This is a genomic window from Salmonella sp. 741265073_HBA, assembly GCF_046569105.1.
GTDB lineage: Bacteria > Pseudomonadota > Gammaproteobacteria > Enterobacterales > Enterobacteriaceae > Salmonella > Salmonella enterica.
On sequence record NZ_JBKFRY010000018.1, the window covers coordinates 1 to 57671 of the forward strand.

Here is a 57671-nt window from a genome sequence, read left to right on the forward strand (position 1 = left end):
ATCCGGACTACGACGCACTTTATGAGGTCCGCTTGCTCTCGCGAGGTCGCTTCTCTTTGTATGCGCCATTGTAGCACGTGTGTAGCCCTGGTCGTAAGGGCCATGATGACTTGACGTCATCCCCACCTTCCTCCAGTTTATCACTGGCAGTCTCCTTTGAGTTCCCGGCCTGACCGCTGGCAACAAAGGATAAGGGTTGCGCTCGTTGCGGGACTTAACCCAACATTTCACAACACGAGCTGACGACAGCCATGCAGCACCTGTCTCACAGTTCCCGAAGGCACCAATCCATCTCTGGAATGTTCTGTGGATGTCAAGACCAGGTAAGGTTCTTCGCGTTGCATCGAATTAAACCACATGCTCCACCGCTTGTGCGGGCCCCCGTCAATTCATTTGAGTTTTAACCTTGCGGCCGTACTCCCCAGGCGGTCTACTTAACGCGTTAGCTCCGGAAGCCACGCCTCAAGGGCACAACCTCCAAGTAGACATCGTTTACGGCGTGGACTACCAGGGTATCTAATCCTGTTTGCTCCCCACGCTTTCGCACCTGAGCGTCAGTCTTTGTCCAGGGGGCCGCCTTCGCCACCGGTATTCCTCCAGATCTCTACGCATTTCACCGCTACTCCTGGAATTCTACCCCCCTCTACAAGACTCAAGCCTGCCAGTTTCGAATGCAGTTCCCAGGTAGCGCCCGGGGATTTCACATCCGACTTGACAGACCGCCTGCGTGCGCTTTACGCCCAGTAAATCCGATTAACGCTTGCACCCTCCGTATTACCGCGGCTGCTGGCACGGAGATAGCCGGTGCTTCTTCTGCGGGTAACGTCAATTGCTGCGGTTATTAACCACAACACCTTCCTCCCCGCTGAAAGTACTTTACAACCCGAAGGCCTTCTTCATACACGCGGCATGGCTGCATCAGGCTTGCGCCCATTGTGCAATATTCCCCACTGCTGCCTCCCGTAGGAGTCTGGACCGTGTCTCAGTTCCAGTGTGGCTGGTCATCCTCTCAGACCAGCTAGGGATCGTCGCCTTGGTGAGCCGTTACCTCACCAACAAGCTAATCCCATCTGGGCACATCTGATGGCAAGAGGCCCGAAGGTCCCCCTCTTTGGTCTTGCGACGTTATGCGGTATTAGCCACCGTTTCCAGTAGTTATCCCCCTCCATCAGGCAGTTTCCCAGACATTACTCACCCGTCCGCCACTCGTCAGCAAAGCAGCAAGCTGCTTCCTGTTACCGTTCGACTTGCATGTGTTAGGCCTGCCGCCAGCGTTCAATCTGAGCCATGATCAAACTCTTCAATTTAAAAGTTTGATGCTCAAAGAATTAAACTTCGTAATGAATTACGTGTTCACTCTTGAGACTTGGTATTCATTTTTCGTCTTGCGACGTCAAGAATCCGTATCTTCGAGTGCCCACACAGATTGTCTGATAAATTGTTAAAGAGCAGTGCCGCTTCGCTTTTTCTCAGCGGCGCGGGGTGTGCATATTACGCTTTCCCGCTTCAGAGTCAAGCGTTTATTTTCGCTTTTCTCCGTGAGGTTCTGGTCTGAACCCCGCTGACCCGGCGGCCTGTATGCCGTTGTTCCGTGTCAGTGGTGGCGCATTATAGGGAGTTATTTCTGCCTGACAAGAGGAAATTTAAAATAATTTTCTGAGTGTCTCTTTTTTCATCAATGGCGTGCTTAACGTGCCATAAAATAAGCAAATTGCCGTTATTGCAACTGCAATCACACTTCCAGGTGGCATACTAATAACCAAACGAAAGAGAAAGGAAGAACATTCATGCCTTTAAGCGCACAACAATTAGCCGCACAGAAAAATCTATCCTATGTTCTGGCTGAAAAGCTGGCGCAGCGGATATTAAAGGGTGACTACGCCCCCGGTACAATTCTTCCCGGCGAAATAGAACTGGGCGAGCAGTACGGCGTAAGTCGAACGGCAGTTCGCGAAGCGGTGAAAACATTGACGGCTAAAGGTATGGTGCTACCCCGTCCGCGCATTGGTACGCGGGTGATGCCGCAGGGAAACTGGAACTTTCTGGATCAAGAGCTGCTGACCTGGTGGATGACGGAAGAAAATTTTCATCAGGTGGTGGATCATTTTCTGGTGATGCGTATTAGCCTGGAGCCGCAAGCCTGCCTGCTGGCGGCGACTCTTGGCACACCGGAGCAGAAAGCGCGGCTTAATGCCTTAATGGAAGAGATGGTCGCGCTGAAAAAGCATTTTAAGCGTGAACGCTGGATTGAAGTGGATATGGCGTGGCACGAGCATATCTACGAAATGAGCGCCAATCCCTTTCTAATCTCTTTTGCGACGCTATTTCATTCGGTTTATCACACTTACTTTACCTCAATCACCTATAACGAGGTGGTAAAGCTGGATTTGCACCAGGCCATTGTTGATGCCATCGCTGATGGCGACGGCGAACGCGCTTTCCAGGCCTGCCAGGCGTTGTTAATAGCGCCCAATGAGAGACCAGATAATTAACAGGATATTGAATGACCAGCAAAAAAGCGCGCAGTATGGCTGGCCTGCCGTGGATCGCGGCGATGGCCTTCTTTATGCAGGCGCTAGACGCCACCATTTTGAATACCGCTTTACCGGCTATTGCGCATAGTCTTAACCGTTCACCACTCGCCATGCAGTCCGCTATTATCAGTTATACCCTGACAGTAGCTATGTTAATTCCGGTAAGCGGCTGGTTGGCTGACCGCTTCGGTACGCGTCGCGTCTTTATGGTTGCCGTAAGTCTGTTTACGTTAGGCTCGCTGGCCTGCGCGCTCTCCAGTTCACTATCTGAATTGGTTATTTTTCGCGTCGTACAAGGCGTCGGCGGAGCGATGATGATGCCAGTGGCGCGGCTGGCGTTATTGCGAGCCTATCCGCGTAGTGAGCTGCTGCCCGTTCTTAACTTTGTCACTATGCCGGGGCTGGTAGGTCCGATTCTGGGGCCGGTATTAGGCGGCGTACTGGTGACCTGGGCAAGCTGGCACTGGATCTTCCTGATTAATATTCCCATTGGGGTTGCAGGCATTCTGTATGCCCGCAAATATATGCCCAACTTCACCACGCCGCGTCGCAAGTTTGACATGACCGGCTTCTTTCTTTTTGGGTTAAGTCTGGTTTTATTTTCCAGCGGAATGGAACTGTTTGGCGAAAAGATTGTGGCGACATGGATCGCATCCGCCATTATTTTTTGCAGTATCGTTCTACTATTGGCTTATATCCGCCACGCCCGCCGTCATCCGACACCGTTAATATCACTATCGCTGTTTAAGACACGCACATTTTCCGTCGGTATTGCCGGCAACCTCGCCACGCGTCTGGGGACAGGCTGCGTACCTTTTTTGATGCCGTTAATGCTACAGGTTGGTTTTGGCTACCCGGCTCTGATCGCCGGTTGCATGATGGCGCCGACAGCTTTGGGTTCTATTATCGCGAAATCGACCGTAACGCAGGTTTTGCGACGTTTGGGATACCGGAAGACTCTGGTCGGCATTACGGTATTTATCGGTCTGATGATTGCCCAGTTTTCGTTTCAATCTCCCGCCATGCCGATCTGGATGCTCGTACTGCCGCTATTCATTCTTGGAATGGCGATGTCCACTCAATTTACGGCAATGAATACGATTACTCTTGCGGATCTGACGGACGATAACGCCAGCAGCGGCAACAGCGTTCTGGCGGTTACGCAGCAATTGTCTATCAGTTTAGGCGTGGCGATCAGCGCGGCGGTGTTACGTATTTATGAAGGTTTTGCGGGCACCAGTACCGTAGAACAGTTCCACTATACCTTTATCACGATGGGGGCGATCACTATCGTGTCCGCGCTGATGTTTATGCTGCTAAGAGCCAAAGACGGCAACAATCTGATTAAAGAACGGCATAAATCTAAACCGACCCACGCACCGTCAAAACCGGAGTAAGCTGAAGTCGCTGTTGTTGCAAGGCGGGCTGCGCCATCCGATGAATCAACACATCAATAGCCAGCTCGCCCAATTCATCTTTCGGCTGATGGATAGTCGTCAGCGGCGGCGTCATATAGCGCGCCAGCTCAATATCATCATAGCCAATGACTGCCATATCCTGCGGAATACGAAGCCCCGCCTGATATAGCGCCTGATAGGCACCGACAGCCATCGCATCGTTTCCGGTAAAAACCGCTTGCGGTCGCTGTTGATGAGCCAGTAACGCCTGCATGGCGTCAAAGCCGCCGCCAAATTCAAAATCGCCGGTGATCTCATAGCCTTGCGGAATAGCCAGCTCTGCGCGTTTCATCGCCGCCCGATACCCTTCCAGCCGCAAACGCGCTGGCGTTTTGTCCAGCGGGCCGGTAATACAGGCTATTCGGGTAAATCCTTTATCGATAAGGTGTTGGGTCGCAAGATCGCCGCCTAACAACGAATTATCCTGAATGAGATCGCTATCGCCCTCACCATCAAACGGCGACCAGTCCATCATGACGGTAGGAATAGACGGATAACGCTCCATGATTTCACGAGAAGGCTGATGCGTTTCGGTACACAGCAGCAGTAAACCGTCTACCCGTTTTTGCATCAGCGTCTCCAGGTTGCGGTTCATCCGTTGCTCGTCGCCTTCGGTATTGCACAGCACCAGACTATAGCCGCGCTCAAAACAGCTTCGCTCAACGCCGCGCACCAGTTCGGAATAAAAAGGGTTGGTACTGGCGGTAATTAGCATACCAATCGTGCGGGTCTGGTTTAACTTGAGGCTTCGCGCCAGCGCGGAAGGCGCATAGTTAAGTGATTTAATCGCCGCTTCAACTTTTTCGGTTATCGTCTCACTCACAAAGCGATCTTTGTTAATAACGTGAGAGACCGTCGATGTAGAGACTCCCGCCAGGCGGGCAACATCTTTCATAGTAGCCAAGCGTTACCCCTGCTGATGTAAAAACGCTTCTATCTCTTCGCGCCACGGAACGGACGGTTGCGCGCCTTTACGCGTTACGGCAATCGCGGCGGCGGCATGGGCAAAGCGAATCGCTTCCGGCAACGGCGTCTCCTCCAGTATCGCGGTGATAAAGGCGCCGTTAAACGTATCTCCGGCGGCAATGGTATCGACAGCCTCAACGCTAAATCCAGGAACGCGGCGGCCCTCGCCGTTTACGCTGGCCCAGACGCCACGGCTTCCTAAGGTAATTAATACGGTTCGAATGCCTTTATCATGCAAAACCTGCGCAGCTTTCGCGGCATCGTCGTCATTTTCCACACGCACGCCCGTCAGCTTTTCAGCTTCCGTTTCATTTGGCGTGATGATGTCCACCAGCGCCAGCAGTTCATCCGGTAGCTCACGGGCAGGCGCCGGGTTAAGCGCAACAGTAGTATGATGTTGATGGGCGATTTTCGCCGCCGCCAGTACGCTTTCCAGCGGCGATTCCAGCTGCATCAGTAACGCATCCGCCTGCGCGATACGTTCACGTTGCGCATCAACCAACGCCGGCGATAACGCGGCATTCGCTCCGGCATGAATACCGATGACGTTCTCGCCTTCGCCATTAACGAAAATCAGCGCCACCCCGGTAGACTCGCCTTTAATAACGCTAACTGGCGCGATATCAATACGATCGCTGACTAATTGTTTACGAATACTGTCGCCAATATCGTCATCGCCCGTGCAGGCGATAAACGCAATATTTGCCCCGCTACGTCCCGCAGCAACCGCCTGATTCGCGCCTTTCCCGCCAAACGCGACCTGATAATGGCTACCGGTTACCGTTTCGCCCGGGGTAGGGAAGGACTCAAGATTAAGGATATGATCGGCATTAATGCTGCCAAGGACGATGAGATTACCTGCGGTTTTCATATTCGGGGTTCCACGTCAAAGTGCGCCACCGGTTAGGGTGGCGCGTGCCCTGCTTTTCTTTTTTTACGTTCACCTCAGCGGAGGATCGCGTATTTCTGTCGCCATCAGGCCATAGTTGACCCGTGTCGTTTATTACTGCTTGATGACCAGTTTCAGGTCAACCGGATATTTGGCCTGAACTTTTTCGCCTTTCAGCACCTTATCCGCCACTTCAACGCCTTTGGCGCCGATTTGATCCGGTAACTGAGCGATAGTCGCTGCCAGTTTGCCATCTTTTACAGCCTTTTCGCCATCCGGCGTACCGTCAAATCCAACCACCATCACATCTGCTTTACCGGCAGTTTGCAGCGCGCGCAGTGCGCCCAGCGCCATTTCATCGTTCTGGGCGAAGACAGCCTGAACATCCGGATGCGCGGTCAGCAGGTTCTGCATGACGTTCAGACCCTTAGTACGGTCGAAATCGGCAGGCTGGCTGGCCAGGACATTAAATTTGTGGGCGGCTACCGCCTGCTGGAAACCTTCGCCACGCTCACGCGCCGCGGATGTTCCGGCAATACCTTGCAGCTCAATCACTTTGGCGCCTTCGCCAGCTTTTTTCGCGATATAGTCGCCAGCGATCTTACCGCCCAGCACGTTATCAGACGCGATATGGCTGACGACATCGCCTTTGGTTGCCTGGCGGTCAAGCGTGATAACCGGAATCTTCGCCTGGTTCGCCATCTTCACCGCGTTACCCACCGCATCGGAGTCAGTCGGGTTGATCAGCAGAATTTTGGTCCCGCGAACGGTTAAATCCTGCACGTTCGCCAGCTCTTTGGCAGGGTTGTTCTGGGAGTCCAGCACCACCAGGTTATAACCCAGTTTATCCGCCTCTTTTTGCGCCCCGTCTTTTAACGACACGAAGAAGGGGTTATTGAGGGTAGAGATCACCAGCGCAATGGTGTCTTTCGCCATTGCATTCGCGCTCACGGTGGCGCTCAGCGCAACAGCAGATACCAGGGTAGCCAGTTTTTTCATGTTCATATTTCAGATGTCCTGTAGTCGTTGTTACTGCTTTTTGTTGTCTACCAGTACCGCCAGCAAAATCACCACCGCTTTGACGATCATCTGGTAATAGGAGGAAACACCTAACAAATTCAAACCATTATTAAGGAAGCCGAGAATCAATGCGCCGATCAATGTCCCAACAATGCGCCCTTTACCACCTGCAAGGCTGGTGCCGCCCAGCACCACGGCGGCAATAGCATCCAGCTCATAGCCGGTACCCGCCGTCGGCTGCGCGGAAGAGAGGCGCGCCACTTCAATGATGCCCGCCAGCGACGCTGTCAGGCCGCAAAGTGAATAGACGATAATTTTCACTTTGCTCACGCTAATGCCAGACAGACGCGTCGCCGCTTCGTTACCGCCCAGCGCGTAGATATAGCGTCCCAGACGGGTGTGATGCAGCATATACCAGGCGGCGATAAAGACGATAGCCATGATCCAGACCGGCGTAGGAACGCCCAGCGGACGGCCGATACCGAACCAGCCAAACAGATCGGCGTTATCGGTAAAGCCGGTGTTGACCGGGCTACCGTCGGTGTAAACCATCGTCACGCCGCGCAGTAGCAGCATCATCACCAGCGTAGCGATAAACGCCTGTACGCGGCCTTTCGCGACGATAACGCCAGTAACGGCGCCAATCGCAGCGCCCAATGCCAGCGCGGCGGCAACCGCGACCAGCGCATTCACTTCAACGCCGACGATTGAAGCGGCAACCGCGCCGGTGAGCGCCAGCAGGGAACCGACGGACAGATCGATCCCCGATGTCAGAATCACCAACGTCATCCCCACCGCCATAATGGCGTTAACGGAGGTCTGTTGAAGAATATTGAACAGATTATTAACGGTAAAAAAGTTGGGGCTCAACGTCGACACAATCGCGATCAACACCAGCAGGGCAATGAGCGACTTCTGCTCAAGAAGCCACGCTTTAGTGAAATAACGGCGACCAGAAACAGCCTGGGTTGTCATCTTTTTTACTCCTGATTCACGCGATTAAGCTTGCCCACTGCGGCAGCCATTAACACTTCCTGGGTGGCCTGCTCGCGAGTAAATTCACCGCTGAGATGCCCTTCATGCATGACGATGATGCGATCGCTCATGCCTAATACTTCTGGCATCTCAGATGAGACCAGAATGATGCTCAGGCCGTCGGCCTTAAACTGGTTGATAAGCTGATAAATCTCTTTCTTGGCGCCGACGTCCACGCCGCGGGTCGGCTCGTCGAGAATGAGCACTTTCGGGCGCGTCATCAACCCGCGGGCAATCGCCACTTTTTGCTGATTACCACCGGAAAGCAGGCCTATCGCCTGTTCCATTGACGGTGTCTTGACGTTGAACAGACGGATAAAATCCCCCACCGCCTGTTGCTCATCTTTGTGTTTCAGGCTTCCGCCAGCGCGGCTGAAATAGTCCAGCGCCGTCAGCGACATATTCTCTTTAACTGACATGCCGAGCACCAGTCCATCGCGCTTACGGTCTTCAGAGATATAAACGATGCCATTGGCCAGCCCGTCCTGCGGAGAACGCGTCACCACTTCGTGTCCATCAAGCGTCACATAACCGCTGGTTCGCGGCATCGCGCCGTACAATACTTTCATCAGCTCGGTGCGACCGGCGCCCATCAGGCCGGAGATGCCAAGAATCTCGCCTTTTCGCAGCACAAAAGAGACATCATTCACGCCCGGTCCGCACAGATTATCGACCTTGAGGCGAATCTCACCCGGCGCGTTATCCAGATGCGGGTACTGATCTTCCAGCTTACGTCCCACCATCATTTCGATAAGAGAATCTTCGGTCAACGTGGCCACTTCACGCTCGGCGATAAATTGCCCATCGCGGAAGACCGTCACGTCATCGCAAATTTCGAAGATCTCTTTCATACGGTGGGAGATATAGACAATGCCGCGCCCCTGCGATTTTAATTCGCGGATAACGCGGAACAGCGATTCGGTTTCAGTGTCGGTCAGCGCATCGGTCGGTTCATCCATAATGATGACTTTGGATTCGAAGCTCAGCACTTTGGCGATTTCCACCATTTGCTGATCGCCGATAGAGAGTTCGCCCACCAGCTTATCGCTCTTAAAGCGCAGATTGAGTTTGGCTAAGAGGTGGTCGGCTTCGGCATACATCTTTTTCCAGTCGATTTTACCAAAGCGATTCACAAACTCACGGCCCAGGAAAATGTTTTCCGCAATGGTCAACTGCGGGATCAGGTTCAGTTCCTGATGAATAATGCCGATCCCGGCTTCCTGAGACGATTTAGGCCCGTTAAAGGTGGTCTCTTTACCCAGCCATAACAACGATCCCGCATCTCGCGTATAGATGCCGGTTAATACTTTCATCATGGTGGATTTTCCGGCGCCGTTTTCCCCCACCAGCGCCATAACGCGGCCAGGATAAACGTTTAACGCGGCGCCGGAGAGAGCCTTCACGCCGGGGAACGCTTTATCGATCCCTTTGAGTTGCAGTAATGCGTCCATAGCGGCCTCAGAAAGTGACGCCAGCGCAAAGAATGACGTTCGCATACGGGGAACACTCCCCGCTGCGAATCACCGCCTGACTGTCTGCAGTCAATTTTTTGAATTGTTCGTGTGTCGTATAACTAATTTTTATGGTGTTTCCCTGGTGTTGCTGCAGTTGCTCAAGGTGAGTGAGCAACGTTTCGTGGAGCTGCGGATTCTGTTGTTTGATTTCCGTTGCAAGAATCGCCGCCTCAACCTGCATTTCCCGGGTCACAACATCCACCACCTGCATAAAAGAAGGTACGCCCTGGGTTAGTGCCATATCGATACGCGCGGTGCTATTCGGGATAGGTAAACCCGCATCACAGACCACCAGAGTATCAGTATGCCCCAGACGGGAAATGACCGACGAGATTTCAGAGTTGAGTACGGTGCCTTTCTTCATTTTTCTGCTCCACTAGCGAAACGTTTCGCTGGCCGCAGTGTAACCCTGGATGTGTTCATAAAACCATCATGACGTAACAGAATTGTGATCGCCGTCGAAACGTTTCGCTAGCGGAAATCAGGCGATTATCGTGTGGGAATCTACGGATTGGCCAGGCCGGGTAAGCCAACGCAGCCCCCGGCATGGTGATGGGAGGTTAAATCTCGACCTGCGTTCCTAACTCAATCACGCGGTTAGGCGGGATCTCGAACTGATCCGGCGCGCGCAGAGCGTTACGTTGCAGCAACAAATACAGTTTACCGCGCAAACGCAAATACCACGGGCGTTTGCCGACAATCAACGACTCGTGCGACATAAAGAACGACGTTTCCATCATCCGACAGCTAAGCCCTTCCAGACCGCAGCGGTGGAACACCTCTTCAACGTTTGGCGTTTCGCGCCAGCCGTAGCTGGCCACCACGCGCCAGAATGTCGGAGACAACTGCTCAATCTGCACCCGGCGAACGTTATGCACATAAGGCGCATCTTCCGTACGCAACGTCAGTAAGATTACGCGCTCATGCAACACTTTGTTGTGCTTCAGGTTATGCAATAAAGCAAAAGGGATCACACTGAGCGCGCGCGACATGTATACGGCAGTACCCGGCACCCGAACCGGCGGTGACTTCTCCAGTGAAGCAATCATCGCTTCCAGCGAATTACCGTGTTCATGCATACGACGCAACAGGCGGAAACGCTCGCTCTTCCAGGTGGTCATGATCGTGAACATGATCAGGCCCAGGCTCAGCGGCAGCCAACCACCGGACAACAATTTGTCGAGGTTAGCCGAGAACAGCGGGATATCCACGCACAGGAACGCGATGAGGATCAGCGCGACAAAATATTTGTTCCAGTGCCAGTTCTTACGCGCCACGGTCGTAGAAAGAATAGACGTCAGCACCATCGTGCCGGTCACGGCGATACCATAGGCCGCCGCCAGGTTGCTGGAGTGCTCAAAGCTAACAATAACAACCACGACCGCGAAATAAAGCAGCCAGTTAACGAAAGGGATATAGATCTGACCGGACTCCATCTCGGAGGTATGGATAATGCGCATTGGCGACAAATAGCCAAGACGCACGGCCTGACGCGTCAGCGAAAAGACGCCGGAAATGACCGCCTGGGAGGCGATCACCGTCGCCAGCGCGGCCAGAATCAGCAGCGGAATTAACGCCCAGTCCGGCGCCAACAGGAAGAAGGGATTTTTAATCGCTTCCGGATGCTTTAGTAGCAATGCGCCCTGACCAAAGTAGTTCAGTACTAACGACGGCAGTACCACGGTAAACCACGCCAGGCGAATCGGGAACTTACCGAAGTGTCCCATATCGGCGTACAACGCCTCTACGCCGGTAATCGACAGCACCACCGCGCCCAACGCAATAAATGATACGGTTTTATATTCAAGGAAAAAACGTACCGCCCAGACAGGATTCAGCGCATGTAACACTTCGGGATTGGCGATAATACTGCGCAGGCCAAGTACCGCCAGGATTAAAAACCAGGTCAGCATAATCGGCGCAAAGAGTTTCCCTACCATTCCCGTACCGTGCTTCTGAATCATAAACAACAGAGTCAGCACAATAATGGAGAGCGGGACAATCCAGGTATCCAGCTGCGGCGCGACAATCTCCAGGCCTTCAATCGCCGACATCACCGAAATCGCCGGCGTAATGACCACTTCGCCATAGAAAAAGCTGCCGCCTATCAGTCCCATGATAACTAACATGGATGTAGTGCGCGCCGAGGTATTACGCCCGGCAAGCGACATCAGCGTCAAAATTCCACCTTCACCCGCGTTATCGGCGCGCATCACGAAGGTGAGATATTTGATGGAAACCACAAAGATGAGTAGCCAGAAGATCAGCGACAGAAAACCAAACACGGCATCTCGTTCAACGCCAAAACCAAACTGACCGGACAAACATTCACGAAGCGTATAAAGCGGGCTGGTACCAATATCACCGTAGACAACCCCAATAGCTGCGAGGGTAATCGCAGGCAACGATTGCTTATTATCAGTGCTCATAGACTCATCTTTCGTTTATACACGTCACCCTTCACGCTACCTCCTTGTCGGCTGCATTCGCTTACCCCAGTCACACGTTTAAGTCAGTGCCAGGGGATTCACTCCTTTGCCGCCTTGATGTAGTTTGAATGAATGAGTGTATAGATATGAAATGTGTGCTTAGTCCCTTGGCCCACAAAAAAGCGCACAGTATGCACGATTAATCATAAAATCGTACCCCTAAATGAAGCCAGATTAACCTGGCTCAAAGAAAAATAAACAGCGCATCAGACGATTATAGCCCCGGTGGTGAAACGTCTATACTCGCAATTAGCATGATCCATTTGTCGAAAGGACGCCTCTTTATTATGGCTCACCCACATTTATTAGCGGAAAGAATTTCCCGTCTGAGCAGCGCCCTTGAGAAGGGGCTGTATGAACGTAGTCACGCCATACGCCTGTGCCTACTGGCGGCGTTAAGCGGTGAGAGCGTCTTTTTGTTGGGCCCGCCCGGTATCGCCAAGAGTCTGATTGCCCGCCGCCTGAAGTTTGCTTTCCAGCGCGCCCGCGCTTTTGAATATCTGATGACACGCTTTTCCACGCCGGAAGAGGTTTTTGGCCCGCTCTCTATTCAGGCGCTGAAAGATGAAGGTCGCTATGAACGCTTAACGACCGGCTATCTTCCCGAAGCCGAAATCGTTTTTCTGGATGAAATCTGGAAAGCCGGGCCCGCTATCCTGAACACATTGCTGACCGCCATTAACGAACGCCATTTCCGCAACGGCGCATTTGAGGAAAAAATTCCGATGCGGCTGCTGGTGGCGGCCTCCAACGAACTGCCCGAAGCGGACAGCAGCCTGGAAGCTTTGTACGACCGAATGTTGATTCGCCTGTGGCTGGATAAAGTTCAGGATAAAGCCAATTTCCGCTCCATGCTGGTTAGTCAGCAGGATGAGAGCGATAACCCGGTCCCCGCCTCGTTACAGGTTAGCGACGAAGAATATCAACAGTGGCAAAAAGATATCGGCGCGATTTCACTCCCTGATCCGGTCTTTGAGCTGATATTTACTCTGCGCCAACAGCTGGATAATTTGCCGAATGCGCCTTATGTCTCCGACCGTCGCTGGAAGAAAGCTATCCGCCTGTTACAGGCCAGCGCCTTCTTTAGCGGACGCGACGCGGTTGCGCCGATTGACCTTATCCTGCTAAAAGATTGCTTGTGGTATGACGCGCAGAGTCTGAATCTCATGCAACAGCAACTGGAAATATTGATGACCGGACACGCCTGGCAGCAGCAGGCCATGCTGACTCGCCTCGGCGGTATCGTCCAGCGTCGCCTCCAGTTGCAGCAACAGCAAAGCGATAAAACCGCTTTCACCGTCATTAAAGAAGGCGGTATGTTCAGCCGCCGCCCGCATTACACTTTACCGCCGGAAGCCAGCGCGTCAACGTTGACGTTATTGCTACAAAAACCGCTAAAACTGCATGATATGGAAGTGATCCATATTACCTTTGACCGCAGCGCGCTGGAACTTTGGCTGACCAAAGGCGGCGAGATCCGCGGCAAACTGAACGGGATCGGCTTTGCCCAAACGTTGAATATGGAAGTCGATAACGCTCAACATCTGGTGGTGCGCGACATCAGTCTACAAGGTACCCGTCTGGCGTTACCGGGAGCGGCTGAAGACAGTATGCCTGCGGAGATCAAACAGCAGCTGGAAACGTTAGAAAACGACTGGCGCCAGCAGCATACCCGCTTCAGCGAGCAGCAACATTGCCTGTTTATTCACAGCGACTGGTTAGGGCGCATTGAGGCCAGCCTGCAGGATGTAGGAGAACAGATCCGCCAGGCTCAACAATGCTGACGCTGGATACGCTAAATACCATGCTGGCCGTTAGCGAAGAGGGAATGGTCGAAGAGATGATCCTCGCGCTACTGGCTTCCCCACAGCTGGTCATTTTCTTTGAAAAGTTTCCGCGTTTAAAAAACGCCGTGACCGCCGATCTCCCGCGCTGGCGGGAAGCGCTACGCAGCCGTCTTAAAGACGCACGCGTTCCGCCGGAACTCACGGAAGAGGTCATGTGTTATCAGCAAAGCCAACTTCTCTCTACACCACAGTTCATCGTGCAACTGCCGCAAATACTGGCGTTGCTTCATCGCCTGCATTCACCGTATGCCGCGCAGGCGAAGCAGTTGACGGAGAGCAACAGTACCTTTACCCCTGCGCTACACACGCTTTTTTTGCAACGCTGGCGGTTAAGTCTGGTGGTGCAGGCCACCACGTTAAACCAGCAACTACTGGAAGAAGAGCGCGAGCAGTTGCTGAGTGACGTCCAGGAACGGATGACGCTGAGCGGGCAACTGGAACCGACGCTGGCGGAAAATGATAATGCCGCAGGCCGCCTGTGGGATATGAGCGCGGGCCAGCTTAAACGTGGTGATTATCAACTGATTGTAAAATACGGCGAATTTCTCGCCGCCCAGCCGGAGCTAATGCAACTGGCGGAACAACTGGGACGTTCGCGGGAAGCCAAATCGGTACCGAAAAAAGACGCGCCGATGGAAACCTTTCGTACACTGGTACGCGAACCCGCTACGGTGCCGGAGCAGGTTGACGGTATTCAGCAAAGCGATGATATTCTGCGCCTGTTGCCGCCAGAGCTGGCGACGCTCGGCATCACCGAGCTGGAATATGAATTTTACCGCCGGTTAGTGGAAAAACAGCTCCTCACCTATCGCCTGCATGGCGAAGCGTGGCGTGAGAAAGTGACCGAACGGCCGGTAGTACACCAGGATGTCGACGAGCAGCCGCGCGGACCGTTTATTGTCTGCGTCGATACTTCAGGCTCGATGGGGGGATTTAACGAGCAGTGCGCAAAAGCGTTCTGCCTGGCGTTGATGCGCGTTGCGCTGGCGGATAACCGCCGCTGCTTTATTATGCTGTTTTCCACTGACGTTGTGCGTTATGAACTCTCCGGCCCGGAAGGTATCGAGCAGGCCATCCGCTTTTTAAGTCAACGTTTTCGCGGCGGCACGGATATCGCCAGCTGTTTTCGCGCCATTATTGAAAGAATGCAGGGACGGGAATGGTTTGATGCCGATGCGGTGGTCATTTCGGATTTTATCGCCCAGCGCTTGCCGGATGACGTGGTGAGCAAAGTGGGAGAGTTGCAGCGTCTTCACCAGCATCGATTCCATGCGGTGGCGATGTCGGCGCACGGCAAACCCGGCATCATGCGCATTTTCGATCATATCTGGCGCTTTGACACCGGGATGCGAAGCCGCCTGCTGAGACGCTGGCGGCGCTAACGGCTTATAAAATAGCAGGAATGCTTTCGCGAACCTGCGCGGGCCATACGCCGCACTGCACCTGACCAATATGCGGCAATTGCAGCAGCAACATCGTCAGACGAGACTGCCCAATCCCGCCGCCGATGGTCTGCGGCATTTCGCCGCGCAGCAGCGCCTGATGCCACTCCAGTTGCAGGCGATCTTCATCACCGGTCAACGCCAGCTGGCGCATCAGCGTATCGGCATCTACGCGGATACCCATAGAGGAAAGCTCAAACGCATCTTCCAGCACCGGGTTCCACACCAGGATATCGCCGTTCAGACCGGCGTAGCCCAGCTCAGATGCGGAGCTCCAGTCATCATAATCCGGCGCACGTACATCATGGCGGTGGCCATCGCTCAGTTTACCGCCGATCCCCACCAGAAAAACGGCGCCAAGTTCTTTGGCGATCGCGCGTTCGCGCCCTTTCGCATCCAGATCCGGATAGCGAGACAACAGCTCCTGGCTGTGAACAAACTGAATTTGCTCTGGCAGGAACGGCGCCAGACCAAACTGTTTATGCACTTCTGCTTCCGTCGCCTTAATTCCTGCCCATATAGCCTCTACTGTGCTTTTCAGGGTGGAAAATTGGCGCTCGCCATCGCCCATGACACGCTCCCAGTCCCACTGATCCACATAGACCGAGTGGAGCGGAGAGAGTCGGTCTTCATCGGGGCGAAGGGCTTTCATGTGCGTGTACAGCCCTTCGCCCGCGCTGAAGTCATGTTGCCCCAGGGTTTGACGTTTCCACTTCGCCAGTGAATGCACCACTTCGAACTGGGCGTCAGGCAACGCTTTCACTTTTACCTGCACCGCTTTTTCACAGCCGGACAAATTATCCTGCGTACCATCCCCTACGCGACTCAGGATCGGCGCCTGGACCTCAATCAGACCCAGACGCTCCTCCAGCTGGCGAGAGAAATGTGATTTCACGAAGCTAATTTGACGTTGTTTGGCAATGTAAGCGGTTTTCATTTTTTTACTCCTGCGTCCTGTTGCCTATGATTAAGCAACAAAACGAGAGCACTATTCAATAATCAACAGATAAAAAGCTAACTTCTATTTTGATTCGTTAAAAATAATGGCTAAAATAGAGATAATCATTAATCTGCATAAGAAAAAGCGATGGAAAATTATCAGATCGACAATCTGGACCGCGGCATACTTGACGCCTTAATGGGAAATGCCCGCACCGCCTACGCCGAACTGGCCAAACAATTTGGCGTTAGCCCTGGAACCATTCACGTTCGCGTCGAGAAAATGAAGCAGGCCGGGATCATTACGGGCGCACGGATTGACGTCAGCCCTAAACAGCTGGGCTACGATGTGGGCTGCTTTATTGGCATCATCCTCAAAAGCGCCAAAGACTATCCCTCCGCACTGGCCCGGCTGGAAAGCCTGGATGAGGTGACGGAAGCGTATTACACCACCGGTCACTACAGCATCTTTATAAAAGTGATGTGCAAATCAATCGACGCGCTTCAGCACGTACTTATCAACAAGATCCAAACAATTGATGAAATTCAGTCCACTGAGACACTGATCGTCTTGCAGAACCCGATCATGCGCACCATCAAGCCATGATCGGCTTTTTTAATCCCACATTTTTCCACAGGTAGATCCCAGCTCGTTCACAGAGTACAATGCAGCCTCTTTACCTGAGCGAGCGATCAATGGCAGACATTACTCTTATCAGCGGCAGCACCCTGGGCGGCGCCGAATACGTCGCGGAACATCTGGCGGAAAAGCTGGAAGCTGCCGGTTTTTCAACCGAAACGGTGCACGGTCCGTTATTAGAGGATCTGTCAACTTCCGGGATCTGGCTGATAATCAGCTCAACGCACGGCGCCGGAGACATTCCGGACAACCTGACCCCTTTCTATGAAGACCTTCAGACGCAGAAACCCGATCTTTCCGCGGTACGTTTCGGCGCAATTGGCATTGGTAGTCGAGAATACGACACGTTTTGCGGCGCGATTGAGAAAATAGAAGCGGAACTGAAAGGCGCTGGCGCAAAACAGGTTGGGGAAACACTGAAGATCAACATCCTTGAACATGAGATTCCGGAAGATCCAGCGGAGATTTGGCTCGGATCCTGGATTAATTTACTCAAATAAGTGTAAAGATCGTGCGATCCATTGTGGATAAATCTGGTGGAAAGCTTGGATCAACCGGTAGTTATCCAAAGAATAACCGTTGTTCACTTTTTGAGTTGTGTATAAGTACCCGTTTTGATCCCAGCTTATACGGGCCACGATCACCGATCATTCACAGCTAGTGATCCTTTCCAACGCATTGATCTTTATTACAGGATCCGGGTTATCCACAGCCTGGTGCGATCCTAATAAGAGATCACAATAGAACAGATCTCTAAATAAAAAGATCTTCTTTTTAATAGCCCGGATCCCGGGGCTTTCTCCATCGGCTAAAGTTGAGTAGAATCCACCGCCCGGGCTTCAATCCATTTTCACACCGCGTTATGCGAGGCAATTACCATGTTTTATCAGGATCCTTTTGACGTCATTATTATTGGCGGGGGTCATGCAGGCACTGAGGCCGCGATGGCCGCAGCGCGTATGGGTCAACAGACTCTGCTTTTGACACACAATATTGACACGTTGGGGCAGATGAGCTGCAACCCGGCGATCGGCGGTATTGGAAAGGGACATCTGGTAAAAGAGGTGGATGCGCTCGGCGGTCTGATGGCGAAAGCGATCGATCAGGCAGGTATTCAGTTTAGGATACTAAACGCCAGCAAAGGTCCGGCTGTTCGCGCTACCCGGGCTCAGGCGGATCGAGTCTTATACCGCCAGGCGGTGCGTACCGCGCTGGAGAATCAGCCGAATCTGATGATCTTCCAGCAAGCGGTTGAAGATCTGATTGTCGAAAACGATCGCGTTGTCGGCGCTGTGACTCAAATGGGGCTCAAATTCCGCGCGAAAGCGGTGGTGCTGACCGTCGGAACCTTCCTCGACGGCAAAATTCATATTGGTCTGGATAACTACAGCGGCGGTCGTGCTGGCGATCCGCCATCCATCCCGCTGTCTCGCCGTCTGCGTGAGCTTCCGCTACGCGTCAGCCGCCTGAAAACCGGCACACCGCCGCGTATTGATGCGCGTACTATCGATTTCAGCGTGTTGGCTCAACAGCATGGCGATAACCCGATGCCGGTTTTCTCGTTTATGGGGAATGCTTCTCAGCATCCGCAACAGGTGCCGTGTTACATCACGCATACCAATGAGAAAACCCATGACGTGATTCGTAATAACCTCGATCGTAGCCCAATGTACGCTGGCGTGATCGAAGGGATCGGCCCACGCTACTGTCCTTCGATCGAAGACAAGGTGATGCGTTTTGCCGATCGTAACCAGCATCAGATCTTCCTTGAGCCGGAAGGACTGACCTCTAACGAGATTTACCCTAACGGTATCTCCACTAGCCTGCCGTTTGACGTGCAGATGCAGATTGTCCGTTCCATGCAGGGCATGGAGAACGCGAAGATCGTTCGCCCTGGTTACGCGATTGAGTACGATTTCTTCGACCCGCGCGATCTGAAACCGACACTGGAAAGTAAATTTATTCACGGCCTGTTCTTTGCTGGTCAAATCAACGGTACTACCGGCTATGAAGAGGCTGCGGCGCAGGGCTTGCTCGCTGGTCTGAATGCCGCGCGTCTTTCCGCCGACAAAGAGGGCTGGGCGCCTGCGCGTTCTCAGGCTTATCTCGGCGTGCTGGTGGACGATCTCTGTACGCTGGGCACCAAAGAGCCGTATCGCATGTTTACCTCCCGCGCCGAATATCGCCTGATGCTGCGTGAGGACAACGCCGATCTGCGTTTGACCGAAATGGGCCGCGAGCTGGGTCTGGTGGATGATGAACGCTGGGCGCGATTCAACGAGAAGCTGGAAAATATCGAACGCGAACGTCAGCGGCTGAAATCGACATGGGTAACGCCGTCTGCGGAATCCGCCGATGAAGTGAATGCGCATTTGACCACGCCTCTCTCCCGTGAGGCCAGCGGCGAAGATTTGTTGCGTCGTCCGGAAATGACCTACGCGCAGCTCACTTCACTTGCCGCATTCGCGCCTGCGCTTGAAGATGAGCAAGCCGCTGAACAGGTGGAAATCCAGGTCAAATACGAAGGGTATATCGCTCGCCAGCAGGATGAGATTGAAAAACAACTACGTAACGAGAATACGTTGCTGCCTGCCACGCTGGATTATCGTCAGGTTTCCGGTCTGTCGAACGAAGTTATCGCCAAGCTGAACGATCATAAACCGGCGTCTATCGGCCAGGCATCGCGTATCTCCGGCGTTACGCCAGCGGCAATCTCCATTCTGCTGGTATGGCTGAAAAAACAAGGTATGCTGCGTCGTAGCGCTTGATAACACTAATTTGGCGGGGGCGCTTCGCTTGCCCGCCCTACAAATTTGTAGGCCCGATAAGCGAAAGCGCATCGGGCATTTGATTATTAACAGGTAATGACCGTGCTCAACAAACTCTCTCGTCTGCTGGCTGATGCCGGTATTTCTCTTACCGATCACCAGAAAACGCTGCTGGTCGCCTACGTTGATATGCTGCACAAATGGAACAAAGCATACAACCTGACGTCAGTGCGGGATCCCAACGAAATGTTGGTACGCCATATTCTCGACAGCATAGTCGTTGCGCCGTATCTTCAGGGACAGCGTTTTATCGATGTAGGAACAGGACCGGGGCTGCCGGGCATCCCGCTGGCTATTGTTCTCCCTGACGCGCATTTCACCTTACTCGACAGCCTGGGCAAGCGGGTACGTTTTCTGCGTCAGGTCCAGCACGAACTGAAACTGGAAAACATCACGCCGGTTCAAAGCCGCGTTGAAGCCTATCCCTCCGAACCGCCGTTTGATGGCGTTATCAGCCGCGCTTTCGCATCGTTGAATGATATGGTGAGCTGGTGTCACCATCTGCCGGGAGAGAAAGGGCGTTTTTATGCCTTAAAAGGGCAATTGCCAGGGGATGAAATTGCCTCACTACCTGACAATTTTAGCGTCGAATCTGTTGAAAAATTACGCGTTCCGCAACTGGAAGGCGAGCGGCATCTGGTGATTATTAAGTCAAACAAAGTTTAATTTTTATCAAAAAAAATAGAAAAAAAACGACGCGGCTTGTGTTAAAAATCGACAGGTATAACGCATTTCAGCGTTGTTACATTTAACTCTGGATTTACGGTTTAGTTTCAACATGACAACGTCGCTTCTTTTGTTAAAACAGAGAGTAATCAACTTTGTAAATATCAGTCTGCTAAAAATCGAATCGAAAAATTACTTTTGCTTGTTAAATTTTTATTATAAATGTCAATGGGGCGTTTTTAAGGTGTAAGCTGGTATTTTTAAAACAGTGCCTGGTTTTACGCTTAAATATCAAAAAGATGAAAAGGCATGAATTGACACGTAAATGAATTGCGTAAGCATGAATATGTTTAATGTGTGATCTGGTGCACGCTTTATCGCCAGTGTTTTCGCGCTATTTGCAGTTTTGTACGATCGTTCACACTTTGGCTAAAAGTTAAAAATGCGGGCCAGAGAAAAATATTTAAACATTTATTCACCTTTTGGCTACTTATTGTTTGAAATCACGGGTGCGCACCGTATAATTTGACCGCTTTTTGATGCTTGACTCTAAGTCTTAAAGAACGTTTTATACGACACGCGGCATACCTCGAAGTGAGCAGGAGTAAAAACGTGATGTCTGTGTCGCTCGTGAGTCGAAACGTTGCTCGTAAGCTTCTGTTCATTCAGTTTCTGGCGGTAATAGCAAGTGGATTGCTGTTTTGCCTCAAAGACCCCTTCTGGGGCATCTCCGCAGTATGTGGGGGATTGGCAGTGGCACTGCCTAATATGTTGTTTATGATATTTGCCTGGCGTCACCAGGCGCATACACCTGCTAAGGGCCGCGTGTCCTGGACTTTCGCCTTCGGTGAAGCCTTCAAGGTGTTAGCGATGCTGGTTTTACTGGTGGTGGCGTTGGCGGTTTTAAAGGCGGTGTTTTTGCCGCTGATCGTTACGTGGGTTTTGGTGCTGGTGGTTCAGATACTGGCGCCGGCTGTAATTAACAACAAAGGGTAAAAGGCATCATGGCTTCAGAAAATATGACGCCGCAGGAATACATAGGACACCATCTGAATAACCTTCAGCTGGACCTGCGTACTTTCTCGCTGGTGGATCCGCAGAACCCCCCAGCCACCTTCTGGACGCTCAATATTGACTCCATGTTCTTCTCGGTGGTGCTGGGTCTGTTGTTTCTGGTGATGTTCCGTAGCGTTGCTAAAAAAGCGACCAGCGGCGTGCCAGGCAAGTTTCAGACCGCGATTGAGCTGATAGTCGGCTTTGTGCATGGCAGCGTCAAAGACATGTACCATGGCAAAAGCAAGCTGATTGCGCCGCTGGCCCTGACGATTTTCGTCTGGGTATTCCTTATGAACCTGATGGACTTACTGCCTATCGACCTGCTGCCGTATATCGCTGAGCATTGGCTGGGTCTGCCGGCAACGCGCGTGGTGCCGTCTGCTGACGTCAACATCACCCTGTCGATGGCGCTGGGCGTATTCATCCTTATTCTGTTCTACAGCATCAAAATGAAAGGCATCGGCGGCTTCGCTAAAGAGTTGACGCTGCAGCCGTTCAATCACTGGGCGTTCATTCCTGTCAACTTAATCCTTGAAGGGGTAAGTCTGCTGTCCAAACCGGTTTCTCTCGGTCTGCGACTGTTCGGCAACATGTATGCCGGTGAGCTGATTTTCATTCTGATTGCTGGTCTGTTGCCGTGGTGGTCACAGTGGATTCTGAATGTGCCGTGGGCCATTTTCCACATCCTGATTATTACGCTGCAAGCCTTCATTTTCATGGTTCTGACGATTGTCTATCTGTCGATGGCGTCCGAAGAGCATTAATTTACCAACACTACTACGTTTTAACTGAAACAAACTGGAGACTGTCATGGAAAACCTGAATATGGATCTGCTGTACATGGCTGCCGCTGTGATGATGGGTCTGGCGGCAATCGGTGCTGCGATCGGTATCGGCATCCTCGGGGGTAAATTCCTGGAAGGCGCGGCGCGTCAACCTGATCTGATTCCTCTGCTGCGTACTCAGTTCTTTATCGTTATGGGTCTGGTGGATGCTATCCCGATGATCGCTGTAGGTCTGGGTCTGTACGTGATGTTCGCTGTCGCGTAGTAAGCGTTGCTTGAATTAAGAGCAATATCAGAAGGTTAACTAGATAGAGGCATTGTGCTGTGAATCTTAACGCAACAATCCTCGGCCAGGCCATCGCGTTTATTCTCTTTGTCTGGTTTTGCATGAAGTACGTATGGCCGCCGTTAATGGCAGCCATCGAGAAACGTCAGAAAGAAATTGCTGACGGTCTCGCTTCTGCTGAACGAGCACATAAGGATCTTGACCTTGCAAAGGCCAGCGCGACCGACCAGCTGAAAAAAGCGAAAGCGGAAGCTCAGGTAATCATCGAGCAGGCAAACAAACGCCGCGCTCAGATCCTGGACGAAGCCAAAACTGAAGCAGAGCAGGAACGTACTAAAATCGTGGCGCAGGCGCAGGCGGAAATTGAAGCCGAGCGTAAACGCGCCCGTGAAGAGCTGCGTAAGCAAGTTGCTATCCTGGCTGTTGCTGGCGCCGAGAAGATCATCGAACGTTCCGTGGATGAAGCTGCTAACAGCGACATCGTGGATAAACTTGTCGCTGAACTGTAAGGAGGGAGGGGCTGATGTCTGAATTTGTTACGGTAGCTCGCCCCTACGCCAAAGCAGCTTTTGACTTTGCCGTTGAACACCAAAGTGTAGAGCGCTGGCAGGATATGCTGGCGTTTGCCGCCGAGGTAACCAAGAACGAACAAATGGCAGAGCTTCTCTCTGGCGCGCTGGCGCCGGAAACGCTCGCTGAGTCGTTTATCGCAGTCTGCGGTGAGCAGTTAGACGAAAACGGTCAGAACCTGATTCGGGTGATGGCTGAAAATAATCGTCTGAACGCGCTCCCGGATGTTCTGGAGCAGTTTATTCATCTGCGTGCCGCCAGTGAAGCTACCTCCGAGGTAGAAGTTACGTCGGCAACCGCATTGAGTGAAGAGCAGCTTTCGAAAATCAGCGCCGCGATGGAAAAACGTCTGTCACGCAAAGTGAAGCTGAATTGCAAAATCGATAAGTCTGTAATGGCAGGCGTTATCATCCGGGCGGGTGATATGGTCATTGATGGCAGCGTACGCGGCCGTCTTGAGCGCCTTGCAGACGTCTTGCAGTCTTAAGGGGACTGGAGCATGCAACTGAATTCCACCGAAATCAGCGAACTGATCAAGCAGCGCATTGCTCAGTTCAATGTGGTGAGCGAAGCTCACAACGAAGGTACTATTGTTTCTGTCAGTGACGGTGTTATCCGCATTCACGGCCTGGCCGATTGTATGCAGGGTGAAATGATCTCCCTGCCGGGTAACCGTTACGCTATCGCACTGAACCTGGAGCGCGACTCCGTGGGTGCGGTAGTCATGGGTCCATACGCTGACCTTGCCGAAGGCATGAAGGTTAAATGTACGGGCCGTATCCTGGAAGTTCCGGTTGGCCGCGGCCTGCTGGGACGTGTGGTAAACACCCTGGGTGCGCCAATCGACGGTAAAGGTCCGGTTGATAATGACGGCTTCTCTGCCGTTGAAGCGATTGCGCCGGGCGTTATCGATCGTCAGTCTGTCGATCAGCCGGTGCAGACCGGTTATAAAGCCGTTGACTCCATGATCCCAATCGGTCGTGGTCAGCGTGAACTGATCATCGGTGACCGTCAGACCGGTAAAACCGCGCTGGCTATCGACGCCATCATCAACCAGCGCGACTCCGGCATCAAATGTATCTATGTCGCTATCGGCCAGAAAGCGTCCACCATCTCTAACGTGGTGCGTAAACTGGAAGAACACGGCGCGCTGGCTAACACCATTGTTGTGGTGGCTACCGCGTCCGAATCCGCTGCGCTGCAGTATCTGGCGCCGTATGCCGGTTGCGCAATGGGCGAATACTTCCGTGACCGCGGCGAAGATGCGCTGATCATTTACGATGACCTGTCTAAACAGGCTGTTGCTTACCGTCAGATCTCCCTGCTGCTCCGTCGTCCGCCAGGACGTGAAGCATTCCCGGGCGACGTATTCTACCTCCACTCTCGTCTGCTGGAGCGTGCTGCGCGTGTTAACGCCGACTACGTCGAAGCCTTCACCAAAGGTGAAGTGAAAGGGAAAACCGGCTCTCTGACCGCGCTGCCGATTATCGAAACGCAGGCAGGTGACGTTTCCGCGTTCGTTCCGACCAACGTAATTTCCATTACCGATGGTCAGATCTTCCTGGAATCTAACCTGTTTAACGCCGGTATTCGTCCTGCGGTTAACCCGGGTATCTCGGTATCCCGTGTAGGTGGCGCAGCCCAGACCAAGATCATGAAAAAACTGTCCGGTGGTATTCGTACCGCGCTGGCGCAGTATCGTGAACTGGCGGCGTTCTCTCAGTTTGCATCCGACCTTGACGATGCCACCCGTAAACAGCTTGACCACGGTCAGAAAGTGACCGAACTGCTGAAACAGAAACAGTATGCGCCGATGTCCGTCGCGCAGCAGTCTCTGGTTCTGTTCGCAGCAGAACGTGGTTATCTGGCGGATGTCGAACTGGCGAAAATCGGTAGCTTCGAAGCCGCACTGCTGGCTTACGTCGACCGTGATCACGCTCCGCTGATGCAAGAGATCAACCAGTCCGGTGGCTATAACGACGAAATCGAAGGCAAGCTGAAAGGCATCCTCGATTCCTTCAAAGCAACCCAGTCCTGGTAACGTCTGGCGGCTTGCCTTAGGGCAGGCCGTAAGGCATTGAGGAGAAGCTCATGGCCGGCGCAAAAGAGATACGTAGTAAGATCGCAAGCGTCCAGAACACGCAGAAGATCACTAAAGCGATGGAGATGGTCGCCGCTTCCAAAATGCGTAAATCGCAGGATCGCATGGCGGCCAGCCGTCCTTATGCAGAGACCATGCGCAAAGTGATTGGTCACCTTGCGAACGGTAATCTGGAATATAAGCACCCCTACCTGGAAGAGCGCGACGTTAAACGCGTGGGCTACCTGGTAGTGTCGACCGACCGTGGTTTGTGCGGTGGCTTGAACATTAACCTGTTCAAAAAGCTGCTGGCGGATATGAAGGCATGGTCCGATAAAGGCGTTCAGTGCGAACTCGCAATGATCGGCTCTAAGGGCGTGTCATTCTTTAATTCCGTAGGCGGCAACGTTGTCGCTCAGGTGACAGGTATGGGGGATAACCCTTCTCTGTCCGAACTGATCGGTCCGGTTAAAGTGATGTTGCAGGCCTACGACGAAGGCCGTCTGGACAAGCTTTACATTGTCAGCAACAAATTTATTAACACCATGTCTCAGGTGCCGACGATCACTCAACTGCTGCCGCTGCCGGCGTCAGAAGATGATGATCTGAAGCGTAAAGCCTGGGATTACCTGTATGAACCAGACCCGAAAGCGCTGCTGGATACTCTCCTGCGTCGTTATGTGGAGTCTCAGGTTTATCAGGGCGTGGTAGAAAACCTGGCCAGCGAGCAGGCCGCACGAATGGTGGCGATGAAAGCCGCAACCGATAATGGCGGCAGCCTGATTAAAGAGCTGCAGTTGGTATACAACAAAGCTCGTCAGGCCAGCATTACTCAGGAACTCACCGAGATCGTCTCGGGGGCCGCCGCGGTTTAACCAGGTTATTTCGTAGAGGATTTAAGATGGCTACTGGAAAGATTGTCCAGGTAATCGGCGCCGTGGTCGACGTCGAGTTCCCTCAGGATGCCGTACCACGCGTGTACGATGCCCTTGAGGTGCAGAATGGTAATGAGAAGCTGGTGCTGGAAGTTCAGCAGCAGCTTGGCGGCGGTATTGTGCGTACCATCGCGATGGGGTCTTCTGACGGTCTGCGTCGCGGTCTGGATGTAAAAGATCTCGAACACCCGATCGAAGTCCCGGTAGGTAAAGCCACGCTGGGTCGTATCATGAACGTCCTGGGCGAACCGGTCGACATGAAAGGCGAGATCGGCGAAGAAGAACGTTGGGCGATTCACCGCGCAGCGCCTTCCTACGAAGAGTTGTCAAACTCTCAGGAACTGCTGGAAACCGGTATCAAAGTTATCGACCTGATGTGTCCGTTCGCGAAGGGCGGTAAAGTCGGTCTGTTCGGTGGTGCGGGTGTAGGTAAAACCGTAAACATGATGGAGCTTATTCGTAACATCGCGATCGAGCACTCCGGTTACTCAGTGTTTGCGGGCGTAGGTGAACGTACTCGTGAGGGTAACGACTTCTACCACGAAATGACCGACTCCAACGTTATCGATAAAGTATCCCTGGTGTATGGCCAGATGAACGAGCCGCCGGGAAACCGTCTGCGCGTTGCACTGACCGGCCTGACCATGGCGGAGAAATTCCGTGACGAAGGTCGTGACGTACTGCTGTTCGTCGATAACATCTATCGTTACACCCTGGCCGGTACGGAAGTATCCGCACTGCTGGGCCGTATGCCTTCCGCAGTAGGTTATCAGCCGACTCTGGCGGAAGAGATGGGCGTTCTGCAGGAACGTATCACCTCCACCAAAACCGGTTCTATCACCTCCGTACAGGCGGTATACGTACCGGCGGATGACTTGACTGACCCGTCTCCAGCCACCACCTTTGCGCACTTAGATGCAACCGTGGTACTGAGCCGTCAGATCGCATCCCTGGGTATCTACCCGGCCGTTGACCCGCTGGACTCCACCAGCCGTCAGCTGGATCCGCTGGTTGTTGGTCAGGAACACTACGACACCGCGCGTGGCGTTCAGTCCATCCTGCAGCGTTATCAGGAACTGAAAGACATCATCGCCATCCTCGGTATGGATGAACTGTCTGAAGAAGATAAACTGGTGGTAGCACGCGCGCGTAAAATTCAGCGCTTCCTGTCCCAGCCGTTCTTCGTGGCGGAAGTATTTACCGGTTCTCCGGGCAAATACGTTTCCCTGAAAGACACCATCCGTGGCTTTAAAGGCATCATGGAAGGCGAATACGATCACCTGCCGGAGCAGGCGTTCTACATGGTCGGTTCCATCGACGAAGCCGTGGAAAAAGCCAAAAAACTTTAACGCCTTAATCGGAGGGTGATATGGCAATGACTTACCACCTGGATGTCGTCAGCGCGGAGCAACAAATGTTCTCCGGTCTGGTCGAGAAAATCCAGGTTACGGGTAGCGAAGGCGAACTGGGGATTTACCCGGGGCACGCGCCGCTGCTCACCGCCATTAAGCCTGGTATGATTCGCATCGTTAAGCAGCACGGTCATGAAGAGTTTATCTATCTGTCCGGCGGCATTCTGGAAGTGCAGCCTGGCAGCGTGACCGTTCTGGCGGATACCGCGATTCGCGGTCAGGATCTCGACGAAGCGCGAGCCCTGGAAGCGAAGCGTAAAGCCGAAGAGCACATTAAGAGCTCGCACGGTGACGTGGATTACGCTCAGGCGTCTGCGGAACTGGCCAAAGCGATCGCTAAACTGCGCGTTATCGAGTTGACCAAAAAAGCGATGTAACACCGGCTTGAAAGCATAAAACCAGTCTGATTGCGGACTGGTTTTTTTTTATCCTCTCAATTTTTATTCGATAAACTAGCAACGACAAAAACAAGCGGCTGAAGGCGACGCGTTTTCAGCGACAGCGCTGTTTTCATTAAATCCTTCTTTCTGTCATTAGCATCTGCACATTGTGCGAAGAAGGAAGGAATGGATGCGTTTTTATTGCATAAAATGAGGGATTATTACTATGTCATTTCAGCCATCCTTTGCGGGTCCACAACCCGACTCAAGGATTGATCGTACTACCTTTATTCGTCGCGCTTATCTTCATCTCGCCGTCGCCATCGTCGGTTTTATCGTATTGAGCGCGGCGTGGAGTTTTATAGGGGTCGGGGAGTATGCGCTTGATGTGCTGCTGGCTGGTGGAAGATATAGCTGGTTGGTTGTTCTCGGCGCTTTTATGCTGGTGGGAATGCTGGCGACCCGTCTGGCGGATAATACGGGGACTAATCAAACGCAACTTATCGGGCTGGGGATTTATGTGTTGGCAGAATCCCTGATTTTTGCCCCCCTGTTAACGGTGGCGGCGTATATTAACCCGTCGAGCATTGGCGCGGCGGCAATAACGACTCTGTTGCTGGTCGGCGGCCTGACGTTTACCGCTTTTTCCATAAAAAAAGACTTTTCTTTTCTGCGCTCGTTTCTGACTATGGCTGGGTTCATTGCTTTTGGCGCGATTATTGCCAGCGTCATCTGCGGCTTCTCGCTGGGCGTCTGGTTTTCTGCGCTAATGGTACTGCTGTGCGCGGGGTTTATACTTTACGACACTTCTAACATTATTCACCATTACCCTACCGATCGCCCTGCTGGCGCGGCATTACATCTGTTTGCTTCTATCGCAACCATGTTCTGGTATATTTTGCGGATTTTTATGTCGCGTAATTAAGTAAAAAATACGCGCAACGGAAAACCAGCGGCCTCTGTCGCTGGTTTTTGCTTTTCTGACTCCCCTGCGCTTTATTACGTTATCTTCTTTATTTATGGAGTAAAAAAACAGCAAAAACATCGGACTACGTTGCCAATACGCGGGTGTTTTTACTTTTCAGGAGACAAGAGGCGCGGTAATGAACGAAAATGATTCATTAGCAGGCGGGGATGTTATCCCGGTGAGCGTTTTATCCTTCTTCCATTTTACGATGAAAAAAATGTAGTATTTTCAACGTGAAACAGTATAAATTCGTTCTCAAATTACAGTCAGGACGCGTATGTTAAATAGTGCTATGAGCGTAGTGATCCTTGCCGCAGGTAAAGGCACGCGCATGTATTCCGATATTCCTAAAGTGCTGCACACGCTGGCGGGTAAATCCATGGTGCAGCATGTCATTGATGCAGCTACTAAATTAGGGGCCGCACAGGTTCATCTGGTCTATGGCCACGGTGGCGAGTTGTTAAAACAGACCCTGAAAGATGACAAGCTGAACTGGGTGCTTCAGGCGGAACAGTTGGGAACAGGTCACGCAATGCAGCAGGCCGCGCCCTTCTTTAGCGACGATGAAGATATTTTAATGCTTTACGGCGACGTGCCGCTGATTTCGGTTGAAACCTTACAGCGCCTGCGCGATGCCAAACCGCAGGGTGGTATTGGGTTATTAACCGTGAAGCTGGACGATCCGAGCGGCTATGGCCGTATTACGCGTGAAAACGGTAAAGTGACCGGCATCGTTGAACATAAAGACGCCACTGATGAACAGCGTCAGATCCAGGAAATTAACACCGGTATTCTGATCGCCAACGGCGCGGACCTGAAACGCTGGTTGTCTAAGCTGACTAACAATAATGCGCAGGGTGAATATTACATCACAGATATCATCGCGCTGGCTTATCAGGAAGGACGGGAAATCGCCGCGGTGCATCCGGCTCGCATCAGCGAAACGGACGGCGTGAATAACCGTCTACAGCTTTCTCGTCTGGAGCGTATTTACCAGGCCGAACAGGCGGAGAAACTGCTGTTATCCGGCGTTATGTTGCGCGATCCGGCTCGTTTTGATCTGCGCGGTAATCTGGCTCACGGGCGTGATGTGGAAATTGACGCTAACGTTATCATCGAAGGTAACGTGACGCTCGGTCACCGCGTGAAGATCGGCGCGGGCTGCATTATTAAAAACAGCGTTATTGGCGATGACTGCGAAATTAGCCCATACAGCGTGGTGGAAGATGCGCATCTGGAAGCGGCCTGCACCATCGGTCCGTTTGCTCGCCTGCGTCCAGGCGCGGAGCTGTTAGCGGGCGCTCACGTCGGCAATTTTGTTGAGATGAAAAAAGCGCGTCTGGGTAAAGGTTCTAAAGCCGGTCATCTGACCTATCTGGGCGATGCGGAAATTGGCGACAACGTGAATATCGGCGCGGGGACCATCACCTGTAACTATGATGGCGCGAACAAATTCAAAACGGTTATTGGCGACGATGTGTTTGTCGGCTCCGATACCCAACTGGTGGCGCCGGTTACTGTTGGTAAAGGGGCTACCATCGCCGCAGGGACTACCGTCACCCGTAATGTAGCCGACAATGAGCTGGTATTAAGCCGCGTGCCGCAGGTGCATAAGCAAGGCTGGCAGCGTCCGGTGAAGAAAAAGTGATTTTGTAGGCCGGATAAGCGTCAGCGCCATCCGGCAGACCGGAGATGAGAGGATAAAATAATCCTCCGCTCCATGAGCAGTACTTATAAAAATAACCCCACTCTCTACAAGGCTCGGGGCGCCCGCAACGACGGGCATACAGGTCAGCGACAACGCATGGCGTAATGCCATAATCAGGAAATAAAACTATGTGTGGAATTGTTGGCGCTATCGCGCAGCGTGATGTAGCTGAAATCCTTCTCGAAGGTTTACGTCGTCTGGAATACCGCGGATATGACTCTGCCGGTCTGGCCGTGGTTGATGCAGAAGGTCATATGACCCGTCTGCGTCGCCTCGGTAAAGTCCAGATGCTGGCTCAGGCAGCGGAAGAACATCCTCTGCATGGCGGCACCGGTATTGCTCACACGCGTTGGGCGACGCACGGTGAACCTTCAGAAGCTAACGCGCATCCGCATGTTTCTGAACACATTGTGGTGGTGCATAACGGCATCATCGAAAACCATGAACCGCTGCGTGAAGCGTTAAAAGCGCGTGGCTATACCTTCGTTTCTGAAACCGACACCGAAGTGATTGCACACCTGGTAAACTGGGAACTGAAACAGGGCGGTACTCTGCGTGAGGCTGTTCTGCGTGCTATCCCGCAACTGCGTGGTGCGTACGGTACAGTGATCATGGATACCCGTCACCCGGATACCCTACTGGCGGCACGTTCTGGTAGCCCGCTGGTGATTGGCCTGGGTATGGGCGAAAACTTTATCGCTTCTGACCAACTGGCGCTGTTGCCAGTGACTCGTCGCTTTATCTTCCTTGAAGAGGGCGATATCGCTGAAATCACTCGCCGTTCGGTAAATATCTTCGATAACACCGGCGCGGAAGTAAAACGTCAGGATATCGAATCCAATCTGCAATATGACGCGGGCGATAAAGGTATTTACCGCCACTACATGCAGAAAGAGATCTACGAACAGCCGAACGCGATTAAAAACACCCTTACCGGGCGCATCAGCCACGGTCAGGTGGATTTAAGCGAGCTGGGACCGAACGCCGATGAACTGCTGTCGAAGGTTGAGCATATTCAGATCCTCGCCTGCGGTACGTCTTACAACTCCGGTATGGTTTCCCGTTACTGGTTTGAATCGCTGGCAGGTATTCCGTGCGACGTTGAAATCGCCTCTGAATTCCGCTATCGCAAATCTGCAGTGCGTCGTAACAGCCTGATGATTACCCTGTCACAGTCTGGCGAAACCGCAGATACCCTGGCTGGCCTGCGTCTGTCGAAAGAGCTGGGATATTTGGGCTCTCTGGCCATTTGTAACGTGCCGGGATCTTCGCTGGTGCGTGAATCCGATCTGGCGCTGATGACCAACGCGGGTACGGAAATTGGCGTAGCATCTACCAAAGCCTTTACCACCCAGTTAACCGTGTTGTTGATGCTGGTGGCGAAACTGGCGCGTCTGAAAGGTCTGGATGCGTCCATTGAGCATGATATCGTTCATGGCCTACAGGCGCTGCCGAGCCGTATTGAGCAGATGCTATCGCAGGACAAACGTATAGAAGCCCTGGCGGAAGATTTCTCCGACAAGCATCACGCGCTATTCCTCGGTCGTGGCGATCAATATCCGATTGCGCTCGAAGGCGCGCTGAAGCTGAAAGAGATCTCTTACATTCACGCGGAAGCCTATGCTGCAGGCGAGCTGAAACACGGGCCGTTGGCGCTGATTGACGCCGATATGCCGGTGATTGTGGTGGCGCCGAACAACGAACTGTTGGAGAAACTGAAATCCAACATCGAAGAAGTTCGCGCGCGTGGCGGTCAGTTGTACGTCTTCGCCGATCAGGATGCGGGTTTCGTCAGCAGTGACAACATGCACATCATTGAGATGCCGCATGTGGAAGAGGTCATTGCGCCTATCTTCTACACCGTTCCGCTGCAACTGCTGGCGTATCACGTGGCGCTGATTAAAGGCACCGACGTTGACCAGCCGCGTAACCTGGCGAAATCGGTTACCGTAGAGTAAGTACAAATGTAGTACCAAGCAGAAGGCCGTCGATAGACGGCCTTTTTTTGTGCGCCGTGACAGGCGCTGTTCTTTCTCTATGGTGGCTGAAGAGCGACTAAGAGGTGCTACGCCTGCCTGCGCTACGGGCACCCGGTCACATTCTCTTCTTTAAGGCCCTGGCTCAATCCAGGTGGATCGGAAATCAAACCACCCCAGGTTATTCAGGTGGATCCCCCTGGCCCGGTCGGGGCCTTTGAGTCGCATCCAGTGGTGAAAAAGCGGTTGTAGCCAGCCTGAACGGGTGGTTTCCCTGACCAGTTGTTCCGCGCTGATTGTTTCGGCATGCCACTGGGTTTCCCATTGGGCCAGCAGCGCATCATCCCCACCGCTGATGGCGTGGCGCAGTAAAGGGGAGCCCAGCAGCCATGTACCGACGTTCCACTCTTCGGGAATGGGGAAATTAACTGTCCCCAGCCAGAGATCAACCTCGGCCTTGCCGCTTGCCCAGTCATCATAATTCAGTGCAACGCCCTCAAGTAAAATGCCCTGCTGGCGCATGATCTTTTGCATGATATCCAGAAGCATTGGAAATTCAGGGTGCTGATCGTGATAGGCCAGACGCAGTTTTGCGTAGAGCGACGACGAGATAAAAGGTGAACAGGCCGGGCCCGCCTCAATAGTATGAAACCAGGAGGACAGCAGGCTGCCGCCCGGTACCCAGAAGGGGCGAATTGCCTCACTCAGATGCTGGAGTAAGGCGTAAGGGCTGAGTGTTTCCCGCAGCCAGCGGCGATGTTCGGCGGTATGCCAGTGCGGGGAGCGGCTGTCGCATAATAAAAAATATCCTCCACGCTCGAGAAACATCTCGCGCAGGTTGTCAGAAGGTTTGCCTGATACCTGGCTAAGCCGTCCGGAAACGTAATCCTCATCGCTCAGGCTGGAGCTGAGCCAGGCTGCCGTGTCGTTATCCGACAGCGATTCCGCCAGATTGTCTGTCTCCGTTAAATTCGGCCAGATAAAGACCTCCACTTCATCCAGCAGCCCGCGCAGACCGAAATAGTGGTCAAAGGCCTTCATTTGCAGATGAAAGCCATTGTTTTCCACCACCTCATAAGGGCCAGTCCCCACAGGATGTGCCGGGAAATCAGCGCGTTGTGTATGGTCAGGCGGTAGGATCATGGCATCAATATGGCTGAGCAGTAGCGGCAGTCGGTTATCCGGGTGCGCCAGCGTAATTTCAAGGCTCAGCGGCCCGGTGGCCTGAATGGTCTGCAAGTGCGAGAACAACGGCAGCTTAGCGCTGCGGGTCAGTGAAGCGATAACCGCGTCGATCGTCAGCTCCTGACCATCATGCCAGAGGACGGCGGGGCGCAGATAAAAACGCCAGCGCAGTGGATCAATCTGCCGCCAGTGGTGGGCAAGATCGGCTTCGACTTCACCTTTTTCCTCATTTATGCGCGTCAGGCCGCTAAAAATCTGCCTGACCAGATGCTGCTCAGAGCGACGCAACGGTATGCCGGGGCACAGCGACGGCATTGTCCGGTAATAGGGGATGCACAGCCGCTGATAGTCTGCCCGCACGCTATAGCCCAGCTTTGAACGCAGCAGTTGCGCCACCTGGTGCTTATTTTTACCCAGCAGTTGAATGGCCTGATCAACATGACCAGACTCCAGCAACTGCTCCGCCTTTTCGCTTAACAGCTGTTCTGGTTTATAGCGCAGGTGAAGCCGGGCGCGATGCCCACGTCCGGCCTGTGATTGCCAGATGAGCCACTTTGCCTCCTGCATCTGAAGCAACAGATTACGCATATGTCGCCGGGTGCAGAACAACACATCCGCCAGCTCCTGTAGCGTCACGCTAACGGGCTTGTCGCCATAGTGCTGGAGTAGCTTTAAGTATTTTTGTTCAGTGTGCCGGGTTGCCATAAAAGGTGAAATTTCCCGAACGGGAATGAGCAATTTTTAATATCCCCTTTTTAGCCGATGATTTTCTCTATCGCAACTTCTATGAGGATTCATCATGACAAAGCGCATTAATAAAGATACTCAGGTCTGCATGTCCCTGGCGGCACGCCCGAGTAACTTCGGTACACGCTTTCACAACTATCTGTACGAAGCGCTGGATCTCAATTATCTCTACAAAGCCTTTTCGCCGACCGATCTTACGCAGGCCATTAGCGGCGTGCGCGGTCTGGGGATCCGTGGGTGCGCGATCTCTATGCCATTTAAGGAAGCCTGCATTCCGCTGGTGGATGAACTGGATGCTTCCGCTCAGGCCATTCACTCAGTTAATACCATTGTGAATACCAATGGCCATCTGAAGGCGTACAACACCGATTACATTGCAATAGCTCGCTTGCTGGCGAATTACAAGGTCTCTCCCGACCTGGTGTTTGCTTTGCGTGGCAGCGGTGGTATGGCAAAGGCGGTGGCCTGCGCGCTGAAGGACGCGGGGTTTACCCGTGGTTATATTGTCGCGATTGATGAAGCGTCAGGTAAACAACTGGCCGAACTCTATGGCTATGAATGGCGCCCGGATACCGACGGTATTGAAGCCGATTTGTTAATTAACGCCACGCCTATCGGAATGGCTGGCGGTAATGATGCCGACAAACTCTCTTATTCCGAACAAGAAGTGGATAAGGCGAGCGTTATCTTTGATGTGGTGGCGCTACCGCCCGTCACGCCGCTAATCCGCTACGCCCGTGAATGCGGTAAAACCGTGATTACCGGTTCCGAAGTGTTTGCTATTCAGGCCGTGGAGCAATTTGTCCTTTATACCGGGATTCGCCCGGATGACGCGCTGTTCCAGAAAGCCGCGGCCTGGTCACGTCTGTAACATTTTTTCCCGCTTTTTCTTTAAATTAAAAGAACAGGGTACCCTACTATGACTAAAAAAATTGTTGCTGTGACGGCCTGTCCGACGGGCGTCGCCCATACCTTTATGGCGGCAGAAGCGTTGGAAATTGAAGCCCGCAAGCGTGGTGACTGGATCAAGGTTGAAACCCGCGGTTCCGTCGGGGCGAAGAACACGCTGACCGCGGAAGAGATAGCGCAAGCGGATGTGGTGATTATCGCGGCGGATATTGAACTGGATCTGTCAGGCTTTGTTGGCAAAAGACTCTATCGCACCAGTACCGGCGCGGCGCTAAAAAAGAGTGCGCAGGAAATGGATAATGCTTTCAATAGCGCCGAGGTCTATCAGGGGAGTGCCGGGCGCTCTTCTTCAGCTGGTAAAACAGAGCTACCTGGCGTTTATAAGCATTTAATGACCGGCGTATCCCATATGCTTCCTTTGGTGGTGGCGGGAGGATTGTGTATCGCACTCTCTTTTGTCTTCGGTATCCAGGCCTTCAACGAGCCGGGCACGCTGGCGGCTGCGCTATTTCAAATTGGTGGTAAGGCGGCCTTTGCGCTGATGGTGCCGGTACTGGCTGGGTTTATTGCCTTCTCAATTGCCGATCGTCCGGGTCTGGCCCCGGGGCTTATTGGCGGGATGTTGGCCAGCCTGTGCGGTGCTGGTTTCCTGGGAGGGATTGTGGCCGGTTTTCTGGCCGGTTACAGCGTACGGTTTCTGGCGCAAAATATTAAGCTGCCGGCGTCGATGGAAGCGCTTAAACCTGTGCTGGTTCTGCCGCTACTGTCTACGCTGATTACCGGCCTAATCATGATTTACGTGGTGGGTGGCCCCGTTTCTGCAGTGATGGAAGGGCTGACGACGTTCCTGGGGAATATGACCTCTACGAATGCTATTTTGCTGGGAATGTTGCTGGGCGCAATGCAAGGTTTTGACCTTGGCGGGCCGGTGAATAAAGCTGCGTATACCTTCGGCGTCGGTTTACTGGCTTCTCATTCTTATATGCCAATGGCGGCCATTATGGCGGCAGGGATGGTACCGGCATTAGGAATGGGCGTCGCAACCTGGGCGGCCAGAGCGAAATTCAATGCCGCTGAGCATGAAGCGGGTAATGCATCCTTTATCCTGGGGCTGTGCTTTATCTCTGAAGGGGCGATTCCCTTCGCCGCGCGTGACCCGATGCGCGTCATCCCTTCTACGATGGTCGGTGGCGCAATCGCCGGGGGACTGTCCATGTATTTCGGTTGTACACTGATGGCGCCACACGGCGGCCTCTTTGTCCTGGCGATCCCACATGCGGTGGAACATGTGATGCAGTACCTGCTCTCGATTGCCTTGGGCACGATTGTCTGCGGCCTGATGTACGCGCTGTTGAAACCGTCTGTGGTTGCGCAAACAGTTTAATTCATCTCCCCCTGCAGGCTGGTCTGGTGTCTCCCCGGGCCAGCTTTTTTTATTTCCATTGTCATCAAACCGTCATAATCAAGACATATAACTGTCATCAATTTGTCCTATTTTGCTCATCGTAGCAACTCAAACAATGATTTACCGAAACCGTGCAGGAGACATTATGAAAGTTATGCGTACCACTGTCGCAACTGTTGTCGCCGCGACCTTATCGATGAGCGCGTTCTCTGCCTTTGCAGCAGCAAGCCTGACAGGTGCCGGTGCAACGTTTCCTGCGCCGGTGTATGCCAAATGGGCGGATACCTACCAGAAAGAAACCGGTAACAAAGTCAATTACCAGGGGATAGGCTCTTCCGGCGGCGTGAAACAAATCACCGCGAATACCGTTGATTTTGGCGCTTCCGATGCGCCGCTGTCTGACGAAAAACTGAATCAGGAAGGCCTGTTCCAGTTCCCGACGGTGATCGGCGGCGTGGTGCTGGCGGTGAATATTCCAGGCCTCAAATCCGGCGAACTGGTGCTGGATGGTAAAACACTGGGTGACATCTACCTCGGTAAAATCAAAAAGTGGGATGATGAAGCCATCACCAAACTGAACCCAGGCGTGAAGCTGCCTTCTCAGAACATCGCTGTGGTGCGTCGCGCTGACGGTTCCGGTACTTCCTTCGTGTTCACCAGTTACCTGGCGAAAGTCAACGACGAGTGGAAATCGAAAGTGGGCGCGGGTTCTACCGTGAACTGGCCAACCGGCCTGGGCGGTAAAGGTAACGACGGCATCGCGGCATTTGTACAGCGTCTGCCAGGCGCTATTGGCTACGTTGAGTATGCGTATGCCAAGCAGAACAACCTGGCCTACACCAAACTGGTTTCTGCCGACGGTAAACCGGTAAGCCCGACGGAAGAGAGCTTCTCTAATGCGGCGAAAGGCGCAGACTGGAGCAAAACCTTCGCGCAGGATCTGACCAACCAGAAAGGTGACGATGTGTGGCCAATCACCTCCACCACCTTTATCCTGGTCCACAAAGCGCAGAAGAAACCTGAGCAGGGTGCTGAAGTGCTGAAGTTCTTCGACTGGGCCTACAAAAATGGCGCTAAGCAGGCGAATGATCTGGACTACGCCAGCCTGCCGGATAACGTTGTTGAGCAGGTTCGTACCGCCTGGAAGACCAGTATAAAAGACAGCAACGGTAAGGCGCTGTATTAATTAACGAATTGGCGGATGGCGCTACGCTTATCCGCCCTACGGTTTCGACCGCAGGCCCACGTTGTAGGCCGGATAAGCGTAGCGCCATCCGGCAGGGGCAACGTCGTAAAACGCGTTTAATGGAAAGAGTAATTTATGGCTGCAACCAAGCCTGCTTTTAACCCGCCGGGTAAAAAAGGCGACATGATTTTCAGCGCGCTGGTAAAACTGGCTGCGCTGATTGTGCTATTGATGTTGGGCGGTATTATCGTCTCATTGATCATCTCCTCCTGGCCAAGTATCCAGAAATTTGGTTTCTCATTTCTTTGGACTAAGGAATGGGACGCGCCAAACGATATCTACGGCGCACTGGTGCCTATTTACGGCACGCTGGTGACCTCCTTTATCGCACTGCTGATCGCCGTTCCGGTCAGTTTCGGCATTGCCCTGTTTTTAACCGAGCTGGCGCCAGGCTGGCTAAAGCGTCCGCTCGGCATCGCCATTGAGCTGCTGGCGGCGATCCCCAGTATCGTGTACGGCATGTGGGGGCTGTTTATCTTCGCGCCGCTGTTTGCGACGTACTTCCAGGAGCCGGTCGGCAATATTCTTTCCAACATTCCGTTTGTCGGCGCGCTGTTCTCCGGCCCGGCATTTGGTATCGGCATTCTGGCGGCGGGCGTCATCCTCGCCATCATGATCATCCCCTACATTGCGGCGGTTATGCGCGACGTCTTCGAGCAAACGCCGGTAATGATGAAAGAGTCCGCTTACGGTATCGGCTGCACTACCTGGGAAGTTATCTGGCGCATCGTGCTACCGTTCACCAAAAATGGCGTGATCGGCGGCATTATGCTGGGGTTGGGCCGTGCTCTGGGTGAAACGATGGCGGTCACTTTTATCATCGGCAACACTTACCAGCTCGACAGCGCGTCGCTGTATATGCCGGGCAACAGCATCACTTCCGCGCTGGCGAACGAATTCGCTGAGGCGGAATCGGGTCTGCACGTGGCAGCGTTGATGGAACTGGGGCTGATCCTGTTTGTGATCACCTTTATCGTCCTGGCGGCGTCTAAGTTCATGATTATGCGTCTGGCGAAGAACGAGGGAGCACGTTAATGGCTACGCTTGATATGCAGAACACCGCGCAGCTCGCGGAATCCCGTCGCAAGATGCAGGCGCGTCGCCGCATGAAGAACCGTATCGCACTAACGCTATCAATGGCGACGATGGCATTTGGCCTGTTCTGGCTGATCTGGATTTTGATGTCCACTATCACCCGTGGTATCGACGGGATGTCGCTGGCGCTGTTTACCGAAATGACGCCGCCGCCGAACACGGCGGGTGGCGGGCTGGCGAACGCCCTGGCGGGGAGTGGATTGTTGATTCTCTGGGCTACCGTATTGGGTACGCCGCTGGGGATTATGGCCGGAATCTATCTGGCGGAATATGGCCGTAAATCCTGGCTGGCGGAAATCATTCGCTTTATTAACGACATTCTGCTTTCCGCGCCGTCAATTGTTGTGGGGCTGTTTGTTTACACCATCGTGGTGGCGCAGATGCAGCACTTCTCCGGTTGGGCAGGGGTGATTGCGCTGGCGCTGTTGCAGGTACCGATCGTTATCCGTACCACTGAAAACATGCTCAAATTGGTGCCGGATAGCCTGCGTGAAGCCGCTTATGCGCTGGGTACGCCGAAGTGGAAGATGATCTCCGCGATTACGCTGAAAGCCTCTATCTCCGGCATTATGACCGGTATCCTGCTGGCTATTGCGCGTATCGCCGGGGAAACGGCGCCATTGTTGTTTACCGCGCTCTCGAACCAGTTCTGGAGCACCGACATGATGCAGCCGATCGCCAACCTGCCGGTGACCATTTTTAAATTCGCGATGAGCCCGTTTGCCGAATGGCAACAATTAGCCTGGGCGGGCGTGCTGATTATTACCCTGTGCGTACTGCTGCTGAATATTCTGGCGCGCGTGATTTTCGCCAAGAAGAAACACGGTTAAGTTTAATACCTTGCCGGATGGCGGCGTAAACGCCTTATCCGGCCTACGGTTGACATATATGTAGGCCTGATAAGCGAAGCGCCATCAGGCATGATGAGGAAAAGAGTGAAATGAGTATGGTTGAAACTGCCCCGAGTAAGATTCAGGTTCGTGATTTGAACTTCTACTACGGCAAATTCCATGCCCTGAAGAACATTAATCTGGATATCGCGAAGAATCAGGTAACGGCATTTATCGGGCCATCCGGCTGCGGTAAATCAACGCTACTGCGTACCTTCAATAAAATGTATTCGCTTTATCCGGAGCAGCGCGCGGAAGGTGAAATTCTGCTGGATGGCGACAATATTCTCACCAACACCCAGGATATCGCGCTGCTGCGCGCAAAAGTGGGGATGGTATTCCAGAAGCCGACGCCGTTCCCGATGTCCATCTATGACAATATCGCCTTTGGCGTGCGTCTGTTTGAGAAGCTGTCTCGCGCCGATATGGACGAGCGCGTGCAGTGGGCGTTGACCAAAGCCGCATTATGGAACGAAACCAAAGATAAATTGCACCAGAGCGGGTACTCTCTCTCCGGTGGTCAGCAGCAGCGCCTGTGCATTGCGCGTGGTATCGCCATTCGCCCGGAAGTGTTGCTGCTGGATGAGCCATGTTCAGCTCTGGACCCGATCTCTACCGGGCGTATTGAAGAGCTGATCACCGAGCTGAAACAGGATTACACCGTGGTGATCGTGACCCACAACATGCAGCAGGCGGCACGTTGCTCCGATCATACGGCGTTTATGTACCTGGGCGAGTTGATTGAGTTCAGCAACACGGACGATCTGTTCACCAAGCCCGCGAAGAAACAAACAGAAGACTATATCACCGGTCGTTACGGTTAATTCAGGAGTGCGTAATGGACAGTCTGAACCTTAATAAACATATTTCCGGCCAGTTCAACGCCGAACTGGAAAGCATCCGCACTCAGGTAATGACCATGGGCGGCATGGTGGAGCAGCAGCTTTCTGACGCTATCACCGCCATGCACAACCAGGACAGCGAGCTGGCGAAGCGCGTGGTAGAAGGCGACCATCAGGTTAATATGATGGAAGTCGCCATCGATGAAGCCTGCGTGCGTATTATCGCCAAGCGCCAGCCGACGGCGAGCGATCTGCGTCTGGTGATGGCGATTATCAAAACCATCGCCGAACTGGAGCGCATTGGCGACGTGGCGGATAAAATCTGCCGTACCGCGCTGGAGAAATTCTCCCAGCAGCACCAGCCGCTGTTGGTGAGTCTGGAGTCACTGGGCCGCCACACCGTGCAGATGCTGCACGACGTTCTGGATGCGTTCGCGCGGATGGATCTCGACGAAGCGGTGCGTATCTACCGTGAAGACAAGAAAGTTGACCAGGAATATGAAGGCATCGTGCGTCAGCTGATGACCTACATGATGGAAGACTCGCGCACGATTCCCAGCGTGCTGACCGCGTTATTCTGCGCGCGCTCTATCGAGCGTATCGGCGACCGCTGCCAGAATATCTGCGAATACATCTTCTACTTCGTGAAGGGGCAAGACTTCCGTCACGTGGGCGGCGATGAGCTGGATAAGCTGCTGGCGGGGAAAGACCCGAAAGAGTAAATCTCATTCTTTTGCCCGGTGGCGCTGCGCGTACCGGGCCTACAGGTACAGATGCTGTAGGCCGGATAAGCGTCAACGCCATCCGGCATTTCAGTTAACGCGTAATCTCCCACCCGCGCGCTTTCCACAATCCCGGCAACTGCGCCAAATCGGTAAACGTCGTCACGTTAGGGTGATCGATCGGCTTGTTATGCGGATCGGCGCAGAAATAAAACACTTCCATTCCCGCCGCAATTCCTGACTGCGCGCCTGCGCTGGAATCATCCACCAGAATACACTTCTCAACATTGACTTTCATGGCGTTCGCCGCATGGAGCATCAGCGCCGGATCGGGCTTCCAGCGTTGAATATCGTAACCGCTAAACAGTAAATCGGGAAAATGATGCAACATGCCCAGTTTACCCAGCGAATGCTGCATCTTACTGACCGGCCCGTTGGATACCACGCACATGGGCGTCTTAATGCTCTCCAGCAGGGTATTTGCGCCCGCGATCGCTTCCAGTTCGGTATCGAACAGACGCGCAACCTCGGCGCGATACACGGATTCCAGCTCCGCCTTTGCCAGCGCAACGCCATGCTCTTTACTGATGGTATCGATAATTTCGTAGAGTTTTACGCCCTTAAAGCGTCTGAATACTTCCGTGAGCTCAAGCGTAATGCCGAACTGCCGGAACATAGTGACATAGGCGCGCGAGCAAATCACTTCACTGTCGACCAGCGTGCCGTCACAGTCAAAAAACACCGCTTCGATTTGGGACATGTCATTTCCATTTTAACAAGTTTAACGTTTACGTAATGCTGAATGAGGGGACGCAATCGTTGCCGTACTAACAAATTGAGTGAAAAAATTACCACACAACTGCGCCAGGTGTCGCATTTTGGTATAGGATAACGGCGAATTTTCCCTCCTTTCTCCGGAAATTGATAATGAGTCAACAACACACCACCCAGGCTTCTGGTCAGGGTATGCTGGAACGCGTGTTTAAACTGCGCGAACATGGCACGACGGCACGAACCGAAGTGATCGCCGGTTTTACCACTTTCCTGACGATGGTTTATATCGTTTTTGTTAACCCGCAAATTCTGGGCGTAGCTGGCATGGACACCAGCGCCGTCTTTGTGACCACCTGTCTGATTGCGGCCTTTGGCAGTATTCTGATGGGCCTGTTCGCTAACCTGCCGGTGGCGCTGGCGCCCGCGATGGGGCTGAACGCGTTCTTTGCCTTCGTGGTTGTGCAGGCAATGGGACTGCCGTGGCAGGTAGGCATGGGCGCCATTTTCTGGGGCGCTGTTGGTCTTTTATTGCTGACTATCTTCCGCGTGCGTTACTGGATGATCGCCAACATTCCGGTCAGCCTGCGCGTGGGCATCACCAGCGGCATCGGCCTGTTTATCGGCATGATGGGGCTGAAAAACGCCGGCGTGATCGTCGCTAACCCGGAAACGCTGGTCAGCATCGGCAACCTGACCTCGCACAGCGTGCTGCTGGGGGTTCTCGGATTCTTTATTATTGCGATTCTCGCTTCGCGCAACATTCATGCGGCGGTGCTGGTGTCCATCATCGTCACGACGCTGCTTGGCTGGATGATGGGCGATGTACACTACAACGGCATTGTCTCCGCGCCGCCAAGCGTCACCAGCGTGGTAGGGCATGTCGATTTGGCAGGCTCGTTCAATCTTGGCCTGGCGGGGGTTATTTTCTCCTTCATGCTGGTAAACCTGTTTGACTCCTCCGGTACGCTGATTGGCGTGACCGATAAAGCCGGCCTGGCGGATGAGAAAGGCAAATTCCCGCGCATGAAGCAGGCGCTGTTTGTTGATAGTATCTCTTCCGTCACTGGCGCATTTGTCGGAACGTCTTCTGTGACCGCTTATATTGAATCGTCTTCCGGCGTTTCGGTGGGCGGTCGCACCGGTTTGACGGCGGTGGTGGTCGGTATTTTGTTCCTGCTGGTTATCTTCCTGTCGCCGCTGGCGGGCATGGTGCCGCCTTACGCGGCGGCGGGCGCGCTGATTTACGTCGGCGTGCTGATGACCTCCAGCCTGGCGCGGGTAAACTGGCAGGATTTAACCGAATCGGTCCCGGCGTTTATTACGGCGGTAATGATGCCGTTTAGCTTCTCGATCACCGAAGGTATCGCGCTGGGCTTTATCTCCTACTGCGTGATGAAAATCGGTACCGGTCGCCTGCGCGACCTTAGCCCGTGCGTAGTGATTGTCGCGCTGTTATTCGTGCTGAAGATTGTGTTTATTGACGCACACTGATGAAATGAACCCTCGCCCCATCGGGGGGAGGGTTTTTAACGAACTTACGCTTTAACGCGCTGAATATACTCGCCAAATGCGGTCAACTGACCGGTCAAATGATCTAACGTTCCCTGATCCACCACTTCGCCCAGTTGCGGGTCGACTTTATTCTGAATCACGCCGCCCATAAATTCCGGTTTGTTCATCACCATTGCATCAAGGAACACCAGAATCTGGCGCAGATGATACTGGCAGCGCGCGCCGCCAATCGCCCCCATTGAACTGGTCTGGATAAGAACGGGCTTACCCGCCAGCGGCTGCTCAGGCAGACGGGATAGCCAGTCGATGGCATTCTTCAGGCCGCCGGGAACGGAATAGTTATATTCCGGCGTCACAATGACGACGCCGTCGGCGTTGCGAATCTGCTCCGCCAGCGCCTCTACGCTGGCTGGAAATCCCTCTTCCTGCTGGATATCGGCGTCATACAGCGGAATATCCCCGATCGAAGGCAGCGGCGATACCGTCATTCCTGCCGGCGCGACTTTAGGCAGCGTACGCGCCACCATCCCGTTAAAGGAACCTTTGCGTAAACTTCCCAGCAGTGTAACCACATTCAGCGTTTCAGACATACGTGCCCCTTTTTTCATTATGAACGATTAAGCGTATACGATTTGGCGGCGGGGAGTTGGGCGAATCGCATCAGACGGCCGGTTGGCTCATTGGCGCGCGTCTGGATATCGAGCAGGCTTTTCCAGCCCAGTTTGCCATCGAACTCCCACACTTTTAATTTTTCTATCGCTGGCGTAACGGTTACGGACCATACCAGCACATCTTCCGCATCGCATACGGCTTCAAGCTGTGTGACATGCGCGCACTTCAGGCGTCCGGCAACGGGTAAAAGTTGCAGCTCCCGCGGATCGTCATTCATGACATCGCCGGTGAGTTTTAACACGCTCTGGCGCAATGTGATGAGTTGCGCTCGCGCTTCGTTGGGATCGTTTTGATTGGCTACCCATAAGTTTTCATTGCGGGAGAAAGGGTGGCGTTCGAGCGAATGCGGATGGTGAAAGCCGCGGGAGGTGCGCTGTAATTCCATATCCAGCCCGCACTCTCCTTCGGTGGTCAACGCCACGCCAACCATATTTCCGGCGTAGGAGATAGAAAAACCTGGCAGATTTTTGTCACGAAACGCGGGTTTACCTTTCGCCTGAATAATGATTTCCGGCAGCTCGCTAATTCCGTACAGCATAAACATCAGTTCGGCAAGAAGGCCTCTGGAGGCGAGAAAACGCGTTCGTCGGTGAGCAGGCAGGTTTCTGGCTTCAATATGGCAAGACGAAGAGAGACGAATTGAAACCAACTGTCCCTCCGTAAGTATCCCTCTGGCAAAGTGAGTCGCCATTTTTCGCTCCGTGATTAATGGGCCGTGATAATGACGAGAGTAACATTAACGTAAATTATGGACAGGTTTTACGCGCTAAAAATTCAATTTCAGAACGTTCTTTAATCAGACGGTGACATTTCTGGTAAGAGGAAGGTTAATTTATCAACGCAGGTGGTCAGATAAGGCGACGGCAGAGCGTGTTGATAGCCTGTCGTAGCCACACAATCTTGGGATTATGACTATTACGTTTGTGCCATAATAGGGTAAACGGCACCATCAGCTTTTCCCGCTGTTGCGCATCAAAAGGCAGGGGGCGCGCCACTAACGGTAGCTGGTGGAGCTGATTGTAGTGCTGGCAATAGCGCGGCGCGGTTGCTATCAGGGTGTGATCCGGCTGGGCGGCCATAAAGAGCGACTGCTCGAACCCCGGCAGGCTCAACGCGATATGGCGTTTGCGTCCCATTTCTTGCAGGACATCATCCAGCGCCCAGGTATCGCTTTGCTCCCAGCAAATACTGATATGCGGGTAGCGCAGAAATGTGTCCAGATCCCACGCTTCGCGCAGCGCCGGATGATCTTCCCGCAGCCAGACCCACGGCAAATCGCTAAACAACACCTCAAAATCAATCGCGAGCGGCAACAGACTGAGCAATTCTCGCGAGCGGGGATGGCTTTCGCGTCCGGTAAATCCGATATCGACTTCCCCACGCGTAATCGCCTCCAGCGAGTCATAATCCCAGTTGCGAACCTTAATGGTAGCCTGCGGATAGCGCTGATAAATCTGCTGCGACAGTGAATTAAACATAATCATCATCAGCGGCGACTCTGCCGCCAACTCAAATTTTAAACCGCGCGGCGTTTGATGATGCGGCTTATCAAGCAGTTGGTTCCCCATCTGCATCCAGTCCGCCAGACTTTGCTCCATACTGACCATCAGCGGCGTCGGCGCCAGGCCCAGCGGCGTATTGACGAACAGCGGATCGTCAAACCATGCCCGGAGTTTCGCCAGCGATTTGCTGACCGCAGAGGGCGTTACGTTCATCCGTTTTGCAGCTTTAGTGACGCTGCGCTCCTGCATGAGTAACTGTAGGCATAACAGCAGATTAAGATCGAGATTGGTAAGGGATTTCTTCATGCTCGGCTACGGACCTGTTGGGCGTGACGGAGAAGATCAGCAGAATACTCACTATGCTACAACCAATCAGAATCCCGATCAGCATATTCATCGCGCTGATACCGAGTATTGCCGCCAGCCAAATCCACAGTGATGAACCGCAAACCTGCGCGATACCCAGCGTGGAACTGGCCACTCCGGCGCGCAGCGAAAACGGCCCCAGCGCCTGGCTCATCGCGACGCCAAAACCAACCGAGAATCCGGCGCAGATAAGCGTCAGGCCAAAGAGCGTGACGGTATTGGTATGAGCAAGGCTTAACGTCACGCCAGCCGTCAAAAACAGCCCCTGTGAGACGAGCATTAAAGTTCGCGGCTTAAATAACCCAAGCGCAAAAGGGGTAGAAAAAGAGACGACCATACTGACGCCTGCGGTGAGCGCCATGGTAATGGCATAGTCGCCACGACTAAATCCCATCACCTCCATCAGCAGCACTGGAGAGGCATTGACGAAGGTCAGGATCACCGACACGCTAAGGGTGGTGATCGCTAGTCGACTAACGAAAAAACGGTTAACCAGCGACTCGGCGGCGGGCGACGATCGTGATAAATCGCGTGGAGCCAGCCTTGCCGGGCGCGTCTCGCGCAGGATAAACAGTGATAACAGGCCCACAATAATGCCCATCGCGGACATCGTATAGAACAGACTTTGCCAGGGGAAACGAAGCATAATCAAATGCCCCACCACCGGGGCGAGTACCGGCACAATACAGGTAATCCCATTCAATAATGACAGCACTTTCGCCCGGCGATGCTCATCAAGCGTGTCGCGCAGAATGGCGAACGCCACCACATAGCAGCCGCCTGCGCCTACTCCCTGAAGAAAACGTCCACTCAGAAATAGCGAGCCTTCCGACGCCCGTGAACAAAGCAGTGAGGCCATCATAAAGACGAGCGCGCCGACGATCGCGACCGGCTTGCGGCCTGACTGGTCGGCTATCTTCCCGGCAAACAGCATGGCCGTCGCCATTCCGGCCAGGTAAACGGAGAAGGCGATATGCAACTGCGCCTCGCTGGCGTTCAGATCGGCGGCTATACGCGGTAAACCGACCAGATACATATCAATACCGGCAGGATAGAGTAAAACCAGGGCAAAACTACACAGTAGAAAACGTTTCATAGCGGCCTCACGAAAAGTGTGGCGCTAAGAATACGGGGCGACGTTGCGCGAGACGAGTTGCCATTTGGACAACAGTGATTTCCGCATGGGAAATCATTGCTGCCGGATGGCAGCATAAACGCCTTATCCGACTTACGGGTTTTGTAGGCCCGGTAAGCATCGCGCCACCGGGCAACACAACGTTATTTGCCAATACAGAAGCTGGAGAAAATCCGTCCCAGCAGGTCGTCGGAGGTAAACTCGCCGGTAATCTCGCTTAAGCTTTGCTGCGCCAGGCGCAACTCTTCCGCCAGCAGTTCCCCCGCCCATGCGCCTAATAACTGCGCTTTGCCCTGCTCAAGATGTTCAGCGGCTTCCGCCAGCGCCTGTAGGTGACGGCGACGGGCCAGGAAGCCGCCTTCCATATTGGTATCAAAACCCATGCTCTGCTTGAGGTGGTTACGCAACACGTCGACGCCTTCGCCGGTACGCGCCGAGAGGCGAACCAGTGAGTGACCATTTACTTCACTAATACCCAGCGTTTCGCCGGTGATATCCGCCTTGTTACGTACCACGGTAATCGGTAGATTTTTGGGCAGACGGGCGATAAAGTCCGGCCAGATGTCGGCAGGGTCCACGGCGTCCGTCGTGGTGCCATCCACCATAAACAGCACGCGATCGGCCTGTTCAATCTCCTGCCAGGCGCGTTCGATGCCGATACGCTCAACTTCGTCGCTGGCGTCGCGCAGTCCGGCGGTATCGATGATATGCAGCGGCATCCCGTCGATGTGAATATGCTCGCGCAACACGTCGCGCGTGGTACCGGCGATATCGGTGACAATGGCCGCTTCACGGCCTGCCAGCGCATTCAGCAGGCTGGATTTCCCGGCATTCGGGCGTCCGGCAATCACTACCTTCATCCCTTCGCGCAGCAGGCTGCCCTGGCGCGCTTCGGTGCGCACGGCGTCAAGATCGGCGATGACGCCATTGAGCTGCGCTTCGATTTTGCCGTCAGAGAGAAAGTCGATCTCCTCATCCGGAAAATCAATAGCCGCTTCGACGTAGATTCGCAGGTGAGTAAGTGCTTCCACAAGGTGGTTAACGCGGGCGGAAAATGCCCCCTGTAACGAGTTTAGCGCCGAACGCGCCGCCTGTTCGGAACTGGCATCGATCAGGTCGGCAATGGCTTCCGCCTGGGCTAAATCGAGCTTATCGTTGAGGAACGCTCGCTCGGAGAACTCGCCCGGTCGGGCAATGCGCACGCCTGGAAGCGTCAGGATACGTTTTAACAGCAGGTCCAGGATCACCGGACCGCCGTGCCCTTGTAGCTCCAGCACATCTTCACCGGTGAAGGAGTTCGGGCCGGGGAACCACAGCGCAATACCCTGATCCAGCGCGCTGCCGTCAACGTCTTTAAACGGCAGGTAGTCGGCATAGCGCGGCTTCGGCAGCTTGCCCAGCACCTCTTGCGCAACGTCTCGCGCCTTCAGACCAGAGATACGCAGGATACCCACGCCACCGCGTCCCGGTGGGGTTGCCTGGGCGACGATAGTGTCGTTATGGCTCATGGTTAGTCTCAACTTTGTTGCAATAAAAAAAGGCGGTCATATGACCGCCTTTTGATTGTAGGCCTGATAAGCGTTAGCGCCATCAGGCTGACCGGCGCGCCTTGCCGGATGGCGGCTTCGCCTTATCCGGCCTACACCGAATCAGGATTTTTTCTTCTCGCGGCTATGCAGGCCACGCTTCTCCAGACCACGGTAAATCAGCTGCTGCTGAATGATGGTGACCAGGTTGCTGACGATATAGTACAGCACCAGACCTGACGGGAACCACAGGAAGAACACCGTAAAGATGACCGGCATAAAGGTCATGATCTTCTGCTGCATCGGGTCGGTCACGGTGGTCGGCGACATCTTCTGAATGAAGAACATCGTTACGCCCATCAGGATCGGCAGAATGTAGTACGGGTCCTGTGCGGACAGGTCATGAATCCACAGCGCGAACGGCGCATGACGCAGTTCAATGGAACCCATCAGCATGTAGTACAACGCCAGGAAGATAGGCATCTGGATGATCAGCGGGAAGCAGCCGCCCAGCGGGTTAACCTTCTCCGCTTTGTACAGGGCCATCATCTCCTGGCTTTGGCGCTGTTTATCATCGCCAAGACGTTCGCGCATCGCCTGAATTTTCGGCTGCAGCATACGCATCTTCGCCATTGACGTGTACTGCGCTTTGGTCAGCGGGTACATGATACCGCGAACGATAAAGGTAATGATGATAATGGAGAAGCCCCAGTTGCCCACAAAGCTGTGGATCCACTTCAGCAACTTGAACAGCGGCTGAGAGATGAACCACAACCAGCCGTAGTCCACGGTCAAATCCAGGTGCGGTGCAACAGCCGCCATTTTATCCTGAATTTCCGGGCCGACCCACAGGGTGCTGGTCATCGCGCCAGTCTGGCCTGGCTGTACCAGTACCGGCTGCGCTTTATAGCCGATAGCGACAATGCCGTTACCCAGATTGGCGGTGTAGAAATTGTTGGTGCCGTCGTTACGCGGAATCCATGCGGTAGCGAAATACTGTTGCAACATTGCCACCCAACCGCCTTTGGAGCTGACGTTGAGGTTTTCGTTATCGGCAATGGTGTCGAATTTGTATTTCTCATACTTCTCATCCGGCGTGGAGTACGCTGCGCCGCGGAACGTATGCAGCGCAAAGTTGCTGCTGCCGGTGTCGCGATGAGGAGGCAGGTTGACGGATTGTTTTAACTGACCAAAGGTGGATACTTCCAGCGGTTTTTCGCCGGTGTTCTGCACGCTATAGTTCACGTTAACCGCATAATCGCCACGCTTAAAGACAAACGTTTTGGTAAACGTGTTGCCTGCGGCGTCAGTATAAGTCATCGGAACCTGCAGTTCGTTCTGACCGTCGGCCAGTACAAACGCATCTTTCTCGACGTTGTACAGCGGACGCGGGCCGTTCGCCGGGTTATCCGGGCCGTCGCGGCCTGTCAGGCCGCTTTGCGCCTGATAGATAAACTGCGGGGTGGTTTCCAGCAGCTGGAACGGTTCGTTGGAACCCAGTTCTTTCGGGTAAGCCGGGAGCAAGGCCTGCTCGACATCACCACCACGGGTGTTGATAGTCAAATCAAGCACATCGGTTTTCACCGTAATCATTTTCCCCTGGCCACTGGCTGGTACGCCCTGGTCGGCGGCGCTACCCGCTGCGGTGGTCGTTGTCTGCGTGGTCTGTTGAGTCTGAGGTTGCGGATTTTTATCCTGCTCCCAGGCTTGCCAGATCATGAAAGACACGAACAGCAAAGCGATGACTAAAAGATTGCGTTGCGAATCCATCGTTAGTGTTCTCTGGTATCAAATGGTCCGGGCGGGACGGGATCGTCACCACCAGGGTGTAAAGGGTGGCATTTTAATACGCGTTTCACCGTCAACCAACTGCCTTTTATCACTCCAAACCTGCGCAATGCCTCAATTCCGTAGCTTGAGCACGTTGGCGTGAAACGACAATGCGGCCCAAGCAGCGGACTGATCAGGCGTTGATAGACCCGAATAAGGGCTATCAGGACCCGCGAGCCAGGCGACAGTGGCGGCGCCATAATTTTTCCAACGCTTCCGAGAGAGCACGGTTATCGAGGTCGGCAACCCCTTTTTTCGCCACCACCACGAAATCCATTGCAGGAAGTTCATGCTGGCGCAGACGGAAGCTTTCACGCGTCAGACGTTTAATCCGGTTGCGTTCATGCGCACGTCGAACATTTTTCTTGGCGACGGTAAGACCGATACGGGGATGCCCCAGCGAATTCAGGCGGCCGAGGATGGTGATTTGCGGCGTGCCAGCCCGTTGAGGTTGCTGGAAGACGAATGTGAAATGAGCGGGAGTTAACAAACGTAACTCCCTGGGAAATGCGAGCTTAACCACTCAGGGGTTAGCTTTATTACTTGGAAACGGTCAGACGAGCGCGGCCTTTAGCACGACGACGTGCCAGAACCTGACGACCATTTTTAGTAGCCATACGAGCACGGAAGCCGTGAGAACGGTTGCGCTTCAGTACAGACGGTTGAAAAGTGCGTTTCATGGCGATTTCTACCTAAACTTGAATAAATTCACTGACTTTTGCGTATACCCGAACAAACTTTGAACGACTTACGCCACAGTGTGGGTGATTAAAGAGGCCGGATTGTAATAATTGTACACTCCGGAGTCAATTCTCTTTCCTTATTTTCCCGCGATTTTCCACGCCTTTTTGTGCGGAAAATAAGCAGCGTTGACGCCATATGACGGGCATTGCGCGACGGGTGGAGAATTATACGGACTGCCAGGTAAAGCGCAAGGATCGCCCTGGATCTTTATGCGATCTTTTAGGCGTCTGCTCACCTTTACCTATTAATTTTTTCAATATGCGCGCGAAAGCGTACAGGAGTTCCCCTGGATCGATTACACTTATCCTTTCCTGGAAAGTCCTGTGGATAAATCGGGAAGAATCTGTGAGAAACAGAAGATCTCTTGCTCAGTTTAGGCTATGATCCGCGGTCCTGATCGTTTCAAACGATCCTGGTCAGGCATGAACACGAAATCTTTCAGACTGCGTGAAGTCGCGATCGTTTGAAAGATCCGTGAAAACCGCAGACAGCGGTTCGTGCGTCACCCTTCATGCAGGGTCTTATCGACGTGCGCCAACAATCATTAATGTATCAGCCTTTGTCATTTATCGACTTTTGTTCGAGTGGAGTCCGCCGTGTCACTTTCGCTTTGGCAGCAGTGTCTTGCCCGATTGCAGGATGAGTTACCAGCCACAGAATTCAGTATGTGGATACGCCCGTTGCAGGCGGAACTGAGCGATAACACGCTGGCTTTGTATGCGCCAAACCGTTTTGTGCTCGATTGGGTAAGAGATAAGTACCTCAACAATATCAATGGATTACTCAACACATTCTGCGGCGCGGATGCCCCACAACTGCGTTTTGAAGTGGGAACAAAGCCCGTTACGCAAACGCTAAAAACGCCTGTGCATAACGTTGTCGCGCCTGCGCAGACAACGACGGCGCAGCCGCAGCGCGTAGCGCCTGCGGCCCGTTCGGGCTGGGATAACGTACCAGCGCCGGCGGAGCCGACCTACCGCTCCAACGTCAATGTTAAACATACATTTGATAACTTCGTCGAAGGTAAATCCAACCAACTGGCGCGCGCGGCGGCACGTCAGGTGGCGGATAATCCAGGCGGCGCTTATAACCCGTTATTCCTCTATGGCGGCACCGGTCTGGGTAAAACTCACCTGCTGCACGCGGTGGGTAACGGCATTATGGCGCGTAAACCCAACGCGAAAGTCGTGTATATGCACTCCGAGCGCTTTGTGCAGGACATGGTAAAAGCCCTGCAAAATAACGCCATCGAAGAGTTTAAACGCTACTACCGCTCCGTTGACGCATTGCTGATCGACGATATTCAATTCTTCGCCAATAAAGAACGATCCCAGGAAGAGTTTTTCCACACCTTTAACGCTCTGCTGGAAGGCAATCAGCAGATCATTTTGACGTCGGATCGCTATCCGAAAGAGATCAACGGCGTTGAGGATCGTCTCAAGTCCCGCTTTGGTTGGGGGCTGACAGTGGCGATCGAACCGCCAGAACTGGAAACCCGCGTGGCGATCCTGATGAAAAAAGCGGACGAAAATGATATTCGTCTGCCAGGCGAGGTCGCGTTCTTTATCGCCAAGCGTCTACGCTCTAACGTACGTGAACTGGAAGGCGCGCTGAACCGGGTGATCGCCAATGCCAACTTTACCGGCCGGGCGATTACTATCGACTTTGTGCGCGAAGCGCTGCGCGATTTACTGGCGTTGCAGGAAAAACTGGTCACCATCGACAATATTCAGAAGACGGTGGCGGAGTATTACAAAATCAAAATTGCAGATCTGCTTTCTAAGCGTCGATCTCGCTCGGTAGCACGTCCGCGCCAGATGGCTATGGCGCTGGCAAAAGAGCTCACCAACCACAGTCTGCCGGAAATCGGCGATGCGTTTGGCGGGCGCGACCACACTACCGTACTTCATGCCTGTCGTAAAATTGAGCAACTGCGTGAAGAAAGCCACGATATCAAAGAAGATTTTTCGAATTTAATCAGAACATTGTCGTCGTGATCCTATGAAATTTACCGTTGAACGTGAACATTTATTAAAACCGCTTCAGCAGGTCAGCGGCCCGCTGGGCGGTCGTCCTACGCTGCCGATTCTCGGTAACCTGCTCCTCCAGGTAGCGGACGGTACGCTTTCTCTGACCGGCACCGATCTTGAAATGGAGATGGTCGCGCGCGTTACGCTTTCTCAGCCGCATGAGCCAGGCGCCACTACCGTGCCGGCGCGGAAATTCTTTGATATCTGCCGCGGCCTGCCGGAGGGCGCGGAGATTGCCGTTCAGTTGGAAGGCGATCGGATGTTGGTGCGTTCTGGCCGTAGCCGCTTCTCGCTGTCTACGCTGCCTGCCGCCGATTTCCCGAATCTTGACGACTGGCAAAGCGAAGTTGAATTTACGCTGCCGCAGGCCACGATGAAGCGCCTGATTGAAGCGACCCAGTTTTCGATGGCCCATCAGGATGTGCGCTACTACTTAAACGGTATGCTGTTTGAAACGGAAGGTAGCGAACTGCGCACTGTCGCGACCGACGGCCACCGTCTGGCGGTGTGCTCAATGCCGCTGGAAGCGTCTTTACCCAGCCACTCGGTGATTGTGCCGCGTAAAGGCGTGATTGAACTGATGCGTATGCTCGACGGCGGCGAAAACCCGCTGCGCGTGCAGATCGGCAGTAATAATATCCGCGCGCACGTCGGCGACTTTATCTTTACCTCGAAGCTGGTGGATGGTCGCTTCCCGGATTACCGTCGCGTTCTGCCGAAGAATCCGGATAAACATCTGGAAGCGGGCTGCGATATCCTCAAGCAGGCGTTTGCCCGCGCGGCAATCCTCTCGAATGAGAAATTCCGCGGCGTGCGTCTGTACGTCAGTGAGAATCAGCTCAAAATCACCGCCAATAACCCGGAGCAGGAAGAAGCGGAAGAGATTCTGGACGTGAGCTACGGCGGGACGGAGATGGAAATCGGCTTTAACGTCAGTTACGTGCTGGACGTGCTCAATGCGCTGAAGTGCGAAACCGTGCGCATTATGCTGACGGATTCCGTATCCAGCGTACAGATTGAAGATGCGGCGTCACAGTCGGCTGCCTATGTTGTTATGCCAATGAGGCTGTAGAATCTGAAAAGGGGCTGGTTTACTTGCCATTTCGCCTCCCGGCAGTGCTCGAAATGCTCACGTACTTCGTGTACGCTCCGCTTTCTGCGCGCTGGCGGTAGACGAACTGGCTGCGACACACACGCCCCTGGACGAATGTACTAATATATGTCACTGACGCGCCTTTTAATCAAAGACTTCCGCAACATAGAAAATGCGGATCTCGCTTTATCCCCCGGCTTTAACTTCCTGGTTGGCGCCAACGGCAGCGGCAAAACCAGCGTGTTGGAAGCTATCTATACGCTTGGCCACGGTCGGGCGTTTCGCAGTTTGCAGCCTGGCCGCGTGATTCGTCATGAGCAGGAAGCGTTTGTTCTTCACGGGCGATTACAGGGCGAAGAGCGTGAGACGTCGATTGGCTTAACCAAAGATAAGCAGGGCGACAGCAAAGTCCGTATCGATGGTACCGACGGTCACAAGATCGCGGAGCTGGCGCATTTAATGCCGATGCAGTTGATTACGCCGGAGGGGTTTACTTTACTCAACGGCGGCCCCAAATACAGAAGAGCGTTCCTTGACTGGGGATGCTTTCACAACGAAGCCGGATTCTTCACCGCCTGGAGTAACCTGAAACGATTGCTGAAACAGCGTAATGCTGCGCTGCGCCAGGTGAGTCGTTATGAGCAATTGCGCCCGTGGGATAAAGAGCTGATCCCGTTGGCGGAACAAATTAGTACCTGGCGGGCGGAGTACAGCATCGCTATCGCACAGGACATGGCGGATACCTGTCAGCAGTTTTTACCTGAATTTTCCCTGACGTTCTCTTTCCAGCGCGGCTGGGAGAAAGAGACAGACTATGCGGACGTGCTGGAGCGAAGCTTTGAGCGTGACCGTATGTTGACCTACACCGCGCACGGGCCGCATAAAGCGGACTTTCGCATTCGCGCTGACGGCGCGCCGGTGGAAGATACCCTGTCGCGCGGGCAGCTAAAGTTATTGATGTGCGCCTTACGTCTGGCGCAGGGCGAGTTCCTCACCCGCGAAAGCGGGCGGCGCTGCCTGTACCTGATAGATGATTTTGCCTCTGAACTTGACGATGCGCGTCGCGGACTGCTGGCCAGCCGCTTAAAAGCCACGCAATCGCAGGTCTTTGTCAGCGCAATTAGCGCTGAACACGTTATAGACATGTCGGATGAAAATTCGAAGATGTTTACCGTGGAAAAGGGTAAAATAACGGATTAACCCAAGATTAAATGAGCGAGAAACGTTGATGTCGAATTCTTATGACTCCTCCAGTATCAAAGTCCTGAAAGGGCTGGATGCGGTGCGTAAGCGCCCGGGTATGTATATCGGCGACACGGATGACGGCACCGGTCTGCACCACATGGTATTCGAGGTGGTAGATAACGCTATCGACGAAGCGCTCGCAGGTCACTGTAAAGATATCGTCGTGACTATTCACGCCGATAACTCCGTGTCCGTAACGGATGATGGCCGTGGCATTCCGACCGGGATTCACCCGGAAGAAGGCGTCTCGGCGGCGGAAGTGATCATGACCGTTCTGCACGCGGGCGGTAAATTTGACGATAACTCCTATAAAGTCTCCGGTGGTCTGCACGGCGTGGGCGTCTCGGTAGTCAACGCTCTGTCGCAAAAACTGGAGCTGGTTATCCAGCGAGATGGCAAAATTCACCGTCAGATCTACGAGCACGGCGTGCCGCAGGCACCCCTGGCCGTCACTGGCGATACCGATAAAACCGGCACGATGGTACGTTTCTGGCCGAGCCACGAAACCTTCACTAACGTCACTGAATTTGAATATGAGATCCTGGCGAAACGCCTGCGTGAACTGTCATTCCTGAACTCAGGCGTTTCCATCCGCCTGCGTGACAAGCGCGACGGCAAAGAAGATCATTTCCACTACGAAGGCGGCATCAAGGCGTTTGTTGAATATCTGAACAAGAATAAAACGCCGATCCACCCGAATATCTTCTATTTCTCCACCGAAAAAGACGGTATCGGCGTGGAAGTAGCGCTGCAGTGGAACGATGGTTTCCAGGAAAACATCTACTGCTTTACCAACAACATTCCGCAGCGCGACGGCGGTACTCACCTGGCAGGCTTCCGTGCGGCGATGACCCGTACGCTGAACGCCTACATGGACAAAGAAGGCTACAGCAAAAAAGCCAAAGTCAGCGCCACCGGTGATGATGCCCGTGAAGGCCTGATTGCGGTGGTTTCCGTGAAGGTGCCGGATCCGAAGTTCTCCTCGCAGACCAAAGACAAGCTGGTCTCTTCCGAGGTGAAATCGGCGGTAGAACAGCAGATGAACGAACTGCTGAGCGAATACCTGCTGGAAAACCCATCTGACGCGAAAATCGTCGTCGGCAAAATTATCGACGCCGCGCGTGCGCGTGAAGCGGCGCGTCGCGCCCGTGAAATGACCCGTCGTAAAGGCGCGCTGGACTTAGCGGGCCTGCCGGGCAAACTGGCCGACTGCCAGGAACGCGACCCGGCGCTGTCCGAACTGTACCTGGTGGAAGGGGACTCCGCGGGCGGCTCTGCGAAGCAGGGGCGTAACCGCAAGAACCAGGCGATTCTGCCGCTGAAAGGTAAAATCCTCAACGTCGAGAAAGCGCGCTTCGACAAGATGCTCTCCTCTCAGGAAGTGGCGACGCTGATCACCGCGCTGGGCTGCGGTATCGGTCGCGACGAGTACAACCCGGACAAGCTGCGCTATCATAGCATCATCATCATGACCGATGCGGACGTCGACGGCTCGCACATCCGTACGCTGCTGTTGACCTTCTTCTATCGTCAGATGCCGGAAATCGTCGAGCGCGGCCACGTCTACATTGCGCAGCCGCCGCTGTACAAAGTCAAGAAAGGCAAGCAGGAACAGTACATTAAAGACGACGAAGCGATGGATCAGTACCAGATTTCCATCGCGCTTGACGGTGCGACTCTGCACGCGAACGCTCATGCGCCGGCGCTATCCGGCGAAGCGTTAGAAAAACTGGTCTCTGAATATAACGCCGCGCAGAAAATGATTGGTCGTATGGAGCGT

General features: G+C 53.5%; 51 protein-coding genes and 1 rRNA gene (1 of these 52 running past the window's edge). 32 read left to right on the forward strand and 20 right to left on the reverse strand.

All coding sequences use genetic code 11. The features are described 5' to 3' along the window. Window positions 1-1307, reverse strand: a 16S ribosomal RNA gene (locus ACLD3P_RS19500); the annotation flags it as partial. 480 nt (window positions 1308-1787) lie between these two features. Between ACLD3P_RS19500 and ACLD3P_RS19505 the strand changes: the two genes are divergently transcribed. After that, window positions 1788-2492: a FadR/GntR family transcriptional regulator gene (locus tag ACLD3P_RS19505; RefSeq protein ID WP_001131144.1), complete on the forward strand. Its 705-nt coding sequence runs from the start codon at window positions 1788-1790 to the stop codon at window positions 2490-2492. Window positions 2493-2503: 11 nt separating this feature from the next. Next, window positions 2504-3931, forward strand: a complete 1428-nt coding sequence (gene mdtD, locus ACLD3P_RS19510; RefSeq protein WP_000202071.1) for a multidrug transporter subunit MdtD — start codon at window positions 2504-2506, stop codon at window positions 3929-3931. On the opposite strand, the gene rbsR is transcribed toward mdtD, so the two are convergent. The 7 genes from rbsR to kup form a co-directional block, all read right to left on the reverse strand. Continuing rightward, window positions 3897-4895 carry a ribose operon transcriptional repressor RbsR gene (gene rbsR / locus ACLD3P_RS19515; protein WP_316988077.1) on the reverse strand — a complete coding sequence of 333 codons (999 nt, stop codon included), beginning with the start codon at window positions 4893-4895 and terminating at the stop codon, window positions 3897-3899. The two genes, mdtD and rbsR, sit on opposite strands and share 35 nt — an antisense overlap. Window positions 4896-4898: 3 nt before the next feature. Next, a complete protein-coding gene (gene rbsK, locus ACLD3P_RS19520; protein WP_000844730.1) occupies window positions 4899-5828 on the reverse strand; it encodes a ribokinase in 930 nt (309 codons plus the stop codon). A gap of 132 nt (window positions 5829-5960) precedes the next feature. Beyond that, window positions 5961-6851 (reverse strand): ribose ABC transporter substrate-binding protein RbsB, encoded by an 891-nt coding sequence (gene rbsB, locus ACLD3P_RS19525; protein ID WP_001056260.1) that lies wholly within the window; start codon window positions 6849-6851, stop codon window positions 5961-5963. A 24-nt stretch (window positions 6852-6875) separates the two neighbouring features. Further along, on the reverse strand, window positions 6876-7841 hold the full coding sequence (gene rbsC, locus ACLD3P_RS19530) for a ribose ABC transporter permease (RefSeq protein WP_000211345.1): 966 nt from the start codon (window positions 7839-7841) through the stop codon (window positions 6876-6878). Between the two features lie 5 nt (window positions 7842-7846). Continuing rightward, entirely contained in the window at window positions 7847-9352 is a 1506-nt protein-coding gene (gene rbsA, locus ACLD3P_RS19535) for a ribose ABC transporter ATP-binding protein RbsA (protein WP_000339361.1), read from the reverse strand. A gap of 7 nt (window positions 9353-9359) precedes the next feature. Beyond that, a complete protein-coding gene (rbsD, locus tag ACLD3P_RS19540) occupies window positions 9360-9779 on the reverse strand; it encodes a D-ribose pyranase (RefSeq protein ID WP_000715944.1) in 420 nt (139 codons plus the stop codon). A 196-nt stretch (window positions 9780-9975) separates the two neighbouring features. Next, the gene (gene kup / locus ACLD3P_RS19545) at window positions 9976-11844 is read right to left on the reverse strand and encodes a low affinity potassium transporter Kup (RefSeq protein ID WP_000102338.1); all 1869 of its coding nucleotides are present in this window, start codon (window positions 11842-11844) and stop codon (window positions 9976-9978) included. A 347-nt stretch (window positions 11845-12191) separates the two neighbouring features. Here kup and ravA point away from each other — a divergent pair, with 347 nt between their 5' ends. Together ravA and viaA are read left to right on the forward strand one after the other, a co-directional pair. Beyond that, complete coding sequence (gene ravA / locus ACLD3P_RS19550; protein ID WP_000940987.1) at window positions 12192-13688, forward strand: ATPase RavA; 1497 nt, start codon at window positions 12192-12194, stop codon at window positions 13686-13688. Continuing rightward, on the forward strand, window positions 13682-15133 hold the full coding sequence (viaA, locus tag ACLD3P_RS19555; protein WP_000956592.1) for an ATPase RavA stimulator ViaA: 1452 nt from the start codon (window positions 13682-13684) through the stop codon (window positions 15131-15133). The genes ravA and viaA overlap by 7 nt, the downstream gene beginning before the upstream one ends. 4 nt (window positions 15134-15137) lie before the next feature. Here the strand turns inward: viaA and asnA are convergent, their stop codons facing one another. Beyond that, a complete protein-coding gene (asnA, locus tag ACLD3P_RS19560; protein ID WP_000845123.1) occupies window positions 15138-16130 on the reverse strand; it encodes an aspartate--ammonia ligase in 993 nt (330 codons plus the stop codon). Between the two features lie 150 nt (window positions 16131-16280). On the opposite strand from asnA, the gene asnC reads away from it, so the two are divergent. The 16 genes from asnC to glmS all read left to right on the forward strand — a co-directional run bounded on the left by asnC (window position 16281) and on the right by glmS (window position 32403). Next, window positions 16281-16739 (forward strand): transcriptional regulator AsnC, encoded by a 459-nt coding sequence (gene asnC, locus ACLD3P_RS19565; protein WP_000433018.1) that lies wholly within the window; start codon window positions 16281-16283, stop codon window positions 16737-16739. Between the two features lie 89 nt (window positions 16740-16828). Continuing rightward, window positions 16829-17272 carry an FMN-binding protein MioC gene (gene mioC / locus ACLD3P_RS19570; protein WP_000763722.1) on the forward strand — a complete coding sequence of 148 codons (444 nt, stop codon included), beginning with the start codon at window positions 16829-16831 and terminating at the stop codon, window positions 17270-17272. Window positions 17273-17650: 378 nt separating this feature from the next. Beyond that, a complete protein-coding gene (mnmG, locus tag ACLD3P_RS19575; protein WP_000499872.1) occupies window positions 17651-19540 on the forward strand; it encodes a tRNA uridine-5-carboxymethylaminomethyl(34) synthesis enzyme MnmG in 1890 nt (629 codons plus the stop codon). A 102-nt stretch (window positions 19541-19642) separates the two neighbouring features. Next, entirely contained in the window at window positions 19643-20266 is a 624-nt protein-coding gene (rsmG, locus tag ACLD3P_RS19580) for a 16S rRNA (guanine(527)-N(7))-methyltransferase RsmG (RefSeq protein WP_001519938.1), read from the forward strand. A 615-nt stretch (window positions 20267-20881) separates the two neighbouring features. Then, window positions 20882-21262 carry a F0F1 ATP synthase subunit I gene (atpI, locus tag ACLD3P_RS19585; protein WP_000116685.1) on the forward strand — a complete coding sequence of 127 codons (381 nt, stop codon included), beginning with the start codon at window positions 20882-20884 and terminating at the stop codon, window positions 21260-21262. A gap of 8 nt (window positions 21263-21270) precedes the next feature. Then, on the forward strand, window positions 21271-22086 hold the full coding sequence (gene atpB / locus ACLD3P_RS19590; RefSeq protein WP_000135632.1) for a F0F1 ATP synthase subunit A: 816 nt from the start codon (window positions 21271-21273) through the stop codon (window positions 22084-22086). Window positions 22087-22132: 46 nt separating this feature from the next. Next, window positions 22133-22372: a F0F1 ATP synthase subunit C gene (gene atpE, locus ACLD3P_RS19595; RefSeq protein ID WP_000429386.1), complete on the forward strand. Its 240-nt coding sequence runs from the start codon at window positions 22133-22135 to the stop codon at window positions 22370-22372. 59 nt (window positions 22373-22431) lie between these two features. Then, window positions 22432-22902 carry a F0F1 ATP synthase subunit B gene (atpF, locus tag ACLD3P_RS19600; RefSeq protein WP_001052212.1) on the forward strand — a complete coding sequence of 157 codons (471 nt, stop codon included), beginning with the start codon at window positions 22432-22434 and terminating at the stop codon, window positions 22900-22902. A 14-nt stretch (window positions 22903-22916) separates the two neighbouring features. Beyond that, a complete protein-coding gene (gene atpH / locus ACLD3P_RS19605; RefSeq protein ID WP_001288957.1) occupies window positions 22917-23450 on the forward strand; it encodes a F0F1 ATP synthase subunit delta in 534 nt (177 codons plus the stop codon). 12 nt (window positions 23451-23462) lie between these two features. Further along, window positions 23463-25004, forward strand: coding sequence for a F0F1 ATP synthase subunit alpha (atpA, locus tag ACLD3P_RS19610; RefSeq protein ID WP_001176751.1), 1542 nt, complete (start codon window positions 23463-23465; stop codon window positions 25002-25004). A gap of 50 nt (window positions 25005-25054) precedes the next feature. Further along, on the forward strand, window positions 25055-25918 hold the full coding sequence (gene atpG, locus ACLD3P_RS19615) for a F0F1 ATP synthase subunit gamma (protein WP_000896506.1): 864 nt from the start codon (window positions 25055-25057) through the stop codon (window positions 25916-25918). Between the two features lie 26 nt (window positions 25919-25944). Beyond that, window positions 25945-27327, forward strand: a complete 1383-nt coding sequence (atpD, locus tag ACLD3P_RS19620; RefSeq protein WP_000190499.1) for a F0F1 ATP synthase subunit beta — start codon at window positions 25945-25947, stop codon at window positions 27325-27327. 20 nt (window positions 27328-27347) lie between these two features. Next, the gene (locus ACLD3P_RS19625; RefSeq protein ID WP_001251971.1) at window positions 27348-27767 is read left to right on the forward strand and encodes a F0F1 ATP synthase subunit epsilon; all 420 of its coding nucleotides are present in this window, start codon (window positions 27348-27350) and stop codon (window positions 27765-27767) included. 229 nt (window positions 27768-27996) lie between these two features. Beyond that, window positions 27997-28695, forward strand: a complete 699-nt coding sequence (locus ACLD3P_RS19630; RefSeq protein ID WP_001528291.1) for a Bax inhibitor-1 family protein — start codon at window positions 27997-27999, stop codon at window positions 28693-28695. A 319-nt stretch (window positions 28696-29014) separates the two neighbouring features. Beyond that, complete coding sequence (gene glmU / locus ACLD3P_RS19635) at window positions 29015-30385, forward strand: bifunctional UDP-N-acetylglucosamine diphosphorylase/glucosamine-1-phosphate N-acetyltransferase GlmU (protein ID WP_079944695.1); 1371 nt, start codon at window positions 29015-29017, stop codon at window positions 30383-30385. Between the two features lie 188 nt (window positions 30386-30573). Then, window positions 30574-32403: a glutamine--fructose-6-phosphate transaminase (isomerizing) gene (gene glmS, locus ACLD3P_RS19640; RefSeq protein ID WP_000334059.1), complete on the forward strand. Its 1830-nt coding sequence runs from the start codon at window positions 30574-30576 to the stop codon at window positions 32401-32403. 150 nt (window positions 32404-32553) lie between these two features. On the opposite strand, the gene ACLD3P_RS19645 is transcribed toward glmS, so the two are convergent. Further along, a complete protein-coding gene (locus ACLD3P_RS19645) occupies window positions 32554-34311 on the reverse strand; it encodes an SgrR family transcriptional regulator (protein ID WP_411006634.1) in 1758 nt (585 codons plus the stop codon). A gap of 94 nt (window positions 34312-34405) precedes the next feature. Between ACLD3P_RS19645 and ACLD3P_RS19650 the strand changes: the two genes are divergently transcribed. The 7 genes from ACLD3P_RS19650 to phoU all read left to right on the forward strand — a co-directional run bounded on the left by ACLD3P_RS19650 (window position 34406) and on the right by phoU (window position 41462). Continuing rightward, window positions 34406-35224: a shikimate 5-dehydrogenase gene (locus ACLD3P_RS19650; protein WP_000166707.1), complete on the forward strand. Its 819-nt coding sequence runs from the start codon at window positions 34406-34408 to the stop codon at window positions 35222-35224. Window positions 35225-35272: 48 nt separating this feature from the next. Continuing rightward, window positions 35273-36646 (forward strand): fructose-specific PTS transporter subunit EIIC, encoded by a 1374-nt coding sequence (locus tag ACLD3P_RS19655; protein WP_000162546.1) that lies wholly within the window; start codon window positions 35273-35275, stop codon window positions 36644-36646. A 166-nt stretch (window positions 36647-36812) separates the two neighbouring features. Then, the gene (pstS, locus tag ACLD3P_RS19660) at window positions 36813-37853 is read left to right on the forward strand and encodes a phosphate ABC transporter substrate-binding protein PstS (RefSeq protein ID WP_000867131.1); all 1041 of its coding nucleotides are present in this window, start codon (window positions 36813-36815) and stop codon (window positions 37851-37853) included. 135 nt (window positions 37854-37988) lie between these two features. Next, the gene (gene pstC, locus ACLD3P_RS19665; protein ID WP_000741630.1) at window positions 37989-38948 is read left to right on the forward strand and encodes a phosphate ABC transporter permease PstC; all 960 of its coding nucleotides are present in this window, start codon (window positions 37989-37991) and stop codon (window positions 38946-38948) included. Beyond that, window positions 38948-39838 (forward strand): phosphate ABC transporter permease PstA, encoded by an 891-nt coding sequence (gene pstA / locus ACLD3P_RS19670; RefSeq protein ID WP_000212196.1) that lies wholly within the window; start codon window positions 38948-38950, stop codon window positions 39836-39838. Before pstC ends, pstA begins: the two co-directional genes overlap by 1 nt. A gap of 110 nt (window positions 39839-39948) precedes the next feature. Then, window positions 39949-40722 (forward strand): phosphate ABC transporter ATP-binding protein PstB, encoded by a 774-nt coding sequence (gene pstB, locus ACLD3P_RS19675; protein ID WP_000063118.1) that lies wholly within the window; start codon window positions 39949-39951, stop codon window positions 40720-40722. Between the two features lie 14 nt (window positions 40723-40736). Then, on the forward strand, window positions 40737-41462 hold the full coding sequence (gene phoU, locus ACLD3P_RS19680; protein ID WP_000377800.1) for a phosphate signaling complex protein PhoU: 726 nt from the start codon (window positions 40737-40739) through the stop codon (window positions 41460-41462). Between the two features lie 94 nt (window positions 41463-41556). Here the strand turns inward: phoU and yieH are convergent, their stop codons facing one another. Then, the gene (gene yieH / locus ACLD3P_RS19685; RefSeq protein WP_411006633.1) at window positions 41557-42222 is read right to left on the reverse strand and encodes a 6-phosphogluconate phosphatase; all 666 of its coding nucleotides are present in this window, start codon (window positions 42220-42222) and stop codon (window positions 41557-41559) included. A gap of 167 nt (window positions 42223-42389) precedes the next feature. Between yieH and adeP the strand changes: the two genes are divergently transcribed. Beyond that, window positions 42390-43727: an adenine permease AdeP gene (gene adeP / locus ACLD3P_RS19690; RefSeq protein ID WP_001519317.1), complete on the forward strand. Its 1338-nt coding sequence runs from the start codon at window positions 42390-42392 to the stop codon at window positions 43725-43727. Window positions 43728-43771: 44 nt separating this feature from the next. Here the strand turns inward: adeP and ACLD3P_RS19695 are convergent, their stop codons facing one another. The 9 genes from ACLD3P_RS19695 to rpmH form a co-directional block, all read right to left on the reverse strand. Beyond that, on the reverse strand, window positions 43772-44356 hold the full coding sequence (locus tag ACLD3P_RS19695; protein WP_079946062.1) for an NADPH-dependent FMN reductase: 585 nt from the start codon (window positions 44354-44356) through the stop codon (window positions 43772-43774). Continuing rightward, window positions 44356-45111, reverse strand: a complete 756-nt coding sequence (locus ACLD3P_RS19700) for a 4'-phosphopantetheinyl transferase family protein (RefSeq protein WP_411006632.1) — start codon at window positions 45109-45111, stop codon at window positions 44356-44358. The genes ACLD3P_RS19695 and ACLD3P_RS19700 overlap by 1 nt, the downstream gene beginning before the upstream one ends. Before the next feature lie 157 nt (window positions 45112-45268). Next, the gene (gene yidZ / locus ACLD3P_RS19705; RefSeq protein ID WP_000749365.1) at window positions 45269-46228 is read right to left on the reverse strand and encodes an HTH-type transcriptional regulator YidZ; all 960 of its coding nucleotides are present in this window, start codon (window positions 46226-46228) and stop codon (window positions 45269-45271) included. Further along, window positions 46197-47384, reverse strand: a complete 1188-nt coding sequence (locus ACLD3P_RS19710; protein ID WP_001608974.1) for an MFS transporter — start codon at window positions 47382-47384, stop codon at window positions 46197-46199. Before ACLD3P_RS19710 ends, yidZ begins: the two co-directional genes overlap by 32 nt. Before the next feature lie 182 nt (window positions 47385-47566). After that, window positions 47567-48931, reverse strand: a complete 1365-nt coding sequence (gene mnmE, locus ACLD3P_RS19715; RefSeq protein WP_000019081.1) for a tRNA uridine-5-carboxymethylaminomethyl(34) synthesis GTPase MnmE — start codon at window positions 48929-48931, stop codon at window positions 47567-47569. A 141-nt stretch (window positions 48932-49072) separates the two neighbouring features. Further along, entirely contained in the window at window positions 49073-50719 is a 1647-nt protein-coding gene (yidC, locus tag ACLD3P_RS19720) for a membrane protein insertase YidC (protein WP_000378278.1), read from the reverse strand. A gap of 2 nt (window positions 50720-50721) precedes the next feature. Next, entirely contained in the window at window positions 50722-50979 is a 258-nt protein-coding gene (gene yidD / locus ACLD3P_RS19725) for a membrane protein insertion efficiency factor YidD (protein WP_001307474.1), read from the reverse strand. Beyond that, window positions 50943-51302 carry a ribonuclease P protein component gene (gene rnpA / locus ACLD3P_RS19730; protein WP_000239725.1) on the reverse strand — a complete coding sequence of 120 codons (360 nt, stop codon included), beginning with the start codon at window positions 51300-51302 and terminating at the stop codon, window positions 50943-50945. Before rnpA ends, yidD begins: the two co-directional genes overlap by 37 nt. Before the next feature lie 16 nt (window positions 51303-51318). Then, complete coding sequence (rpmH, locus tag ACLD3P_RS19735) at window positions 51319-51459, reverse strand: 50S ribosomal protein L34 (RefSeq protein ID WP_000831330.1); 141 nt, start codon at window positions 51457-51459, stop codon at window positions 51319-51321. A gap of 660 nt (window positions 51460-52119) precedes the next feature. Between rpmH and dnaA the strand changes: the two genes are divergently transcribed. From dnaA to gyrB, 4 genes are all read left to right on the forward strand, one after another. Beyond that, window positions 52120-53520 (forward strand): chromosomal replication initiator protein DnaA, encoded by a 1401-nt coding sequence (gene dnaA, locus ACLD3P_RS19740; protein ID WP_000059093.1) that lies wholly within the window; start codon window positions 52120-52122, stop codon window positions 53518-53520. Between the two features lie 4 nt (window positions 53521-53524). Beyond that, window positions 53525-54625 carry a DNA polymerase III subunit beta gene (gene dnaN / locus ACLD3P_RS19745; protein ID WP_000673474.1) on the forward strand — a complete coding sequence of 367 codons (1101 nt, stop codon included), beginning with the start codon at window positions 53525-53527 and terminating at the stop codon, window positions 54623-54625. A 147-nt stretch (window positions 54626-54772) separates the two neighbouring features. Beyond that, window positions 54773-55846 carry a DNA replication/repair protein RecF gene (gene recF / locus ACLD3P_RS19750; protein ID WP_000060079.1) on the forward strand — a complete coding sequence of 358 codons (1074 nt, stop codon included), beginning with the start codon at window positions 54773-54775 and terminating at the stop codon, window positions 55844-55846. Window positions 55847-55874: 28 nt separating this feature from the next. After that, on the forward strand, window positions 55875-57671 hold the 5' portion of the coding sequence (gyrB, locus tag ACLD3P_RS19755; protein WP_411006631.1) for a DNA topoisomerase (ATP-hydrolyzing) subunit B. The gene runs 618 nt beyond the window's last position; the window shows 1797 of its 2415 coding nt (coding positions 1-1797); it begins with the start codon at window positions 55875-55877; the stop codon falls past the right edge of the window.

What these genes read in the sequence shown, in the direction of transcription:
- ACLD3P_RS19505 (WP_001131144.1), top strand. Translation starts at nt 1,788, where the DNA reads ATGCCTTTAAGCGCACAACAATTAGCCGCACAGAAAAATCTATCCTAT.
- mdtD (WP_000202071.1), top strand. Translation starts at nt 2,504, where the DNA reads ATGACCAGCAAAAAAGCGCGCAGTATGGCTGGCCTGCCGTGGATCGCG.
- rbsK (WP_000844730.1), bottom strand. Translation starts at nt 5,828, where the DNA reads ATGAAAACCGCAGGTAATCTCATCGTCCTTGGCAGCATTAATGCCGAT.
- rbsB (WP_001056260.1), bottom strand. Translation starts at nt 6,851, where the DNA reads ATGAACATGAAAAAACTGGCTACCCTGGTATCTGCTGTTGCGCTGAGC.
- rbsC (WP_000211345.1), bottom strand. Translation starts at nt 7,841, where the DNA reads ATGACAACCCAGGCTGTTTCTGGTCGCCGTTATTTCACTAAAGCGTGG.
- rbsA (WP_000339361.1), bottom strand. Translation starts at nt 9,352, where the DNA reads ATGGACGCATTACTGCAACTCAAAGGGATCGATAAAGCGTTCCCCGGC.
- rbsD (WP_000715944.1), bottom strand. Translation starts at nt 9,779, where the DNA reads ATGAAGAAAGGCACCGTACTCAACTCTGAAATCTCGTCGGTCATTTCC.
- kup (WP_000102338.1), bottom strand. Translation starts at nt 11,844, where the DNA reads ATGAGCACTGATAATAAGCAATCGTTGCCTGCGATTACCCTCGCAGCT.
- ravA (WP_000940987.1), top strand. Translation starts at nt 12,192, where the DNA reads ATGGCTCACCCACATTTATTAGCGGAAAGAATTTCCCGTCTGAGCAGC.
- viaA (WP_000956592.1), top strand. Translation starts at nt 13,682, where the DNA reads ATGCTGACGCTGGATACGCTAAATACCATGCTGGCCGTTAGCGAAGAG.
- asnA (WP_000845123.1), bottom strand. Translation starts at nt 16,130, where the DNA reads ATGAAAACCGCTTACATTGCCAAACAACGTCAAATTAGCTTCGTGAAA.
- asnC (WP_000433018.1), top strand. Translation starts at nt 16,281, where the DNA reads ATGGAAAATTATCAGATCGACAATCTGGACCGCGGCATACTTGACGCC.
- mioC (WP_000763722.1), top strand. Translation starts at nt 16,829, where the DNA reads ATGGCAGACATTACTCTTATCAGCGGCAGCACCCTGGGCGGCGCCGAA.
- mnmG (WP_000499872.1), top strand. Translation starts at nt 17,651, where the DNA reads ATGTTTTATCAGGATCCTTTTGACGTCATTATTATTGGCGGGGGTCAT.
- atpI (WP_000116685.1), top strand. Translation starts at nt 20,882, where the DNA reads ATGTCTGTGTCGCTCGTGAGTCGAAACGTTGCTCGTAAGCTTCTGTTC.
- atpB (WP_000135632.1), top strand. Translation starts at nt 21,271, where the DNA reads ATGGCTTCAGAAAATATGACGCCGCAGGAATACATAGGACACCATCTG.
- atpE (WP_000429386.1), top strand. Translation starts at nt 22,133, where the DNA reads ATGGAAAACCTGAATATGGATCTGCTGTACATGGCTGCCGCTGTGATG.
- atpH (WP_001288957.1), top strand. Translation starts at nt 22,917, where the DNA reads ATGTCTGAATTTGTTACGGTAGCTCGCCCCTACGCCAAAGCAGCTTTT.
- atpA (WP_001176751.1), top strand. Translation starts at nt 23,463, where the DNA reads ATGCAACTGAATTCCACCGAAATCAGCGAACTGATCAAGCAGCGCATT.
- atpG (WP_000896506.1), top strand. Translation starts at nt 25,055, where the DNA reads ATGGCCGGCGCAAAAGAGATACGTAGTAAGATCGCAAGCGTCCAGAAC.
- atpD (WP_000190499.1), top strand. Translation starts at nt 25,945, where the DNA reads ATGGCTACTGGAAAGATTGTCCAGGTAATCGGCGCCGTGGTCGACGTC.
- ACLD3P_RS19625 (WP_001251971.1), top strand. Translation starts at nt 27,348, where the DNA reads ATGGCAATGACTTACCACCTGGATGTCGTCAGCGCGGAGCAACAAATG.
- ACLD3P_RS19630 (WP_001528291.1), top strand. Translation starts at nt 27,997, where the DNA reads ATGTCATTTCAGCCATCCTTTGCGGGTCCACAACCCGACTCAAGGATT.
- glmU (WP_079944695.1), top strand. Translation starts at nt 29,015, where the DNA reads ATGTTAAATAGTGCTATGAGCGTAGTGATCCTTGCCGCAGGTAAAGGC.
- glmS (WP_000334059.1), top strand. Translation starts at nt 30,574, where the DNA reads ATGTGTGGAATTGTTGGCGCTATCGCGCAGCGTGATGTAGCTGAAATC.
- ACLD3P_RS19645 (WP_411006634.1), bottom strand. Translation starts at nt 34,311, where the DNA reads ATGGCAACCCGGCACACTGAACAAAAATACTTAAAGCTACTCCAGCAC.
- ACLD3P_RS19650 (WP_000166707.1), top strand. Translation starts at nt 34,406, where the DNA reads ATGACAAAGCGCATTAATAAAGATACTCAGGTCTGCATGTCCCTGGCG.
- ACLD3P_RS19655 (WP_000162546.1), top strand. Translation starts at nt 35,273, where the DNA reads ATGACTAAAAAAATTGTTGCTGTGACGGCCTGTCCGACGGGCGTCGCC.
- pstS (WP_000867131.1), top strand. Translation starts at nt 36,813, where the DNA reads ATGAAAGTTATGCGTACCACTGTCGCAACTGTTGTCGCCGCGACCTTA.
- pstC (WP_000741630.1), top strand. Translation starts at nt 37,989, where the DNA reads ATGGCTGCAACCAAGCCTGCTTTTAACCCGCCGGGTAAAAAAGGCGAC.
- pstA (WP_000212196.1), top strand. Translation starts at nt 38,948, where the DNA reads ATGGCTACGCTTGATATGCAGAACACCGCGCAGCTCGCGGAATCCCGT.
- pstB (WP_000063118.1), top strand. Translation starts at nt 39,949, where the DNA reads ATGAGTATGGTTGAAACTGCCCCGAGTAAGATTCAGGTTCGTGATTTG.
- phoU (WP_000377800.1), top strand. Translation starts at nt 40,737, where the DNA reads ATGGACAGTCTGAACCTTAATAAACATATTTCCGGCCAGTTCAACGCC.
- yieH (WP_411006633.1), bottom strand. Translation starts at nt 42,222, where the DNA reads ATGTCCCAAATCGAAGCGGTGTTTTTTGACTGTGACGGCACGCTGGTC.
- adeP (WP_001519317.1), top strand. Translation starts at nt 42,390, where the DNA reads ATGAGTCAACAACACACCACCCAGGCTTCTGGTCAGGGTATGCTGGAA.
- ACLD3P_RS19695 (WP_079946062.1), bottom strand. Translation starts at nt 44,356, where the DNA reads ATGAAAAAAGGGGCACGTATGTCTGAAACGCTGAATGTGGTTACACTG.
- ACLD3P_RS19700 (WP_411006632.1), bottom strand. Translation starts at nt 45,111, where the DNA reads ATGGCGACTCACTTTGCCAGAGGGATACTTACGGAGGGACAGTTGGTT.
- yidZ (WP_000749365.1), bottom strand. Translation starts at nt 46,228, where the DNA reads ATGAAGAAATCCCTTACCAATCTCGATCTTAATCTGCTGTTATGCCTA.
- ACLD3P_RS19710 (WP_001608974.1), bottom strand. Translation starts at nt 47,384, where the DNA reads ATGAAACGTTTTCTACTGTGTAGTTTTGCCCTGGTTTTACTCTATCCT.
- mnmE (WP_000019081.1), bottom strand. Translation starts at nt 48,931, where the DNA reads ATGAGCCATAACGACACTATCGTCGCCCAGGCAACCCCACCGGGACGC.
- yidC (WP_000378278.1), bottom strand. Translation starts at nt 50,719, where the DNA reads ATGGATTCGCAACGCAATCTTTTAGTCATCGCTTTGCTGTTCGTGTCT.
- yidD (WP_001307474.1), bottom strand. Translation starts at nt 50,979, where the DNA reads ATGGCGCCGCCACTGTCGCCTGGCTCGCGGGTCCTGATAGCCCTTATT.
- rpmH (WP_000831330.1), bottom strand. Translation starts at nt 51,459, where the DNA reads ATGAAACGCACTTTTCAACCGTCTGTACTGAAGCGCAACCGTTCTCAC.
- dnaN (WP_000673474.1), top strand. Translation starts at nt 53,525, where the DNA reads ATGAAATTTACCGTTGAACGTGAACATTTATTAAAACCGCTTCAGCAG.
- recF (WP_000060079.1), top strand. Translation starts at nt 54,773, where the DNA reads ATGTCACTGACGCGCCTTTTAATCAAAGACTTCCGCAACATAGAAAAT.